Origin of the sequence: Streptomyces sp. NPDC017095 (assembly GCF_044332325.1) — a bacterium.
GTDB lineage: Bacteria > Actinomycetota > Actinomycetes > Streptomycetales > Streptomycetaceae > Streptomyces.
On record NZ_JBIROU010000027.1, the window covers coordinates 1 to 54583 of the forward strand.

Below are 54583 nucleotides of genomic sequence, written 5' to 3' on the forward strand. Positions count from 1 at the left end.
GAAATACCAGCTCAAACCCCGCGACTGGGAAGCCGCCGCACGCGAGGGCCGCACCCTCGCCCCCCTGCTCACCCGCCTCAACACCATCCGACGGCGGCATCCCGCGCTCCAGCGCCTGCGCAATCTCCGCTTCCACCGGACCGACAACGACGCCGTGCTCGCCTACAGCAAGAGCACGGGCCCTGACACGGTCATCGTGGTCGTCAATCTCGACCCGCACCACACCCAGGAGGCCACGGTCTCGTTGGACATGCCGCAACTCGGCCTGGACCACGGCGCCGCCCTGGCCGTGCACGACGAGCTGACGGGCGAGACGTACCACTGGGGCAGGACCAACTACGTGCGGCTCACGCCCGGCCGGGCGCCGGCCCACGTGCTCCACGTCGGGCGTTCGACGCCCCGGATCGGAGGGCCCGCAGCGCCATGACCGTCAACGACCCCGTACCGGACACCTTCGAGGACACCCCCGCCAAGGACCGCGACCCCGACTGGTTCAAACGCGCCGTCTTCTACGAGGTCCTGGTCCGCTCCTTCCACGACAGCAACGGCGACGGCGTCGGCGACCTGAAGGGCCTGACCGCCAAGCTGGACTACCTGCAATGGCTCGGCGTGGACTGCCTCTGGCTGCCGCCGTTCTTCAAGTCGCCGCTCAGAGACGGCGGGTACGACGTCTCCGACTACACCGCCGTGCTGCCCGAGTTCGGCGACCTCGCCGACTTCGTGGAGTTCGTGGACGCCGCCCACCAGCGCGGCATGCGCGTGATCATCGACTTCGTGATGAACCACACCAGCGACCAGCACCCGTGGTTCCTGGAGTCCCGCAAAAACCCCGAAGGCCCGTACGGCGACTACTACATGTGGGCCGACGACGACAAGCAGTACGAGGACGCGCGGATCATCTTCGTCGACACCGAGGCCTCCAACTGGACCTTCGACCCGGTGCGCGGCCAGTACTACTTCCACCGCTTCTTCTCCCACCAGCCGGACCTCAACTACGAGAACCCGGCCGTGCAGGAGGAGATCCTGGCCGCCCTGCGCTTCTGGCTGGACCTCGGCATCGACGGCTACCGGCTGGACGCGGTGCCCTACCTCTACGCGCAAGAGGGCACCAACTGCGAGAACCTGCCCGCCACCCACCTGTTCCTCAAGCGGGTCCGCCGGGAGATCGACGCGCTCTACCCGGACACCGTGCTGCTGGCCGAGGCGAACCAGTGGCCGGAGGACGTGGTCGACTACTTCGGCGACTACGGCGCGGGCGGCGACGAGTGCCACATGGCCTTCCACTTCCCCGTGATGCCGCGCATCTTCATGGCCGTACGCCGCGAATCGCGGCACCCGGTCTCCGAGATCCTGGCCAAGACCCCCGCGATCCCGTCCAACTGCCAGTGGGGCATCTTCCTGCGCAACCACGACGAGCTGACCCTGGAGATGGTCACCGACGAGGAACGCGACTACATGTGGGCCGAGTACGCCAAGGACCCGCGGATGCGCGCCAACATCGGCATCCGCCGGCGCCTGGCACCCCTGCTCGACAACGACCGCAACCAGATCGAGCTGTTCACGGCCCTGCTGCTGTCCTTGCCCGGCTCCCCGATCCTGTACTACGGCGACGAGATCGGCATGGGCGACAATATCTGGCTGGGCGACCGCGACGCCGTCCGCACCCCCATGCAGTGGACACCCGACCGGAACGCCGGCTTCTCCACCTGCGATCCCGGCCGGCTCTCCCTGCCGACCATCATGGACCCCGTCTACGGCTACCAGGTCACCAACGTCGAGGCCTCCATGTCCTCGCCGTCCAGCCTGCTGCACTGGACCCGCCGCATGATCGAGATCCGCAAGCAGAACCCCGCGTTCGGACTCGGCTCGTTCACGGAACTGACCTCGTCGAACCCGGCGGTCCTGGCGTTCCTGCGCGAATACGGCGACGACCTGGTGCTGTGCGTGCACAACTTCTCCCGCTTCGCCCAGCCCACCGAACTCGATCTGCGGGCGTACGACGGACGGCACCCCGTCGAGCTGATCGGCGGCGTGCGCTTCCCCGCCATCGGCGAACTGCCCTATCTGCTCACCCTGCAAGGCCACGGTTTCTACTGGTTCCGGCTCACCCGAGTCGCATCCCGCATCGGCCGCCGCCGCTGACCCGTCCGGCGCCGAGGAAAGGACGCGTCACCATGCCGAAGACCATCACCCCCCGACCGCGCGCCGCGGCCGGACCCGACGGGCCGCTGGCCTCGCTCGGCGGGCTGCTGCGCGACTGGCTGCCGCGGCAGCGCTGGTTCGCGGGCAAGGACCGGCCCGTCACCGATCTGTCGGTGCTGTCCGTGACCGAGCTGTTCCCGGGGTGTCTGCACCTGCTGGTGCACGCCGCGCACGGGCCGCTGCCCCTGCCCGGCGGCACGCCGGCGCCCGGTGACTGCTACCAGTTGCTGCTGGGTCTGCGCCCGCACCTCGCCCCGCGCCTGGAACGGGCCCTCATCGGCCGGGCCGCGGAAGGCCCGCTGGCCGGTCTCGCGGTGTACGACGCGCTGCACGACCCGCGCTCGGCCCATCTGCTGCTGGAGCGGCTGCGGCAGCCCGGCGCCGCGGGCCCGCTGCGCTTCGAGGCGGACCCGGCCGCCCGGGTGCCCGGCGGTCTGCCGCCGCGGCTGCTGGACGCCGAGCAGTCCAACTCCTCCATCGTGTACGGCGACGCGTACATCCTGAAGCTGTTCCGGCGGATCCAGCCGGGCGTCAACCCGGACCTGGAGGTGCCGGCGGCGCTGGCCGCGCTGGGCTGCTCCCGGGTGCCCGCGCCGGTGGCCTGGGTGACCACGACCGCCCCGCGCCCGGCCACCCTCGGGGTGCTCCAGCCGTTCCTGCCGGACGCCGCCGACGGCTGGTCGCTGGCGCTGGGCGCGCTGGCCGCGGGCGACGACTTCACCGCGGAGGCCCGCGCGCTGGGCCGGGCGATGGCCGAGGTGCACCTCGCGCTGGCCGAGGCCTTCCCGCCGGCCGGGCCGGGCGAGAACGGCCGTACGGCCGAGGCGATGTGCGCGCGGCTGGACGCCGCCGCGCACGCCGTGCCCGCGCTGCTGCCCTTCGTGCCCGGTCTGCGGGCCGCCTTCGCGGCGCTCGCCACCTGCGACACCGGGCCGCCCGCCCAGCGCGTCCACGGCGACCTGCATCTGGGACAGGTGCTGCGGGCCGGCCGCGACTGGTTCGTCATCGACTTCGAGGGCGAGCCGTCCCGGCCGCTCGCCGAGCGCCGGGCCCCGCAGTCCCCGGTGCGGGACGTCGCCGGGATGCTGCGCTCCTTCGACTACGCGGCCCGGCAGCGCCGCCCCTGGCGGCCCGAGTGGGCGCGCCGCTGCCGGGAGGCGTTCTGCGCGGGCTACGCGGCCCGCGCGGGCTGGGATCCACGCAAGAAGCACGCGCTGCTGCGCGCGCACGAGACGGACAGGGCGGTCTACGAGGTGCTGTACGAGGCGAGACACCGACCGGACTGGCTGCCGGTTCCGATGGCGGCGATCAAACGGCTCGCCGTGTGGGGAGGCTGACGCATGGCACTGCGCGACACCACGGCGCCCGAGGGCGCGGGGCCACTGCCGCCCGTGGCCGAGCCGCTGGACGCGGCCGACCGCGACCGGCTGCTGGCCGGGGCCCATCACGATCCGCACGCCCTGCTGGGCTCCCGCCCGGTGCCGGGCGGCACCCTGTTCCGGGCGCTGCGCCCGAACGCCCGCTCGGTGAGCGTCCTGGCCGACGGGACGCGCACCGAGCTGCGGCCGGAGGGCGACGGTCTGTTCGCCGGAATCCTGCCGTACCCGCAGGTGCCGTCGTACACCCTGCTGGTGGTCTACGACGACGGGGAGCAGGAGGTGCACGACCCGTACCGCTTCCTGCCCGCGCTCGGCGAGCTGGACCTGCACCTGATCCGGGAGGGCCGGCACGAGGAGCTGTGGCGGGCGCTCGGCGCGCAGCCGATGGTCCACCAGGGCGTGGCCGGCACCCGGTTCACGGTGTGGGCGCCGAACGCCCGGGGTGTGCGGGTGGCCGGGGACTTCACGTACTGGGACGGGACGCAGTACCCGATGCGGTCGCTCGGCGCGAGCGGGGTGTGGGAGCTGTTCCTGCCCGGGATCGGCGAGGGCACCCGGTACAAGTTCGAGATCACCTCGCGGCACGGCCACCGGTTCCTGAAGGCGGACCCGATGGCGCGGTGCGCGCAGGTGCCGCCGGACACCGCGTCGGTGGTGACGGCCTCGCACTACGAGTGGGGCGACGCGCAGTGGATGGCGCGGCGCGGTGACACCCCCGTGCACCAGGCGCCGTTCTCGGTGTACGAGGTGCACCTGCCGTCCTGGCGGCCCGGCGCGACCTACCGCGAACTGGCGGAGGAACTCCCGGCGTACGCGCGGGACATGGGCTTCACGCACCTGGAACTGATGCCGGTGGCCGGGCATCCGTTCAGCGGTTCCTGGGGCTACCAGGTCACGTCGTACTACGCGCCGACCCCGCGGCTGGGCTCGCCGGACGACTTCCGGTACTTCGTGGACGCCTGCCACCGGGCCGGCCTGGGCGTGATCATGGACTGGGTGCCGGCGCACTTCCCGAAGGACGACTGGGCGCTGGCCCGCTTCGACGGGGACCCGCTGTACGAGCCCGGGAACCCGGCGCGGGCCGAGCACCCGGACTGGGGCACGTACGAGTTCGACTACGGCCGTACGGAGGTGCGCAACTTCCTCGTCGCCAACGCCGTGTACTGGTGCGAGGAGTTCCACATCGACGGACTGCGGGTGGACGCGGTCGCCTCGATGCTCTACCTGGACTACTCCCGGGACTCCGGGCAGTGGGAGCCGAACGTGTTCGGCGGCCGGGAGGACCTGGACGCGGTGGCCTTCCTCCAGGAGATGAACGCCACCGTCTACCGGCGCTGCCCCGGCGTGGTGACGATCGCCGAGGAGTCCACGGCGTGGGACGGGGTCACCCGGCCGACGGACGGCGGCGGGCTCGGGTTCGGCCTGAAGTGGAACATGGGCTGGATGCACGACTCGCTCCAGTACATCCAGAAGGACCCGGTGCACCGCGCGTACCACCACAACGAGATGACCTTCTCGATGGTGTACGCCTACAGCGAGAACTACGTGCTGCCGATCTCGCACGACGAGGTCGTCCACGGCAAGCAGGCGCTGGTGTCGAAGATGCCCGGCGACTGGTGGCAGCGGCGCGCCAACCTGCGCGCCTACCTGGCGTTCATGTGGGCCCACCCGGGCAAGCAGCTGCTCTTCATGGGACAGGAGTTCGCGCAGGGCGCCGAGTGGTCCGAGGCGCACGGCCCGGAGTGGTGGCTGCTGGCCGACGACTACCACTCGGCCGGCGACCACCGGGGCGTCCAAAGCCTGGTCCGGGACCTGAACCGGGTGTACGGGGCGACGCCGGCGCTGTGGCAGCGGGACACCGACCCGGGCGGCTTCCGGTGGGTGCTGTGCGACGCGGCGGACGACAACGTGCTGGCGTTCCTGCGGTTCGCCGCCGACGGCGCTCCGCTGCTGGCGGTGTCGAACTTCTCGCCCGTCGTCCGGCACGGCTACCGCCTGTGGGTGCCCGGCGAGTGCCCCGCCTGGCGGGAGGAGCTGAACACCGACGACGTCCGCTACGGCGGCAGCGGCGTCGGCACCGGGGCGCCGGTCAAGCCCGACGAGGGGTTCCTCACCCTGTCGCTGCCGCCGCTGGCCACGGTCTGGCTGACGACGGAGCGCTGAGAGCAGCCAGGTGTCGCGGGGCGTCCGGGGGGCAGGCGGGGTCGTACAGATCCCCGACTGCCCCTTGCGGCATGACAGAGGAGGCCGGCCCACGTGCGCACCGTCGGAGTGGAGGAGGAACTCCTCCTGGTCGATCCGGACAGCGGCGACCCGAAGGCGCTGGCGGCGGCCGTGCTCGCCCGCGCCGAGCAGGACGATCCCGGACAGGACGTCTTCGAGAAGGAACTGTTCGGGCAGATGCTGGAGTTCGCCACGCATCCGCAGTCGGACATGGCGGACCTCGGCGAGGAGATCGTCCGCTGCCGCAAGGAGGCGGCCCGGCACGCCGGGCAGATCGGCTGCTCGGTCGCCGCGCTGGCCAGCTCGCCGCTGCCGGTCAGCCCGTCGCTGAGCGTGAACGACCGCTACCGGTGGCTGGCCGAGCGGTACGGGGTGCCCACCTGGGACCAGCTCGTCTGCGGCTGCCATGTGCACGTGTCGGTGGAGTCCGACGAGGAGGGCGTCGCCGTGCTCGACCGGCTGCGCCCCTGGCTGCCGGTGCTGCGCGCGATCACCGCGAACTCGCCGTTCTGGCAGGGCCGCGACACCGGCTACGCCAGCTACCGCAGCCGGGTGTGGAACCGCTGGCCGTCGGCCGGACCGGCCGAGCCGTTCGGGACCCCCGAGCGGTACCACCGGCGGGTGACGGACATGGTGGCCACGGGCGTCATCCTGGACGAGGCCATGGCCTACTTCGACGCGCGGCTGTCCGCCCGCTATCCCACCGTGGAGATCCGGGTGTCGGACGTGTGCCTGTCCGCGCGCACCGCCGCAACTGTCGCGACGCTCGTCCGCGGCCTGGTGGAGACCGCCGCCCGGGAGTGGCGGGCCGGCCGGCCGGTGCCCGACACCGGCGTGAGCCTGCTCCGGCTGGCCGACTGGCAGGCCGCCCGGTTCGGTTTGGAGGGCGACCTCGTCGACCCGGTGACGCTGCGGCCCCGGCCCGCCCGGCAGGTGCTGGACGCGCTGCTGGAGCACACCGGGGACGCGCTCGCCGACAGCGGCGACGCCGACCGGGCCGCGCAGGGCGTGGCGGAGCTGCTGCGCACCGGCAACGGCGCGCGCGAGCAGCGCGGACTGTTCGAACGCACGGGCAGCCTGCGGGACGTCGTCACCGAGTGCGTGCGGCGCACGCAGGCCTGAACGTCCCGCAAGCACCGGTCAGAAGATCAGGATCAGGGCGTACACCAGGAAGAACGCCGCGATCAGGATCACCAGGCCCAGGATCAGCGTCAGCGGCGCCTTCGCCCAGCCCTTCGTCGGATTGTGCGTCTCGCGGGGTCCGGCCTCGGGCATGCTGCTCTCGGCGGGCGGGGTCTCGCCCGGCGGGACTCCGCCGCCGGGCTCCAGCCCCGTGGTGCGTTCGGGCTCCGGATCAGGGTTCACATGGCTCATGCATGCCGAGTCCCCACCAGACGCCCGGATCATCAGCCGATCACGACTTCTCCGTTCCCCGCTCCCGGCTCGCCCGCCTGGGCTACATTCGAGCACCGCCGGAACGGAGCCGTTCGGCGCAGTGACCCCGCGTACCCAGGAGCAGCGCATGCGGAACGTCGCCCTCGCTCCCGCGGCCGCCCCGCCGCTCACCGGCGGTCTCGCCGACAGCGTCTTCGCCGCGGCGGACCGGAGCCCGGCCCGGCCGGTGCTGGCCCGCCGCGCGCCCGCCGGGTCCGGCTGGGAGGAGGTCACGGCGGCCGGGCTGCGCGACGAGGTGGTGGCCCTGGCCAGGGGCCTGATCGACGCCGGGATCGCGCCCGGCCACCGGGTGGCCCTGATGGCCCGGACGCGCTACGAGTGGACGGTGCTCGCGCACGCGGTGTGGACCGTGGGCGCGGAGCTGGTGCCCGTCCATCCGGCCGCCGCGCGGGACCAGGCCGAGTGGATCCTGCGGGACGCCGGCTGTGTGGCCGTGATCGTGGAGGACGAGCAGGGCGTCATGACGGTCGGCACCGTGTGCGCCCGGCTGCCGCGGCTGCGGCACGTCTGGCAGCTGGACGCGGGCGCCCTCGCCGATCTCGTGGCCCGGGGCGCGCGGGTGCCGTACACCACGGTGGAGTCGCTGCGCCGGATCGTGCTGCCGGACGCGACGGCGGCCGTCGTCTACACCTCCGGGACCTCGGGGCGGCCGATGGGCTGCGCGCTCAGCCACCGCGGCCTGGCCTACCCGTGCGACACGCTGCTGGCCGGCTGGGGGCACGCCGCCGCTCCAGCGGGCCGGCAGCCGTCCGTCCTGGCCTTCCTGCCGTTCTCGCACGTCTACGGCCTGATGATCATGCTGACCTGTGTGCGCGGCGGGGTGCTGATGGCGCACGAGCCGGAGCTGACCGAGGCGGCGCTGACCTCGGCCCTGGCCACGTTCCGGCCGACGTACCTGTACGGCGTGCCGTCGGTGTTCGAGCGGCTCCACAAGACCTTCCTGCGCACCGCGCGGGAGGCGGGCCGGGGCGCCCTGTTCGAGCGGGCCGCGCGCACCGCGCGGGAGTTCGCCGCGGCCGGGGAACGCCGGCGGCTGGGCACCGGGCCCGGTCCCGGGCTGGAACTGCGGCTCCAGCACGCCCTGTACGAGCGGACGGTGTACCGCGGGCTGCGCGCGACGCTGGGCGGCCGGGTGGTGCGCGGCGCCTCGGGGGGTTCCGCGCTGAGCCGTGAACTGTGCCTGTTCTTCGAGGGGATCGGGGTGTTCGTGCACGACGGGTACGGACTCACCGAGACGTCCGGCGGGGTCACCATGCAGCCGCTCGGCCGGGAGAAGTCCGGGACCGTGGGCCGCCCGCTGCCCGGCACCGAGGTCCGGGTGGCCGGGGACGGGGAGATCCTGGTCCGCGGGCCCTCGGTGTTCCAGGGCTACACCGGGGACGAGGCGGCGACCCGGGCCTCGCTGCGCGACGGCTGGCTGGCCACCGGGGACATCGGGCGGCTGGACTCCGAGGGCTATCTGACGATCACCGGGCGCAAGAAGGACATCATCGTCACCAGCGGGGGCAAGAGCGTGGCGCCGGCCCCGCTGGAGCAGCGGCTGCGCATGCACCCGCTGGTCCACCAGGCGGTGGTGCTCGGCGACGACCGGCCCTGCGTCGGCGCCCTGATCACCCTGGACCCGGAGTTCCTCGCGCACTGGCGGGCCGCCCTGGCGGTGCGGGGCGCTTTGCCGGTCCGGGAGACGCGGGAGGAGAACGCGCTGCGGGAGGAGATCGCGCGGGCCGTGGCCTGCGCCAACAGCACCGTGTCGAGGGCGGAGTCCATCCGGGTCTACCGCGTCGTACGGGAACCGTTCGCCCCGGCCGGCGAGCTGCTCACGCCGTCCCTGAAGCTGCGCCGGGACGCCGTCGTGCGGCACTACGCCGCCGAGATCGACGCGATGTACCGGTCCCGGTCACGGCCGGTTCCGCCGGAGCCCGCCGAGTGGGACGAGCCGGACGACGTGTTCCGGTGAGCCGGTGCGCCCGGCGACGACCACGGGACGCCGGCAGAGCGGACGGATAGTCCGCGCCTGCCGGGGAACCCGCAGCAGCGCACGAGAGATCAGCAACGACGACCGTCCTGGTCGCCGGGGCCCGTGGGGCCCGGCGGGCCCGGACCGGGGAATGCGAGATGGCGACGGAGCCGCGTTGGGACGACACACCGCCTTCGGAGGAGAAATATGAGCGTACGTTCTCCTTCCCCGGCGAACTGCGCAACGTCACGGGCGCGCGGCTCGCCGCGGAGCAGTACCTGTGCGCGCTCGCCCGGGACGCACCGCCGGGCGCGCAGGAGTACTGGGACGACATCCTGCTCGTGGTGACCGAGCTGGCCGCGAACGCGATCCAGTACGCGCCGGGCCCCTTCGACCTGCGGATGCGCCGCACCTTCGACGGGGTGCACGTGACGCTGCGGGACACCAACCAGGCCCGGCCGGAGCCGCGGCCCTTCCACCCGCGCACCGGCGGCGGCGGAATCGGCTGGCACCTGGTGCACACGCTGTGCAGCCAGGTCAGCGTGGTCGTGCACGACGGCGGCAAGGACATCCACGCGTTCCTGCCCTGGTGACGAGTGTGTAGCCGGGCGCCAACCGGGTTACTCCACCGGCGGTGGGGGCACGTGGGTCCCCATACGTTCGTCTGCCTGCCGCACCCGGCTGGCGGGGCTGCCGAAGCCGCGGTGGGATCGGAGTCGGCGCTCGGCGATCCAGGGCATGCGAACGGCGTCGAGTCGGACCGCCTGGAGCCGCAGAAAGGGATGGACACCGTGACACGACCCAGGATCCTGGTGGTTGGCGCAGGCTTCGCCGGAGTCAGTTGCGTCCGCCGCCTGGAGCGCAGTCTCGCCCCGGACGAGGCCGACGTCACCTTGGTGACGCCGAACTCCTACCAGCTCTACCTGCCCCTGCTGCCACAGGTCGCCTCCGGCGTGCTCACGCCGCAGTCGATCGCCGTGTCGCTGCGCCGCAGCAGCAAGTACCGCACCCGGATCATCCCCGGCGGTGCGATCGGCGTGGACCTGAAGTCCAAGGTGTGCGTCGTGCGCACCATCACCGACCGGATCGTCGACGAGCCGTACGACTACATCGTGCTGGCGCCGGGCAGCGTGACCCGGACCTTCGACATCCCGGGCCTGACCGAGCACGCCTTCGGGATGAAGACCCTCGCCGAGGCCGCCTATGTGCGCGACCACGTCATCTCGCAGCTGGACCTGGCGGACGCCAGCGACGACCCGGCCGAGCGGGCGGCGCGGCTGCAGTTCGTGGTGGTCGGCGGCGGCTACGCGGGCACGGAGACCGCGGCCTGTCTGCAACGGCTGACGCACGCGGCCGTACGGCGCTACCCGCGCCTGGACCCGGGGCTGATCAAGTGGCACCTGATCGACATCGCGCCCAAGCTGATGCCGGAGCTGGGCGACAAGCTGGGCCGCAGCGCGCAGGAGATCCTCAAGCGGCGCGGTATCGAGGTCTCGCTCGGGGTGTCGATCGACAAGGCCGGCCCCGAGGAGGTCACCTTCACCGACGGCCGGGTGGTGCCGACGCACACGCTGATCTGGACGGCCGGGGTGGTCGCCAGCCCGCTGATCGGCACGCTCGGCGCGGAGACGGTCAAGGGCCGGCTGGCCGTGACGGCGCAGATGTGCCTGCCGGGCGAGGACGGGGTGTTCGCGCTCGGTGACTCGGCGGCCGTGCCGGACCTGGCGAAGGAGCAGGAGGGCGCGGTCTGCCCGCCCACCGCCCAACACGCCATGCGGCAGGGCAAGGTGGTCGCCGACAACGTCATCGCCACGCTGCGCGGCCAGCCGATGCGGCCGTACGTGCACAAGGACCTGGGACTCGTCGTCGACCTCGGCGGCAAGGACGCGGTGTCCAAGCCGCTCGGTGTCGAGCTGCGCGGGGTGCCCGCGCAGGCGGTGGCCCGCGGCTACCACTGGTCGGCGCTGCGCACCAACGTCGCCAAGGCCCGGGTGATGACCAACTGGCTGCTGAACGCGGTCGCGGGCGACGACTTCGTCCGCACCGGCTTCCAGGCCCGCAAGCCCGCCCGGCTGAAGGACTTCGAGTTCACGGACGCCTATCTGACGCCGGAGCAGGTGCGGGCCCGGGTGGAGGGCACGCCGGCCGTCCAGCCGTGAGGTGACAGGGATCACAGAGGGCCGCCGGTCATTTCCGTACCGACCGGCGGTCCTCTCTGGTGACCGGAACACGTCACCGAAAGGAACACCACCATGGCGGAGCGGACCGTGAAGGGCCCGGCCAGCTATTTCCCGTCGATCGAGGAGAAGTACGGCCGGCCGGTCGCCGAGTGGCAGGAGCTGATCCGCTCCTCGCCGCTGACGCGGCACATGGAGCTGGTCGGCTGGCTGAAGTCCGAGCACGGCCTCGGCCACGGACACGCCAACGCCCTGGTCGCCGCCACCCTGGCCGAGGACTGACAGCACGGCCCCGCGTGCGATGCTGGGTCGAAGATCGAATTCCGATACGGGAGAGAGCGCGGCGGCGTGAGGGCAGTGGCACGGTCGGGACGGGTACGGATGTGGGACCTGCTCGCGGCGTCGGATCCCGGACTGCTGCGGCTGACCGCGGGGCTGCGCACGGTCACCGCCATCGCCCTCGCGCTGGCCGTGCTCGCCGTGCTGCGCGTCCCGGTGCCCCAGCTCGTCGCCGGGGCCATGGCGGCGATGGTCGCCACCTTCGCCATCCGGGAGAAGCAGCGCGGACCGCAGGCGGTCACGCTCGCGCTCGGCCTGCCCGTGGCGCTGGCCTCGGTGTCGCTGGGCGCGCTGCTCAACCAGCGGGTGGTCGTCGGTGACCTGTTCTTCGTCGTCCTGATCTTCTGCGCCGTCTACGGCCGCCGGTTCGGCGACCGGGGCACGGCGCTGGGCCTGATCGGGTTCCAGATCTACTTCCTCTCCCTGTTCGTCGGCGCGACGGCGGCCACGCTGCCCGCGCTGTACGGCGTCCTCGGCGTGGCGTTCGCGAGCAGCGCGGCCGCCCGGTTCGCGCTGCTGCCGCAGACCGCCGCGGGCACCCTGGACCGGCTGCGGCGGGCCTTCCGCGCCCGGCTCGCCCAGTTGCTGGCCAGCCAGGCCGAGCTGCTGGACGCCGGGCCCGAGGAGATGGAGAAGGTGCTGGAGGAGCTGCGCACCCGGACCGCGCGGCTGCACGAGACGGCGCTGATGATCCAGGGCCGGCTGGAGGACGGCACATCGGACGCGGCGGGGGCCCGGCTGCTCCAGCGCCGTGTCGCGGACGCCGAGATCGCGGCCGAGCGGCTCGGTCTGCTGCTGCTCACCGCGCGCAGCGCCGAGCGGACCGACACCCTCACCCTGCACCTGCCGGGCGCCCCGGTGCCCACCGGGGTCGAACCGCCGGTGCGGGACGAGGCGTCGGCGGCGCTGCGCCGGGACCTGTGGGCGCTGCGGCTGCTGATGCTGCGGCCGGCCGGCGAGGTGTCGGGCACCGCGCTCGCCCAGGTCCGCAACCGGCTGCTCGGCTACCGCGAGGAGGAGAACCTGCCCCAGGCGTCCCCGGCCGTGCAGGACGTCTTCCGGGGTCTCGGCGAGGCCGCCCGCGCCTCGCTGGGTCTGCGGCTCGCCCTGGAGGGGCCGCAGGACGACTCCGACGACAGCCCGGCGACCGCGCGCTCCCGCGAGGAGCTGGACGCGGAGGACGCCGCGATCGAGGTCAGCGAGGAGAGCGAGCCGCCGGCGGCGGAACCGGCCGGTCTGCAACGGCCCACCACCCGGGCCGCGGTCCAGGTGGCCGTCGGCTCCTCGCTGGCCATCGCCGGCGGTGAGCTGCTGTCCAGCCAGCGCTGGTACTGGGCGGTGCTGACCTGCTGGATCGTGTTCCTCAACACCGCGTCCACGGGCGAGATCCTGGTGAAGGGCTACCGGCGGCTGCTGGGCACGGTGCTCGGTGTGGTGGCCGGCATCGGGCTCGCCGGGCTGGTCGGGCACCACACCTGGACGGCGTTCGCGCTGGTGCTGCTGTTCATCTTCGCGATGTTCTACACCGCGCCGCTGTCGTACACGCTGATGTCGTTCTTCGTGACGGCGATGCTGGGGCTGCTGTACACACTGCTGAACACCTACAGCATGGCGGTGCTGGTGCTGCGGGTGGAGGAGACGGCGCTGGGCGCGGCCTGCGGGGTGTTCGCGGCGGCGATCGTGCTGCCGGTGCACACCGACCGGCGTACCAACGAGCTTCTGGTGGCGGTCCTGGAGCGGCTGGCCGAGGTCACGCGGGGCGCCGTCGACCAGCTGAGCGGCGGGGCGGGCGGTGATCTGGTGGAGCTGGCGCGCGAGCTGGACCAGGCGCTGGCCGATCTGCGGGCGGCCAGTCAGCCGCTGACCCATCCGATCACGCCGCTGCGGTCGCGCCGGAACACGGCCCGCTACGTGGTGGCGCTGCTGGAGACCTGCGCGTACCACGCGCGCTCGCTCGCGGCCACGGCCGAGCTGCTGCCGACGCATCCGTCGATCGCGGCGGACCCGCGGCTGCGCGGGGCGTGCGGGCGGATCGTGCACAACATCGAGGCGATCGCGGCGCGGGTCGCGGACCCGCGGGCCGCCACGGAGATCGAGAGCGGCTCCAGCATCGCGTCGATGCTGGAGCCGGGGACCCTGCGCACGCCGCGCTACGGCCGGGTGACCGACCGGGTGCTGCGCCATCTGCAACGGCTGGACGAGGCGGTCTCCGGCCTGGCGCGTCCGCTCGGTGTGGCCGGCGGCCCGGCACGGCCGGGCCGGTGAGCTGCGTCGCCGGCCGGGACAGGTGTAGCGCCGGCCGGCGTAGGTTCCTCGCCGGCGAGTACAGCTTCCTCGCCGGCCGGCATGAGGGAGGGCCGTCGGTGAGGGCCACCGGCGGCCGGCGGGCCGGGGGCGTGCGCCGCCCGGCCGTGCTCTTCACCGCGGGTCGGCGGTGCCGGGCCGGCGGGCGCCGAGGGCCTCGTCGCGGACGCGGGCGCAGCTGCGGCTGATCAGCCGGGAGACATGCATCTGGGAGATGCCGAGCCGGTCGGCGATGCGGCTCTGGGTCATGTCCTCGAAGAAGCGCATGTAGAGGATGGCCCGCTCGCGCTCGGGCAGCCGGCGCAGTCCCTCCTTGGCGGCCTCGCGGTCGACCACGACGTCGTAGGAGGTGTCCGCCTCGCCGAGGGTGTCGGCGAGGCTGTAGCCGTCGTCACCGGCGGACAGCTCGGCGTCCAGCGAGAGGGTGCTGAAGCTCTCCAGCGCCTCCATGCCGGCCGTGACCTCGTCCTCGGTGAGCCCGGTGTGGGCGGCGATGTCGGCGACGGTGGGTTCGGGGCTGCCGGGGTTCTGGGTGAGTTCCCGCCGGGCGACCCGGACGCGGTTGCGCAGTTCCTGCACCCGGCGCGGCACCCGCAGGGCCCACATCCGGTCGCGGAAGTGCCGCTTGACCTCTCCGGTGATCGTCGGGACGGCGTAGCTCTCGAAGGCGCCGCGGGACGGGTCGAACCGGTCGATGGCCTTCACCAGGCCCAGCGCGGCGACCTGGCGCAGGTCCTCGACGGACTCGCCGCGGTCGCGGAAGCGGCCGGCGATCCGGTGGGCCATGGGCAGCCAGGCGGTGACGAGCCGGTCGCGTACGGCGTCCCGCTCGGGGCCGTCGTCCAGTTCCGCCAGCCGGGCGAACAGCTCCGCGGTGTCGGGGGCGTCGTCATGGTTCCGGCGGCCGGGCGTCCCGGTGGTGGGGGCGGTGGGGGTGCCGTGACGGCTTGTCGACATGTCGGTCAGCATGCGGAATCGCTCCTGAACGTGGTTTCAGGGCACGGCCGGAACAGCGGTTCCGGGTTCAGGCCCGAACAGTGGTGTCAGGGTTGCCGCGGGTGAGCCGCCGAGCCCGCCGGGAGGGGCCCAGGCAGCGGTACTCTCCCCGCTGGGCGCGCGCCTCCGGTCCGAAGCACGAGACTCCGTCTGCCCCCCGCCCACACGGGCAAACGCGATGAACGGAACTTCCCGCACCGCTTCAGCGCAGCGGTACGACGGCCGTGATGCGCTTGCCGCCGCGGGGCAGCTCCGCCACCCGGACGTCCCTGGCCAGACGGCACACGAGGGGCCAGCCACGGCCGCCGGGCAGGGTGCGGTCGCGCCGGCCGGCGGCCACGGGGAGCGCGTCGCTGCGGTCGCTGACCGAGACCCGGACGCCGTCGGAGTCGACGTCCACGTCGAAGCCGGTGATGCCGCCGCCGTGGCGCAGGGCGTTGGTGGTGAGTTCCGAGGTGACCAGCAGGGCGTCCGCCATGGTCTGGGCCGGGCACGGCAGAGCGCGGGCGCGGCACCGTTCGGTGATCACGCGCTCGACGGTCCTGCGGGCCTCGGCCGGCCGGCCCGGCACCCTGCGGCGGGGGCCCGGCAGCGTCACGGAGGAACCGGTCCGGTGCTTGTCGTGCATGTCTTCCTCCTTGGGCGGTGCCCGAGTTGCCCTGTTCCCTCCTTTTCGACTCACCCCCAGCGGCGGTGTCAAACACCCTCGGTGTGGCGGTCATCACCCGGGCCGGAGCGGGTACCCGCGTGTCATGACGGATGTGGTGGACGCGGACGAGTTGTTGCGGCGGATCAGGCGCGGCCGGGAGTACGCGAGCGAGCAGGAGCGGTCCTGGCGGGAGCGGGCCGGCGCGCTGGCAGCGACCGACCCCGAGGGCGCGCGGGAGGCGGCGGACCGGGCACGGGCACTGGAGGCGGTGGCGGGAGTGCTGGAGGAGATCGTCCGGCCGGGCGGCGGTCCGGTACGGGACGACGGAGTGAAACAGGTCACTTGACCCACTTTGGGGTTGCCCCCGGGTACAGCAGATGGTTTATCGTTCATTCATAGTGATGCGCGGAGCGGCGCGGAGCCGTCCTTCCCCGCTCCTCGTGTCACCGCGTACGGCCCTGGCTGGCCTCCCCCGTCCAGCCAGGGCTTTTTTCTGCCCGGAAGGCGGCGCGCCGGGTGCCGCCCCGCCGCCGGACCGCCTCCTTCGAGGTGCCCGGTGCGGCGGCAGCGGATGAAATGGGCTCAAGCACACCAGCAGGACCGTCAACCGCCGCCGGCGAGGAGCCCCGCGCCATGACCAAAGCCATCAAACTGCTCACCGCGCTCCCCCAGGCTCAGCGCGAACGCCTCATGGAGGTGGCCAAGGAGGTCTCCTTCCCGGAGGACACCCGCATCTTCGAACCGGGCGGCACGGCCGACCGCTTCTGGGTGATCCGCTCGGGCGCGGTCCACCTGGACCAGCAGGTCACCTCCCGGCAGCGGGTGACGGTGGCCACGCTCGGCGCGGGCGACCTGCTCGGCTGGTCCTGGCTGTTCCCGCCGTACGAGTGGGACTTCGGGGCGGTGGCCTTCAGCAACGTGCGGGCCTACGAGTTCGACGGGCCGTCGGTCCTCGCGCTGTGCGTGGAGGATCCGCTGCTCGGGCTCTCGGTGGTGCGCACGGTGGCCGAGATCCTCGCCCACCGGCTGGAGACGACCCGCGGGAAGCTGATGGAGCAGTACACGATGCGCCGGCGCAGCGGCCCGCTCTAGGACCTGTCAGGACCTGTCAGGACCTGTCGGCGGGGTCAGATCCGGTAGCGGCGCAGCGCCGGGAACGCGGCGGCCAGGGCCAGCATGGACACGACGACCAGGGCGCCGCCGCCCGCGACCGCGGCGCGCGGGCCGAACGCGGCGCCCATGGTGCCGTGCAGGACGTCGGCCAGCCGTGGCCCGCCCGCGACGACCACCGTGAACACGCCCTGCATCCGGCCGCGCATCTCGTCGGTCGCGGCCGACAGCAGGATGGCGCCGCGGAACACCATCGACACCATGTCGGCGACCCCGGCCGCGGCGAGGAAGACCACGGCGACCCACAGGTTCCCGCTCAGCCCGGAGCCGGCGATGGCCGCGCCCCAGGCGACGACCGCGCCGATGACCATCCAGCCGTGCCGGCGGGCCCGGGAGAAGGCACCCGAGAACAGGCCGCCGAGCACCGCGCCGACGGGGACGCCGGCGAACAGCACACCGAGCGCGAGGCCCTCGCCGTAGGAGCCGTACGTCTCGGCGGCCAGTTGCGGGAACAGGGCGCGGGGCATGCCGAACACCATGGCGACGATGTCGGCGAGGAACGACAGCAGCAGCACCTTGTGCAGGGAGATGTACCGGAAACCGGCCGCTATCTCCCGCACCCCGGCCCGGCGGGCCACCTCGCCGAGCGGCGGCAGGGCGGGCAGCCGGAAGACGGCCCAGACGGTCGCGCACAGCGCCAGCGCGTCGATCAGATACAGCTCCGGGAGCCCGACCACCGGGATCAGCGCGCCGGCGAGCATCGGGCCGGCCACCAGGCCGACCTGCATCACCGTCGAGCCGAGCGCGCCCGCGGCCGGCAGTTGCCCGGCCGGGACCAACCGGGCTATGGAGGCGCTGCGGGCGGGCGCGTTGAGCCCGAAGAACGCCTGTTGCAGCGCGAGCAGGACCATGAGCACGGCGACCGAGTCCAGACCGGAGACGGCGTGCGCCCAGAACAGCAGCGAGGTCACCGCGATGCCGCAGTTGGTGACCAGCAGCAGCTTGCGCCGGTCCACGGTGTCGGCGACCGCCCCGCCCCACAGCGCGAAGGCGACCATGGGCACCAGTCCGGCCAGGCTCGCGTAGCCGACCCAGGCCGAGGAGTGGGTGATGTCGTAGATCTGCTTGGGTACGGCGACGGCGGTGAGCTGGCTGCCGACCGCCGTGACGATGGTCGACGACCACAGCCGCCGATAGGCGGGGATACGCAGCGGACGGGTGTCCATCGCCCAGCGCCGCCAGCCGCGCCGGGGCGGCTCCCCGGCCGCCGGCGCGCCGCTGTCGGTCCCGGTGCTGCTGCTCTCGCTCGTGTTCACGGAAGTCCTGGTTGCTCGTTACATCTTTTCGGTTTCGGGAGCCCGACTATCTCAGCAAGACCCGGTTCCGGCCGAACGGGCCGGATCAGGACCCGACGAGCAGGCTCACGCCCAGGACCAGCATGGTGGCGGCGACCAGGCCGTCCAGCACCCGCCAGGCGCCCGGCCGGGCCAGGTGCCGGCCGAGCAGCCGGGCGCCGAAGCCGAGGGCGGCGAACCAGCACAGGCTGGCGAGCGCGGCGCCGAGCCCGAAGGTCCAGCGCAGCGGGCCCCGGTCCGCCGCCAGCGAGCCCAGCAGGAACACGGTGTCCAGGTAGACGTGCGGGTTCAGCCAGGTCATCGCCAGACAGGTGAGCACCGCCCGGCGGCGCGAGCCGGCCCCCTCGCCCTCCGTGCGCAGCCCGGGTCCCGGCCTGAGGACCCGGCGGGCGGCCAGGGCGCCGTAGCAGAGCAGGAAGACACCGCCGACGATCCCGACCGCCCGGACCGCGCCCGGCCAGGCCGCCACCACCGCGCCCACCCCGCCGACGCCGAGTGCGATGAGGAGCGCGTCGGACAGGGCGCAGATGCCGACCACGGCGAGGACGGCGTCCCGGCGCACCCCCTGCCGCAGGACGAAGGCGTTCTGGGCGCCGATGGCCACGATCAGGGAGAGGCCGGTGCCGAATCCGGCGGCAGCGGCGGTCAGAGCGGAGTGCATGCCGTCGACGCTAGGGAAACGCCTCGCACAAGTACAGCTAAAGATTTTTACGTACCATTAGGAGATGTGATGAGCGACCTTCCGGCGGAGCAGGTGCGCACCCTGCTGGCCGTGGTGGACGAGGGCACCTTCGACGCGGCGGCCGCCGCACTGCACGTGACGCCGTCGGCGGTCAGCCAGCGGATCAGGGCCCTGGAGCAGCGCACCGGCCGGGTCCTGCTGAAGCGCACCAGACCGGTCCGGCCCACGGAGTCCGGCACGGTGCTGGTGCGGTTCGCCCGGCAGCTCGCCCGGCTGGAGCGGGACGCCTGGGGCGAGCTGGGGCTGGACGGCAGCGGGGAGCCGACGCGGGTGTCGGTCGCGGTGAACGCGGACTCGCTGGCGACCTGGTTCCTGCCGGCCCTGACCCGGGTTCCCGGCCTCTGCTTCGAACTGCACCGGGAGGACCAGGACCACACGGCGGCGCTGCTGCGCGAGGGCCTGGTGATGGCGGCGGTGACCTCCTCCCCCGACCCGGTGCCCGGCTGCGCGGTCCGCCCGCTCGGCCGGATGCGGTATCTGCCGGTCGCCGCGCCGGAGTTCATCGCCGCCCGGCTGGACGGCCGGCCCCTGGCGGAGGCGCTGCCCCGGGCACCCGTCGTGGTCTTCGACCGCAAGGACGACTTCCAGGACGGCTTCGCGCGCCGTCTCGGCCTCGCCTCGGCCGGACCGCTCCGGCACCAGGTGCCCACCTCGGAGGGGTTCGTGGCGGCGGTCGCGGCGGGGCTCGGCTGGGGCATGGTCCCGCAGGCACAGGCCGGACCGCTGCTGGAGCGGGGCCGGCTGGCCGTGTTCGCCCCCGGCGAGGTCATGGACGTCACGCTCTACTGGCAGCAGTGGAAGCTGGATTCGCCCGCCCTCGCGGCCCTGGCCGACGCGGTGACCGCGACCGCGGCCCGGGCACTGCGTCGCTGACTCCATTTCGGATGCTCTTTCCGAACTCCCCTACAGGAGCGCCCGGTCGGACCCCCGAACGCCCTGCACCCCCCGCTGACCTGCTTGTTGACCGTCTACGGCCGCTGGACGGGCCGCTGGACGGGGTGCCCCGGAGGCGACCGGTGCCCGATCCGCCGCCGGTTGTGCCGTTTCACGTCGGCGCGAGAGGTCACCCGAATCCGTGAGACCGCATACGGAGCGCGTGCGACAGGGCACGGACGACTTCCACCGATCCGATCCAGGAGACATCCGATGGACAACTGGCGTGACCATGCCGAGTGCCGCACCGAGGATCCCGACCTGTTCTTCCCGATCGGGACCACCGGGCCGGCACAGGTGCAGACCCAGCAGGCGAAGGCGGTGTGCGGACGCTGCCCGGTCCGGGAGCAGTGCCTGGGGTGGGCGCTCGACAGCGGCCAGATCATCGGTGTCTGGGGCGGGACGACCGAGCTGGAGCGCCAGGCCCTGCGGCGCCGGGCCCGCTCCCGGCAGCGCTCGGGCTGACCGGGGGGACCCGGTGCAAGAGCGGCTGAGCCCCGGCGGGAGCCCCCCGCCGGGGCTCAGCCGCTCTTGCGGCGCAGGGTGCCCCAGTCCCGCTCCTGCCGGGTCACCTGCTCCCTGGCCGCCTCGATGACGTCCTCGGCGATCCAGCACAGCGGCTCGACGTCGGCCACGAGGGGCTCGTTGTCGGGGCCCCGGCCCGTCTCCCGGCCGCGCAGCACCCAGGGGCGCACGCCGGGTCCCTTCTCGTGCGGCAGGTGGGCGTAGTCGTAGAGGCGGCGGGCCACCCACAGCTCCACCGACCGGTCGCCCCACCACTCCGCCACGTCGAGCGGGTTCGCGGACAGTCCGGGCAGGGCGACGCCGGTCAGCTCGTCGGTGCTGGAGGAGGTGTGCAGGTCGGCGCCGGGCCCGCGGGACCAGCGGACGTACAGGCCCTGGTGCCGTTCCGCCAGGCGGGCCGCTTCGGTGAGGGTGGACACGACCGGCAGGTCTTCCGGTGTGCTCATGGCCGACCTCCCTGTGGTGCGCGTGCGCGACCGGAGTACCCCCGGCGCGCGCCGGAAACCGGATGCAGGCCCTCCGCCCTGTTTCGGATCGCGTCCCAGGTCACCGGCCCGGCCGGCGTACCCTCACCGCCCGCGACCGGCGGCGTACGAACCGCGAACGACTCTCACCGCAGGCGACCGGCGGCGCACGGACCACGACCCGCCCCGCCGCCCGCGACGGGCGGCGCACTGCTCTCGCCTGCCGCGACCGGCGGCCTGCGGCTCCGCGACCGGTTCAGCGGGCGAGCCAGTCGGCGGCCCCCATGACGACGACCGGGTGCCGGGCCGGGTCCAGGGCGCGCAGCAGTTGCCTCATGTGGGTCCGGGCGATGCTGACGCAGCCGTGGGTGGGGCCGCCGTGGTCGACGTGCAGCCACACTCCCCCGCCGCGCTCCGGGCCGAGCGGCCGGGTCCAGTCCAGCGGCGAGGTGCCGGGCTCACGGTTGTAGTCGACGGCGACGACGTAGTCGAAGGAGCCCTCCAGGGGCTCGCCCTCGAAGCCGGTGCCGGGCGAGCGGAAGCCGCGGGAGTGGTGGTACGGGAGCCGGCTGCCGGGGTCCGGGAGCAGGCCGCCGGCGTCGGAGAGGGTGTAGACGCCGAGCGGGGAGCGCAGGTCGCCGGCCGTGTGGTGGGCGCTCCAGCCGCGCAGCGCGTTGTGGCCGGGCCAGGCCGGGCCCGCCTGCCAGCCGGCGGCGGTGCGCCGGTGCAGGACGACCGTGCACAGCGGGGAGTCCGCGCCGCGCCCGGTGACGACGACGGCCTGCGCGCAGCGCCCGGGTATGCGCGCGGACCGCTCGGGACCGAGCCCGGGTATGCGGCGCCGGGCCGGGTCCGTGGACGCCCCGGGGGCGGTGGCCGCCGGCCGGCGGGCCGGCGTCCGGGTCTCGGTCGCCTCGGCGCCGCCGCAGCCGGTGAACAGCAGCGGGGAGGCGAGGAGTGCTACGGCGGTTCTGCGTGGGATCATGGGTCGACTCTGGCCGAAGGCCGTGGGGAGAGAGGCGGGTTGGCGGTGCTGTCCGGCTTGCCCGGCGTGAACAGCCAGGTGCGGAACAGCCCGTTGAGCTGCTTCCCCGACTTCTGTTCGGCAAGCCTGGCGAACTGGGCGGTCGTGCCGTGTCCGTCGCGGTGTCCGGCCGTCCAGGCGCGCAGGACGCGGAAGAACTCCGGGTCGCCGACGGCCCGCCGCAGCGCGTGCAGGGCCATGGCGCCGCGGGCGTAGACGGGGGTGCCGAAGAGGTGCCCGGGGCCGCCCGGGTCGCCGGGCGGATAGGCCCACAGTGCGTCACTCGCCGGGCGGGCGTAGAGGCTGTCGAAGGTCCGCTGGGCGCTGGGGCCGCCGTGCTGCTCGCTGTAGAGCCACTCGGCGTAGGTGGCGAAGCCCTCGTTGAGCCAGATGTCCTTCCAGGCGGTCAGGGAGACGGAGTCGCCGAACCACTGGTGGGCGCTCTCGTGGACGAGGGTGGCGAGGTCGGGTGCGGAGTCGTAGAGCGGCCGGGTCTGGGTCTCCAGGGCGTAGCCGGCGTCCGGGGCGTGGTCGACGATCGAGCCGGCGGCCCGGAACGGGTAGGGCCCGAACAGCCGGCTCTCCCACTCCAGCACGGACGGCAGCTTCTTCAGCACGGGCGCGGCGGCGCGGGCCTCGCGGGGGTCGACGGCGTTGTACACCCGGACGCCGTCGCGGGTGGTGTACCGCTCCACCTGGAAGTCGCCGATGGTGGCGGTGGCCAGGTAGGCGGCCATGGGCCGGGTCTCGCGCCAGCGGAAGGTGGTGTGCCCGTGGGCGGTGCGCCGTCCCAGCGGGACGCCGTTGGCGACGGCGGTGAGACCCCGCGGCACGGTGATCGTGAAGTCGTACGACGCCTTGTCCCGGGGGTGGCCGTCGGCCGGGAACCAGGTCATCGCGCCCTGTGGTTCGCCCGCGACGAAGGCGCCGTCGTCGGTGGGGATCCAGCCGTCCGCCGAGCCGTCGGGGTCGGTGACCGGCTTCGGGGTGCCGTGGTAGGTGACGGCGACCCGGAACAGCCGGCCCCGCGCGGGGGCGCGCGAGGGGGTGACGACGAGTTCCTGTCCGTCCCGGGTGAAGCGGGCGGCCGCGCCGTCGACCGTCAGCCGGGTGACCTTCAGGCCGGTCAGGTCGAGGTCGAAGCGGGTGAGCCGCCGGGTGGCGCGGGCGGTGAGGACGGCGGTGCCGTCCAGGCGCCGGGAGGCGGGCTCGTAGCGGAGGGTCAGGTCGTAATGGCGCACGTCGTAGCCGCCGTTGCCGCTGAGCGGGAAGTACGGGTCGCCCGCGCCCGGCGCGCCGGGGCCGCACGGGGCGGCGGGGGCGGTGGCGCCGAGGAGCGCGGCCACGGCGACGGGGACGGTGGCGAGGACGGCGGTACGGCGGCGGGCGGGTGGTCTGCGCGTGGGCCTCACATGCGCTCCTCGGGAAGCGGCCGGTGATCGACTGGCCGTCAGCGTAGGCGGGCCGGCGGCCGGGCTTCCCTCTTCTTCCGGTCAAGTCCTGCCGCGTCCTTCCGGCCGAGCCGGGCCGCGTCGCCGCCGGGACGGCGGCGCGCGGCGCAGTACGCTCCAACGACCGTCCCCGACCCGGAAGGAACCGTGTCCGTGAGCGTGCGCGTGCGCCGGATCTACGACCCGCCCGAGCCCGACGACGGTCTGCGTGTGCTGGTGGACCGGCTCTGGCCGCGCGGCCTCGCCAAGGACGAGGTCCATGTGGACGAGTGGCCCAAGGGGCTGACGCCTTCGGCCGAGCTGCGCAAGTGGTACCACGCGGGCGAGGGCTCCTACGAGGAGTTCCGGCGCCGGTACGAGGCGGAGCTGGACGCGCCGGAGGCCGCCGGCCCGCTGGACAGGCTGCGCACGGCGGCCCGCGCGGGGCAGGTGACGCTGCTGACGGCGTCGAAGCGGCCGGCGGAGAGCCACGCGCGGGTGCTGGCCGAGCTGTTGCGCGACTGAGGTTCAGCCCGTGTGCGCGGCCGCGTGCCGGCCCGCCGCCCGGCCGGAGAACAGGCAGCCGCCGAGGAAGGTGCCTTCCAGGGCGTTGTAGCCGTGGACGCCGCCGCCGCCGAAGCCGGCCACCTCGCCCGCCGCGTACAGGCCCTCGACCGGGGTGCCGTCGGTGCCGAGGGCCCGGGAGTCGAGGTCGGTCTGGATGCCGCCGAGGGTCTTGCGGGTCAGCACGTGCAGCCGGACGCCGATGAGCGGGCCGGCGGCCGGGTCGAGGAGGCGGTGCGGGGCGGCGACCCGGCCGAGCCGGTCGCCGAGGTAGCGGCGGGCGTTGCGGATGCCCTGGATCTGGGCGTCCTTGCTGTAGGGGTTGGCGAGCTGGAGGTCGCGGGCCTCGATCTGGCGGCGTATCCGGGCCGCGTCCAGCAGCGGCTCGCCGGTCAGGCCGTTCATCTTCTCCACCAGGCGTTCCAGGCTGTCCGCGGTGACGAAGTCCTCGCCCTGGTCGAGGAAGGCCCGCACGGGTGCCGGGGCGCCCTTGCCGAGCACCCGGTCGCGCAGGACGGCCTTGCGGTCCCGGGCGGTGATGTCCGGGTTCTGTTCGGAGCCGGAGAGCGCGAACTCCTTCTCGATGATCTTCCGGGTGAGGACGAACCAGGAGTGGTCGTACCCGGCGATGTCCGGGGTGGTGCGCAGGTACCGGAGGGTGCCGAGGGTGTCGTAGCCGGGCAGGCAGGGGTCGGGCAGGCGGCGGCCGAGGGCGTCGAGCCAGATGGAGGACGGGCCGGGCAGGACGCGGATGCCGTGGCCGGGCCAGACCGGGTCCCAGTTGCGCAGGCCCTCGGTGTAGTGCCACATGCGGTCGCGGTTCACGAGCCGGACGCCGGCCGCGGCGCTGATGTCGAGCATGCGGCCGTCGACGTAGGAGGGCACGCCGGTGACCATCGCGGCGGGCGGGGTGCCGAGCCGCTCGGGCCAGTGGCGGCGGACGATGTCGTGGTCGGCGCCGATGCCGCCGGTGGTCACGACGACGGCCTGCGCGGTCAGTTCGAAGTCGCCGGCGCGGTCGCGGCCGGAGGCGACGCCGCGCGGGGAGTCGTCCGGGGCGAGGACCGTGCCGCGCACGCCGCGTGCCGTGCCGCCGTCGACGAGGAGTGCGTCGACCCGGTGGCGGTGGTGGAAGGTCAGCAGTCCGTCCCGGGCGGCCTGCCGGGCGTAGCGGACGAAGGGTTCGACCACGCCGGTGCCGGTGCCCCAGGCGATGTGGAAGCGGGGCACGGAGTTGCCGTGGCCGTCCGCGCGCAGGTCGCCGCGTTCGGCCCAGCCGACGGTGGGCAGCAGGTCGATGCCGTGTCCCCGGAGCCAGGACCGCTTCTCGCCGGCCGCGAACTCGACGTAGGCGCGGGCCCAGCGCACCGCCCAGGCGTCCTCGTCGGCGAGCCGGTCGAACTGCGCGCTGCCCCGCCAGTCGGACCAGGCGAGGTCGAAGGAGTCCTTGACGCCGAGGCGGCGCTGCTCGGGCGAGTCGACCAGGAAGAGGCCGCCGAAGGACCAGTACGCCTGCCCGCCGAGGTTGGCGGCGTTCTCCTGGTCGACCAAGGCCACCCGGCGGCCCCGGCTGGTGAGTTCATGGGCGGCGACGAGCCCGGCGAGGCCCGCTCCGACGACGATGACGTCCGCGTCCATGGTGCATGTCCTTCCCTGACGGTGTTGGTGCTGGTGGTCCGCCGCCGGGCTAGGCGGGACCGCGGCCGCCGTCCGTCAGCAGCGCGGTGAGCAACTGCCCCAGCCAGGCCCGGGCGGCCTCGGTGTCCCGGTCCAGCAGCAGTTGGGTGGTGACACCGTCGTACGCGGCGACCACGGCGCGCGCCGCGCCGTCCGCGTCGCCGAGCACGGCGGGCAGCGCGGTGTGGCCGCCGGCCCGGGAGAGCCGGTCGGCGATGGCCTCGCGGAGCCGGGCGCGGTGGTCGAGCAGGGCCCGGGCGACGACGGGGTCACGGGCGGCGTGCACCAGGAAGTCGGTCTTCACCAGCAGCCAGTCCACGTCGAGCAGCAGCACCTCGGTGACCCGGTCCACGGCGGCGGGCACGTCCAGGCCGGGACCGTCCTGGGCGAGCGCGTCGGCCACCTGGGCCGCGAGGAGCCCGGCGCGGTCCCGGTACAGGGCGAAGAACAGCTCGTCCAGGGTGGCGAAGTTGGAGTAGAAGGCGCCGCGGCTGAACCCGGCCGCCTCGCAGACCTCCTCGATGGTGACCCGGCCGAAGCCCTTCGCCGCGAACACGGTGAACGCGGCGTCGAGCAGCCGGGCCCGGGTGCGGACCCGGCGCCGGGTGACGCGCCGGGGTGTCTGTTCCACCGGTTCCATCGGCACCGCCCCCTCGTTCGATACGCCAGCGTATCCAATACACCGGTGTAGCGAAAGACTCCGGACGCAACGCAGACCGGCATCCGGGGGACCCGCTCGGCCGGTGATCAAATGGAACGCACATTCGATTAAGGAGTACGCTGGACTCATGTCCACGCACCTCCAGGGCTCCCTGTTCGACCAGACCGACGAGCTGCGGCTCGGCCCGCTCGACGGGCTGCGCCGGACCGAGCTGGGCACGGGCGCCTGGATCGACGTCCTGCCGGGCTGGCTGCACGGCGCCGACACGCTCTTCGAACGGCTCGCCGCCGACGTGCCCTGGCGGGCGGAGCGCCGGAAGATGTACGACAACGTGGTCGACGTGCCCCGGCTGCTGGCCCACTACGGCGCGGCCGACCCGCTGCCCCACCCGGTGCTGGACGAGGCCCGCGCCGCCCTGTCCCGGCACTACGCCGAGGAGCTGGGCGAGCCGTTCACCACCGCCGGGCTGTGCTTCTACCGCGACGGCCGGGACAGCGTGGCCTGGCACGGCGACCGCATCGGGCGGGGCGCCCGCGAGGACACCATGGTCGCGATCCTCTCCGTCGGCGAGCCCCGGGACCTGCTGCTGCGCCCGGCCGGCACGGGCGGCGCCACGGTGCGCCGGCCGCTCGGCCACGGCGACCTCATCGTGATGGGCGGCTCCTGCCAGCGCACCTGGGAGCACTGCGTCCCCAAGACCGGCCGGGCCGCGGGCCCGCGCATCAGCGTCCAGTTCCGGCCGCACGGCGTGCGGTGACCAGCCGCCCGCGCCCCCGGACGGGACGCCGATCTGATTGGCTGGCCCTCCACGAACGTCGCACAGGGCTCGGGGAGACCATGCGGGCAGAGGTACGGCAAGTAGCCGACGGCACCTTCCTGGTGCACGGCAACCACGTCAACTGGGTGATCCTCAAGGACGGGGACGCCCTCACCCTGGTGGACACCGGCTATCCCGGAGACCGCCCGGGGCTGCTGGAGTCCCTCACGCAGGTGGGCGGTTCCCCGGAGGCGGTCGCCGCCGTCCTGATCACCCACGCGCACAACGACCACCTGGGCTCCGCCGAGTACCTGCGCGTCGCCCACGGCACGCCGGTGTACCTGCACCCGGCGGAAGTGCCGCACGCCCGTCGGGACTTCCTCCAGCAGGCCACCGTCAAGGACGTCGTGCGCAACGCCTGGCGGCCCGGTGTGCTGCCCTGGGCCGCCCATGTGATCAAGGCCGGCGGCATCGACCACAACCCCGTCACCGCGCCCGCGCCGTTCCCGGCCGACGGCCCGCTGGACCTGCCCGGCCGTCCGGTGCCCGTGCACACGCCCGGCCACACCGACGGCCACTGCGTCTACCACCTGCCGGAGGCGGGCATCGTCGTCTCCGGGGACGCGCTGGTCAGCGGGCACGCGATCTCCCGGATCAAGGGTCCGCAGATCCTGCCCGGCTTCTTCCACCACGACCGCGCCGGAGTGGTGGCCTCCCTGGAGCTGATCGGCGCGCTCGACGGCGACCTGCTGCTGCCGGGCCACGGCCCGGCGCACCGGGGCCCGGTGCGGGCGGCGGCCGAGCTGGCCCGGGGCCGGGCGTCGTAGAACACCCGCTCGGGGCCTTAGGGTTCGTGTCATGGCCTTGCAGATCAGCGCCACGAACCCGGAGCACCCCGCCCTCCTGCTCGCCCTGCCCTGGCAGACCCCGCTGGAGGAGTGGCCCGAGGAATATCTCGTGCCGCTCCCCCGCGGCATCTCCCGGCACGTGGTGCGCTACGCGCACGCGGGCGACGAGGTGATCGCCGTCAAGGAGCTGGCCGAGCGGCCCGCGCTGCGCGAGTACGGACTGCTGCGCGACCTCGACCGGCTCGGCATCCCGGCCGTCGACCCGCTCGCCGTGGTCACCGGCCGCACCGACCCCTCGGGCGCCCCGCTGGAGCCGGTGCTCGTGACCCGGCATCTGCGCGGCTCGATGCCGTACCGCTCGATGTTCGAGACCACCATGCGCCCGGCGACCATGCACCGGCTGATGGACGCCCTCGCCGTGCTGCTGGTCCGGCTCCACCTGGCCGGGTTCGCCTGGGGCGACTGCTCGCTGTCCAACACCCTGTTCCGGCGGGACGCGGGCGCCTTCGCGGCCTATCTGGTGGACGCCGAGACCGGCGATCTGCACCCGCGGCTCAGCCCGGGACAGCGGGACTACGACCTGGAGCTGGCCCGCGTCAACATCAGCGGCGAACTGCTGGACCTGGAGGCGTCCGGCGCGCTGCACCCGTCCGTGGACCCGGTGGAGTTCGGTCACGAGATCTGCACCCGGTACCAGGGCCTGTGGCAGGAGCTGACCCGCACCTCGGTGTACCCGGCGGGCAAGTACCACTACATCGAGCGCCGGATCCGGCGGCTGAACGACCTCGGTTTCGACGTGGCCGAGATGCAGATCGAGCACTCCTCCAACGGCGACACGGTCACCTTCGTGCCGAAGGTCGTGGACGCCGGCCACCACCAGCGCCAACTGCTGCGGCTGACCGGCCTGGACGCGGAGGAGAACCAGGCGCGGCGGCTGCTGACGGACCTGGAGAGCTGGATGGCCACCCAGGACGACTACGCCCCGGGCGACCCCCTGGCCGCGCGGCCGGAAGTGCTGGCCCACCGCTGGGTGCGGGACGTCTTCCGGCCCACCGTCCGCGCGGTGCCGCCGGAGCTGCGCGGCTCCATGGACCCGGCCGAGATCTACCACCAGTTGCTCGAACACCGCTGGTACCTGTCCGAGCGGGCCCAGCACGACATCGGCATCGACACCGCCGTCAAGGACTACACCGACAACGTCCTGCCCCGGGCCCGCGCCCCGCTGGCGGAGGCCGGCCCGGAGTAGCTCACGCGTGCGGGACCACGGCCACCGGGCAGCCGGCGTGGTGCAGCACCCCGTGCGCCACCGAGCCGATCCGCGCGCCGACCGCCGTACGCCGCGCCCGGCGCCCGACGACCATGAGCTGGGCCCGGCCGGCCAGCGACAGCAGCACCTGGCCCGCGCTGCCCATCTCGACGTGCTCGGCGACGGGCACCTGGGGGAACCGCTCCCGCCAGGGCTGGAGTGCCTCGGCCAGCGCTTGCTTCTCGTACGGTTCGAGGCCGCCCGCGTCGTCGAGCAGCTTCAGCGAGCCGGGGCTGTAGGCGAAGACCGGCGGCAGGGTCCAGGCCCGTACGGCGCGGACGGCGGCGCCGCGGGCCGCCGCCGTCTCGAACGCGAACCGCAGCGCCGCCTCGCTGTCCTCGGGGCCGCCGTGCTGGCCGACCACCACGTCCCGGCCGGCCGCCTCCGCGGTGGCGTCGTCGCCGGCCCGGACCAGGACGACCGGCCGGGACGCCTCCGCGATCACCTGCTGGCCGACCGAGCCGAGCAGGAAGCCGACCACCGGACCGTGCCCGCGCGAGCCGAGGACCAGCAGTTCGGCCCCGGCCGCCGCGTCCGCCAGCGCGTCCGCGGCCCCGGCCTCCAGCACGTTGGTGGTCACCGGCAGTCCCGGATACCGCTCCGTCACCGTGCGCGCGGTGTCCGTCATGCCCTGCGCCACCCACTCGCGCTGGGTGTCCCGGCCGGCGGCGGCGAGCGCCTCGGCGTACCGCCAGGCGTGCACCACGCGCAGCGGCAGACCGCGCCGTACGGCCTCCCGGGCCGCCCAGTCCAGCGCGGCCAGACTCTCCTCGGTGCCGTCCACCCCTGCCGTGATCGGGCGTGTCATCCGTGGGCCTCCTCGTCGTCGCGTCCTCGCGGTACCGGTGCCCGCGATCGGGCACCGCCGCGCACCGGGACGATCATCTCCCGGCCGGCAGGCGGAACCGGAATCACCGACCTACGACGCGGCCGGTCCGGGCCGGGGCGCGCCCGCCCGGACGGTTCGCCCGGACAGGCGGATGCCCCGCGCGAGGCGGGGCATCCGGTGGTGCTGTACCGCGCCGGCCCGCATGAGCGGGGCGCGCGGCGTGGGGTGGTGCGGGTCGTCAGCGCGGCGTGTTGGCGGCGGTGACGTTCACGGCGGCCCACGAGGTGTTGACCGTCTTGTACTCGGTGCTGTTCGCTCCGTACAGGTCCTTGGCCGCCTTCAGCGTGGCGATGCGCGCCTGGTGGAAGTCGGTGGAGGAGACCATGTACCGGGTGAGCGCCCGGTAGTAGATGGCGGTCGCCTTGGTCCGGCCGATGCCCTTGACCTTGAGGCTGTGGTAGGTCGGCGAGTTGTAGGTCACCGTGCCGATCTTCTTCTTGCCACTGCCCTCGGCGAGGAGGTAGTAGGCGTGCGAGGAGACGCCGGAACCGGCGTGCACCTCGGTGTAGTAGGTGTCGGCGGACCAGTAGTCGATGGTGCCTTCCAGCTTGTCCAGCGACGGGTGGTCCAGGCGGCGCAGGAACTTCTGCGCGAGGCCCAGCTTCTCACCGATCAGGTAGTCCGGGGTGTCCTTCGTGTTCTTGGCGTAGAACTCGACGTTCGAGCCGAAGATGTCCGCGAGCGACTCGTTCAGCGAGCCCGGCTCGCCGTACTGGTTGCCGTCGGAGTCGACGAAGGTCGGCTGGAGGTTGGCGGTCGCCTCGACCACGCCGTGGGTCAGCTCGTGACCGGTGACGTCGAGGACGACGAGCGGCTTCTTGAACATCTCGCCGTCGCCGTCGCCGTACAGCATGCAGTTGCAGGTCGGGTCCCAGAAGGCGTTGGCGACCTTCTTGCCCCAGTGCACCATCGCCTGGGCGGCCTTGCTGTTGTTGGCGATGCCCTTGCGCTTGAACGTGGACTTGTAGAAGTCCAGCGTCTTGGTGACGCCGTACTGCGCGTCGGCGGCGACCGTGGCCCGGCTGCTGGTCGCGCCGTTGCCCCACACGTTGGTCGTGTTGGTGAACTTCGTGCCGGCGCCGAACTTCTCCGTGTACGAGCCCTTGGCGTCCCGCGTCTCGGTGCCGTACCGGCTCGGATCCTTGAGCTGGTAGTGACCGCGCGAGGTCTGCGTGGTGGTCAGGCCGACGTTGCCCACGAAGAGGGTCTTGCCGGTGCCCTTGGCGGCCGACGGGTAGGCCGCGGCGCCGGTGGCGCCCGAGCCGACCAGGCCGGAGGCGGCGGAGGCGGAGCCGGTGGCCGGGTCCGCGGTCTCGCCGCGCCGGTGCAGGGTGTCGATCAGCTTCGGCGACAGGAACTCGTCCCGGGTGGGCGTGTTGCTGCGCACCTTGCCGGTGACCGCGTCCACGACGACCGTGCGGGCGGTGTCCTGGCCGGTGACGGTGACCTGGTAGGCGAGCGCGGAGGCGCCACCGCGGGCGTCCACCACGAGCCGGGCGCCGCCGGCGTCGCCCTTGGCGGCCTTCGCGGCCTTGGCGGCGGCCTGGCCGGCGGTCAGCTTCGCCTGGCCGGTGGGCTTGACCGCGTGGCCGGCCGCGCGGGTCACGCCCGCGTAGCCCAGCGTGCGGTCGAGGTGGACGACGAGGTCGCCGCCGAGCACCGGCAGGCCGTCGTGGGTGCGCACGAAGCGGACGTGCCGGGCGCCCTCGGGGTCGATCATGACGTCCTGGGCGTGCAGTGCGTCGCCCTGGGAGACGCCGGTCGCCGAGGCGTGGGCGAAGGCCGCGGTGCGCGCCGCCTCCACCACCACCGTGGCGTCCGAGGCGGCGGAGGCGGCGGACCGCTCCGCTCCGGTGGAGGCACTCGCGAAGGCCGTGCCGGCCAGGCCCGTGGCAGCCGTCGTCACCGCGACGGCAACCGCCATGGTGCGTATGTGCGGTCTACGCAATCTGATCAGGGTTCCTTCGTTCGAAGGCGGCCGACATCGTCAACCGCCTTGAGACGTGACGCGGTTGGGCGCCACGGGAGCCGGTCCGGCTCCGAGCGCCCACCCTTGCGGATTAGTCATGCGCACGTAAAGCCGGAATGATCCATTTCGCGAACTTCTATGGCAATCCTTTGCAAATGGACGCCATGGAGTGATCACCGGATGACCGACTGTGTGTCGGCTGTGGAGACGCCGCCCACATCCCCTAGGTTCCCAGGGCGGGATGTGACCGATATCGCATCAGGAACCGGGCCGACGGGAGAGAATACGGGATGGTCTCGACAAGGGTGGGGCGGGGAGCGGTCCTCGGAGCGGTCGCACTGTCACTGCTCGCGGTCCCGGCGCGGGCCGCGGCCGGGCAGCGGGACATCACGGCGGCGCTCCCGGCGCCCGACACCGCGGGCGTGGCCGCGGTGTTGCGCTCGGCGGTGGCCCAGGGCGCCCCGGGAGCGCTGGCTCGGATCGACGACCACGGCCGGACCTACCGGGTGACCCGCGGCGTCGCCGACCGCGCCACCGGGCGGGCCATCGGCACCGACGACCGGTTCCGGGTCGGCAGCGTCACCAAGACCTTCACCGCGGTCGTGCTGCTCCAGCTCGTCGACGAGCACCGCCTCGCGCTCGACGCGCCGGTCAACCGCTATCTGCCGGGGCTGCTGCCGGACGACCGGATCACGGTCCGTCAGGTGCTGAGCCACCGCAGCGGTCTGTACGACTACACGAACGATATGTTCGCCGCCAGCGTCTCCGGCTTCGAGGCGGTCCGCAAGAAGGTCTTCACCTACCGGCAGCTGGTCGCGCTGTCCCTGAAGAAGCCCCGCACCAACGCGCCCGGCGCCGCCTACGCGTACTCCAACACCAACTTCGTCGTCGCCGGGCTGCTGGTCGAGAAACTCACCGGGCAGCCGGTGCGGACCGCCTACCGGAACCGGGTCTTCACACCACTGAAGCTGCGCGACACGTTCTACGTCCACCCCGGCACCACGCTGCCGGGCCGGTACGCCCGCGGCTATCTGACGCCGGACCGGGCGGGCGCCCCGCTGGTCGACGCGACGGAACAGACGGTCTCCTGGGCGCAGAGCGCCGGGGCGGTCATCTCCAGCGCGCGGGACCTCGACGTCTTCTACGGCGCGCTGCTCAGGGGGAAGCTGATGTCGGCCGCGCGGCTGGCGGAGATGGAGCGGTTCACCAAGGTGAACGCCACGACGGCGTACGGCCTCGGACTGCGCCGCCGCGAGCTGTCCTGCGGGGTGTCGGTGTACGGGCACACCGGAGCGGTGCAGGGCTACTACACGTACGCGTTCGCCACGAAGGACGGCGGGCGCAGCCTCACCGCCATGGCCACCACGTCGAACAACGGGAAGGTGCTCGACACGCTGGCCGGGGCCCTGGAGTCGGCGTTCTGCGGGAAGTCCGCGAAACCGGCACACTCCGCGATCTTGGCGGAACGCGGCCGTCCGCGACACCATGCCCTGCATGAAGGGTGATCTCTTTTCCAGTCAGCATGTGGTGCAGCCGGCCGTGGCGCCGGGGATGTACGTCGAGAACGCCAAGTGCGTCAAGTACGCGGTGGACGGCGAGATGTACGCCCGCCAGGGCGCGATGGTCGCCTATCGCGGCAATCTCGCGTTCGAGCGCAAGGGGCAGGGGGTCGGCGGCATGCTCAAGCGTGCCGTCACCGGGGAGGGGCTGCCCCTCATGGCGGTGCGCGGGCAGGGCGAGGCCTGGTTCGCGCACGAGGCGCAGAACTGCTTCATCGTCGAGGTCGAGCCCGGCGACCAGTTCACCGTCAACGGCCGCAACGTCCTGTGTTTCGACGCCTCGCTGTCGTACGAGATCAAGACGGTGAAGGGTTCGGGCATCGCCGGCGGCGGCCTGTTCAACAGCGTGTTCACCGGGCAGGGCCGGCTCGGTCTGGTCTGCGACGGCAACCCGCTGGTCATCCCGGTGTCCGCGCAGGCGCCGGTCTACGTCGACACGGACGCGGTGGTGGGCTGGACCGCGCACCTGCAGACCTCGCTGCACCGGTCGCAGTCCATCGGCTCGATGCTGCGCGGCGGTTCGGGCGAGGCCGTGCAACTGATGCTCCAGGGCGAGGGGTTCGTCGTGGTGCGGCCGAGCGAGCTGACGCCCCAGAAGGCGCAGCAGCACTGAACCTTCCCGTGTGATCCACACCGCACGCGCAACCCCGGCGGCCGTACCCGCGTCTTGACCGGCGACAGACCGAGCCCCGGCCTCTCGGGCCGGGGCATATCTCCGAGACGCTATGCATGCCGTGTAGAGACGCCGTCTATACATCGCGTGCATAGAAGGGTACGCATGTACGGCAAGGCTTTCGCCCCGGAGTACCAGGGCGCCCTGACCACCCTGTCCGTGAACTCCTCGCTCACCGATGTGCTGGCCGAGGCCACCGAGCGGCTGCGCGAGGCGGAACGCGCCGGGCGCGCCGAAGAGGCGGCCCGCTGCGGGCTCGCCGTCGCCGAGGCACACCGGCGGCTCGGCCGGATACAGGACGCCGACCGGGCGTGGAAGGCGAGTTACCGCGCCGCCCGGGAGGCCGGCGACACCGCCGCGATGGCCTGGGCGCTGTGGAGCGGCGGCACCCTGGCCCGGCAGCGCGGACGGTTCCCGCTGGCCTGGCGGCTGCTGGGACTGGCGGCCGAACTCGGCGAGCGCGGCGGGGACGTCGTCGCCCGCGGCTACTCGCTGGCCGGCCTCGCGGAGACCGGCCGCATCCAGGGCGACTACGCGGCGGTCGGCCGGCTGCACGAACAGCTGCTGGCCGAGGCCCGCAAGCGGGGCGAGGCCCGGCACACGGTGTGGGCGCTGGAGGGCATCGCCCAGATGCGCCGCAACACCGGCGACTACGACGAGGCGTACGCCCTGTTCGAGGAGGCGGCGCAGATAGCCGCCCGGGCCGACGACCGGCGCGGGCACGCCTGGGCGCTGCGCGGCCTCGCGGACGTCCTGTCGGTGCGCGACGGCGCCACCGGACGGGCCCTGGAGCTGCTGGCCGAGGCGGAGGCGACCTGCCGGGAGATGAACCTCTCCAGCGCGCTCGCCTACAACCACAAGATGCAGGGCAACGTCCTGTACCGCGCGGGCCGTTACCCCGAGGCCCGCGACCGCTACGAGCTGGCGCTGGCGGAGTTCCGCGCGATGAGCGAACCGCGCGGCGAGGCGCTGTCCCGGCTGGGCCTGGCCAAGTCCCTCGCCCGGCTCGGCCGCGACCGCGCCGAGACCGCCGCCGAACTCGCCGGCCTGGCCCGGACGCTGGAGCGCGGCGGGCTGCGGCACGTACGGGAGATGGTGGTCCGCGCCCAGCGGGAGTTCGGTCTCGAGACGGAGACCGCACGGTGACGGCGCTCGTCTCCGCGGTGCGCGCACCCGCCCCGGGTGTCCTCGCCCGCTGCCGTGAGCTGACCCGGCCGGCGCTCCGGGAGGCGGTAGGCCGGCTGCACCCCTGGGTGGGCGAGATGGCCGCGTACTCCTTCGGCTGGTGCGAGGTCGGCGGAGCGCCCGTCACCGCGCCGGGCGGCAAGGGCGTGCGCCAGGCGCTCGCCGTCCTCGGCGCGGAGGCGGCGGGTGCCGCCGGGCGGACGGGTGTCCCGGCGGCGGTCGCGGTGGAGCTGGTGCACGCCTTCTCGCTGCTGCACGACGACATCATGGACGGCGACGCGATCCGGCGCCGCCGCCCCGCCGTGTGGCAGGCGTACGGCACGGGTCCGGCCGTCCTGGCCGGCGACGCCCTGTTCGCGCTGGCGGTGGACGCCCTCGCCGCCGCGCCCCGGGGCCCCGGGGCGGTGCGGCTGCTCTCGGCGGCCCTCGCCGACCTGGTGCGCGGCCAGGCCGACGACCTGCTGTTCGCCACCCGGCCCTGGACGGGCCCCCAGCGGGTGACGCCGCGGGAGTACCGGACGATGGCCGAGGGCAAGACGGGCGCGCTGCTGGGCTGTGCCGTGGCGCTGGGCGCCGCGCTCGGCGGGGCGCCCGAGGACACGGTCCAGGCGCTGGACCGGGCCGGGCGGCACCTCGGGGTCGCCTTCCAGCTCGTCGACGACGTGCTCGGCATCTGGGGGGACCCGGCCGTCACCGGCAAGCCCGTGGGCGGCGATCTGCGGGAGCGGAAGAAGACGTTCCCGGTGCTGGCCGCGCTCGGCTCCCCGGCGGCCCGGCGGCTGCCCGCGCTGCTCGGCTCCGCCGGGCACGCCGAGGAGGCCGCCGCGCTGATCGAGGCGGCCGGGGGCCGTACGGCGGCGCTGGCCGAGGCGCGGGCCCGGACGGCCGCCGCGCGCGAGCTGCTGGCCTCCGCGCGCCTGGCCCCGGCCGCCGCCGAGGAGCTGACCGGGCTGGTGGACTTCCTGGTGGGCCGCGTACGGTAGGCGGGATCCGGAAAGGCGTTGACCAGCGGCGCCCCGGCGGGTCAAGGTGCGAGCGGCGCGGCCGATCCGCGCCGGAAGGGGTGCAGCACCTTGATCGACATCTCGGACATCGCAGCCGCCGCCGAGCGGATCGCCGGACACGTCGTACGGACGCCGACGGTGCCGAGCCCGGGCCTGGGCTCCCTGCTCGGCGTCCCGGTCACCGCCAAGCTGGAACTCCTCCAGCGCACCGGCTCGTTCAAGGCGCGCGGGGCCGTGGCGAAACTGCTGTCGTTGAGCGAGGCCGAGCGCGCCGCGGGCGTGGTCGCGGTCAGCGGCGGCAATCACGGGATCGCGCTGGCGGTGATGGCGGCGGCCCTCGATGTGAAGGCCACCGTGGTGATGCCGCGCACCGCGCCCGCGCGCTCCATCGCGCTCGCCGGGGACGCCGGGGCCTCGGTACGGCTGACCGACGGCATGGACAGCGCCTTCGAGCTGGTGACGCGGCTGCGGGACGAGGGCCTGACGCTGGTGCACCCGTTCGACGATCCGGTGGTCATCGCCGGGCAGGGCACGGTGGGGCTGGAACTGGCCGAGGACGCCGGGGAGCTGACCGACGTGGTCGTCAGCGTCGGCGGCGGTGGTCTGATCGCCGGGATCGCGACGGCCCTGCGCGCCCTGCGGCCGGACGTGCGGGTGTGGGGCGTGGAGACCGCGGGCGCGGAGGCGATGGCCGGCGCGCTCACGGCCGGCGGTCCGGTGCCGGTGCCGCTGTCCTCCCTGGTCACCACGTTGAGCGCGCCCTCGGCCTCGCAGCTGACCTACGACCATGTGGCCGCGCTCGTCGAGGAGGTCCTGGTGGTGCCGGACCAGGACGCGGTGCGGGGCTGCCTGGACCTCGCCGAGCACGCCAAGGTGTGGGCCGAGCCGGCCGCGGGATGTCTGCTGCCGGCCGCCCGGCAGGTGGTGGAGCGGGTCGGTGACGGCGCCCGGATCGGGCTCGTGGTGTGCGGGGGCAACACGACACCCCGGGAACTGTTCGGCTGGGCGGACCGCTTCGGGCTGCTGTGAGGTGACCGTCGGTGTCGTCCCGCCGGGCGGCCGGCGCGGCTTCCCGCCGCGCCGCACCGCCCAGGCCGCGGCTGCGGCCTGGGACGACACCACGAAGCCGGTCGTCCCGGAACCGGAAGAGTGGGCCGCACCCCGTTTTCCGGCCGCCGAGCCGGGGACTCGCTGCTTATGGTGCAAATCGGATACACGATGATGACCGAGCAGGCCGGCCCCCGGGACCTGGTGGAGCACGTGGTGGGAGCCGAGGAGGCGGGTTTCGACTTCTCGGTGATCTCGGACCACTACTTTCCGTGGCTGCGCTCGCAGGGACACGCCTCGTACGCGTGGAGCGTGCTGGGCGCCGCGGCCCAGGCCACCTCGCGGATCCCGCTGATGACCTACGTCACCTGTCCCATCCTGCGCTACCACCCGGCGGTCGTGGCGCAGAAGGCGGCGACCGTGCAGTTGCTGTCGGAGGGCAGGTTCCGGCTCGGCCTCGGCGCAGGGGAGAACCTGAACGAGCACGTGGTGGGCGGTGGCTGGCCGCCGGCGGACGTGCGCCACGAGATGCTGGAAGAGGCGGTGCACATCATCCGCGCGCTGTTCGAGGGCCGCCATGTCACGCACCACGGACAGCACTACGACGTGGAGTCGGCCCGGCTGTGGGACCTGCCGGAGTCGGCGCCGCCGATCGGCGTCGCGGTCTCCGGCGAGCAGTCCTGCAAGCTGGCCGGACACCTCGCCGACCTGGTGATCGCGACCGAGCCGAAGGCGAATCTGCTGGAGGCCTTCGACCGGCACGGCGGCAGCGGCAAGCCCCGGGTGGGCCAGCTTCCGGTGTCCTACGATCCCGACCGGGGCGTGGCGATCGAACGCGCCCACTCCCAGTTCCGCTGGTTCGGCCTGGGCTGGAAGGTCAACGCCGAGCTGCCGCATCCCGACTCCTTCGAGGCCGCGACCCAGTTCGTGACCAAGGACGACGTCGCCTCCTCCATCCCGTGCGGTGACGACCCGGACGCCTTCGTGGAGGCCGTGCGGCCGTACGCCGAGGCCGGATTCGGGGAGATCGCCCTGGTGCAGATCGGCGGCGACGCGCAGCGGGAGTTCCTGGACTGGTCGGCGAAGACCCTGCTCCCGGCTCTGCGGGAGGCCTTCGCCTGACGCCGCGGGCACCCGGAACACGCCGGGCCGAAGGGAATCGGCCGCTCGGATGAGCATCCTGGGCGATGCCGGGGTACTAGGACGCTCTACGCCGATCATTCCCGGAGGCCCGCGCGTGAACTCGTTCGTGCACAAGACGCTGGTGGTGCAGCTCCTCGCACCCGGTACCGGACGGTGCCCGGTGCTGGCGCATCTGGGCTACGACGCCGACGACCCGTTCGCCGTCACCGCCCTGTTCACCCATGACGGCCGTGTGCTGGCCTCCTGGCGGCTGGACCGGGACATGCTCGCCGCGGGCCTGGCCCGGCCGGTCGGCCTGGGCGACGTGCGGTTGCGGCCGGAGGGCTCCGAGCCCTGGCGCGAACTGCGCATGGAGTTCCTCGGGGACGTCCGGCCGGACGGCGGCCGGCAGCGCGCGGTGGTGTTCGCCTGGGCGCCCGCGGTCGCGGCGTTCCTGCGCGAGACCCACCGGGTGGTGGCGCCGGGACAGGAGCAGGTCCCCGTGGACGAGTTGCTGGCGGAGATCCTTTCCACGGGCTGAGTAGCCGTACTCATGCCGGCGGGGTGACCCCGGCGCCACGATGGGGCTCCACGACGCCTGACGGCAAGGAGCCCCCCGTGACCGCTGTGCACCCCGCCCCGCTCCGCGCGCCGCGCCGTGTGCCGCCCGCGCTCTTCGCCGGGGTGGCGGCCCTGGGACTGACCGTGTCGGCGGTGGGCGCCCGCGACCGCACCACCTGGTTCCTGGAGACGGTGTGGGCCCTGATCGGCCTGCCCGTGGTGGTGCTGGCCTGGCGGCGCTTCCCGCTGACGGGGCTGCTGTGCGGGCTGCTCACGGCGCACGCGCTGGTCCTCGCGGCCGGCGGCCACTACACCTACGCGCAGGTCCCGGCGGGCGACTGGGTGCGCGACACCTTCGGCCTGGACCGCAACCCGTACGACCGCTTCGGGCACCTGATGCAGGGCTTCGTGCCGGCCGTACTGGTCCGTGAACTGCTCAGCCGGACCTCACCGTTGCGCGGCAGCCGCTGGATGGCACCGCTCACCGTGTGCGCCTGTCTGGCCTTCAGCGCCTGCTTCGAGCTGCTGGAGTGGCTGGCGGCCGGGATCGGCGGCCACGGCGCGGACGCGTTCCTCGCGACCCAGGGCGATGTGTGGGACACCCAGTGGGACATGTGCTGCGCGCTGATCGGCGCCGTGCTGTCCCCGCTGCTGCTCGGCCGGGTGCACGACCGTCAGCTGGACGCGCTGTCGGACGCGTCCGTCTGATCGGCCGTCCGGTTGGTGTACCGGTGGCGGGCCCACAGCGGCAGGCCGTACCAGCACACGAGGTACCAGGCGACGACGGCCGCCACCAGGTACGGCACATAACCGTCGTGGGTGGCCACCCGCATGATCAGCAGCAGGGACGACGTCATGGTGGCGAGCAGCAGGACCAGGCCGGCCAGCGTCAGCCGGGAGGCGAGCCGCACCGCCTGCGGTTTGACCGACCGGCCGGAGACGAGCCGGTGCAGGGACACCGGTCCGATGAGGGCGCCGGTCGCGCAGGCGCCCATCACCACGGTCACGATGTAGATCACCTGGTCGGTGGTGGCCAGCCGGCCGTACTTCGGCTGGAAGACGACCGTCAGCAGGAATCCGAAGAGGATCTGCACGCCCGTCTGCGCCACCCGGACCTCCTGGATGAGTTCACCCCACATCCGGTCGGCCCGTTCCTCCTGCGTCTCATCGCGCCCCCGGCGCCGCCCGTCCTGCGTCATGCGGTGCGGATAACCGCCCGGCCGTTCGTTCAAACGAACCGGTGTGCCCGAAAGCGCGTCTACCAGCGGTGTTCGACCTGGTCCTTGATCCGGCGGTCGTAGAGGTCACGGATCGCGGCGGCCGTCTCCGGCGGCAGCGGCGGCAGCTTGGCCGCGGCGGCGTTGGCGCGGGCCTGCTCCGGGTTCCGGGCGCCGGGGATCACCGTGGTCACGCCGTCCTGCTCGATGATCCAGCGCAGTGCGAGCTGGGCCGGGGTGCAGCCCTCGGGGGCGAGCGCGGCGAACTCGGCGGCGGCCTCGACGCCCGTGCCGTAGTCGACCCCGGCGAAGGTCTCGCCCTGGTCGAACGCCTCGCCGTGCCGGTTGAAGGTGCGGTGGTCGTCGGCCGCGAACACCGTGTCCTTGGTGTACTTCCCGGACAGCAGCCCGGAGGCGAGCGGCACCCGCGCGATGATGCCGACGCCGGCCTCGCGGGCGGCGGGCAGCACCTCGTACAGGGGCTTCATGCGGAACGGGTTGAGGATGATCTGCACGCTCGCCACGTTCGGCCGGGCGATCGCGGTGAGCGCCTCGTCACAGGTCTCCACGCTCACGCCGTAGGCGGCGACGCGCTCCTCCTCCACGAGGGTGTCGAGGGCGTCGAACACGGCGTCCGAGGAGTACACCGAGGTGGGCGGGCAGTGCAGTTGGACCAGATCGATGCGGTCGACGCCGAGGTTGCGGCGCGAGCGGTCGTTCCACTCCCGGAAGTTGGCCAGGACGTAGTTCTCCGGGACCTGCGCGAGCCGGCGGCCCATCTTGGTCGCCACGAACACATGCAGGTCCGGACGGCCGCGCAGGAAGGAGGCGATGGTCGCCTCGCTGCGTCCGTCGCCGTACACGTCGGCCGTGTCGAAGAAGGTGACCCCGGCCTCGGCCGCCGCCTCCAGGACGGACAGGGCCACCTTGTCGTCCACCTCCCCCCAGTCGGCGCCGAGCTGCCATGTGCCGAGTCCGACGACCGATGCCCACTGACCCGACCTGCCGATTACGCGTTCGTCCATGGCGACAGTGTGTCATCCGGTGCGACGGCCGGCACGGCCGTGGTGGCTCCTTCGGTGCGGTGGTGCCGGCGGGCGGGCCAGCGCGGGTCAGCGGTGCCGGGCGGTGGCCCGGGCGTGCAGGGCGCGGGCGGCGCGGGGGCCGAGCCAGCGTTTGAACCGGCGCAGCGGCTCCATGCGGCCGGCCGCCCGGTCCAGGCCGTAGTACAGCCGCGGCGGCACGTACGGCAGCAGCGGCGAGTGGCGCTGGCCGAGCAGGGCGAACATCCGGTGCGGGGGCAGCTCGATGTAGCGGGGCAGGTTCTCGTACCAGCGGGCGCTGTAGCGGGCCGCGCTCTGTGCGGACAGCAGCTCGGCGCGGCGCCGACGTTCGTAGGCGGCGAGGGCCTCGGGCAGGGCGGTGTGCGCGCGCAGGGCGCCGGCCAGGCACAGGGCGTCCTCCACGGCGAGGGTGGTGCCGGCGCCGATGGAGTAGTGGGTGGTGTGGGCGGCGTCGCCGAGCAGGACCAGGTCGCCGTCGCGCCAGGTGCGGTTGGTCAGGGTGCGGAAGCGCTGCCAGGAGGCGCCGGGGCGGGCGATGAGCGGGTGGCCGTCGAGGACGCGGGCGAAGAGTTCCTCCAGCAGGGCCAGACTCTCGCCGGGGTCGGCCCGGTCCAGGCCGAGGCCGGTGAGGGTCTCCGGGGAGCACTCGACGACACAGGTGCTGTGGCCGCCGCCGTACCCGTAGCCGTAGGCCCAGATCCAGCCGTGCGCGGTCTCGGTGAAGGCGAAGGTGAAGGCGTCGAAGACCCGGGTGGTGCCGAGCCAGATGAAGGGGTTGCGGCCAGCGGAAGTCTCGGTGCCGAAGTGGTCCGCGCGGCGGGCGCGCAGGGCGCTGTGGACGCCGTCGGCCGCGACGACGAGGTCGGCGCCGGCGGGCGGCCGGGTCACCTCGCTGCCGTACTCCAGGCGGACGCCGAGGCCGCGGGCCCGGGCGGCGAGCAGGTCGAGCAGCCGGTGCCGGCCGATGCCGAAGCCCTCGTCGCCGTGGTGCCGGGTGGTCAGGTCGCGTACGTGGGCGACGCCCTCGCTCCAGCGCACGGAGTGAGCCTCGATCTCCCGCGCCAGGACGGGGTCGTGTTCCCCCAGCCGGTCGAGGAGGCCCCGCCAGTACGTCACGCCCCAGCCGTAGGTGGAGCCCTCGGGGTCGCGTTCGTGGACGGTGACGTCGTGCGCCGGGTCCTGCCGCTTGAGCAGGAGGGCGAGACAGAGTCCGGCGGGCCCGCCTCCGACGCAGACGACCTTCACACGCACACTCCTGACAGTCACCCGACGCAGCCGGTCGAAGACGGAGGGTAGCAGGGACGGCGACCCTCCCGATCGCGTCAGTCTGGGGTGGTGAGCCGCGCCACTCGGGCGGGCGGCGACGGGAAAGGATCAAGGAAAACCGGGGCGGTCCGGCAAGGAATTACCCGTTCCGGGGCGGACCGGACCACCGGGACGGCAAGATCAACTTCGTTCAACTCTCTACGACATGTGGTTAATTGTCCGGATCGGAGCCAACCGGTTCCGCACGATTTCTCCTGCTCCCACAGGTCCCGATAGGCATGCCTCATCACCGCAGAACCACTCTCGGGGAGGACCCGCATGCCCGACATCACCCGGCGCCGCGCGCTCACCACGGCGGCCGCCGTCGCCGCCACAGCCTCGGCCGCCGTCGCCCTGGCCGCCCCCGCCGCGTCCGCCGCGTCCGCCGCCGTCCGTCACGAGCCCACCGCGCCCGGCTCCTTCGACGAGGTCTACCAGGGCCGCCGGATACAGGGCCGTCCGGCGGCCGGCGGCGGACACCACCACGAACACGGCGGCGGCTACGAGGTGTTCATAGACGGCGTGCAGCTGCACGTGATGCGCAACGCCGACGGAAGCTGGATCAGCGTCGTCAGCCACTACGACCCGGTGCCCACCCCGCTGGCCGCCGCCCGCGCCGCGGTGGACGAGCTGCAGGGCGCGCCGCTGCTGCCGTTCCCCGCCAACTGACCGCCCACGCAAGGACTCCGGGAGCACCGCGCACCATGACCGTACGCAAGAACCAGGCCGCCCTGACCGCCGACGAGAAGCGCCGGTTCGTCGCCGCCGTCCTCGAACTGAAGCGCGCCGGACGCTACGACGACTTCGTCCGCACGCACAACGAGTTCATCATGTCGGACACCGACAGCGGCGAGCGGACCGGCCACCGCTCGCCCTCCTTCCTGCCCTGGCACCGCAGATTCCTGCTCGACTTCGAGCAGGCGCTCCAGTCGGTGGACTCCTCCGTCACGCTGCCGTACTGGGACTGGAGCACCGACCGCACCCTGCGGGCCTCGCTGTGGGCGCCGGACTTCCTCGGCGGCACCGGGCGCAGCACCGACGGCCGGGTGATGGACGGTCCGTTCGCCGCGGCCACGGGCGACTGGCCGGTCACCGTGCGCGTCGACGCCCGTACGTTCCTGCGCCGCTCGCTCGGCACCGCCGTGCGCGAGCTGCCGACACCGGCCGAGGTGGAGTCGGTGCTGGCGATGGCGACGTACGACATGGCGCCGTACAACAGCGCCTCGGACGGCTTCCGCAACCATCTGGAGGGCTGGCGCGGGGTCAACCTGCACAACCGGGTGCACGTCTGGGTCGGCGGCCAGATGGCGACCGGTGTCTCGCCCAACGACCCGGTGTTCTGGCTGCACCACGCCTACATCGACAAGTTGTGGGCCGAGTGGCAGCGGCGGCACCCGGACGCGGGGTACGTGCCGACGGGCGGCACCGCGGACGTGGTGGACCTCGGCGAGACGATGAAGCCGTGGAACACCGTGCGCCCGGCGGACCTGCTGGACCACACCCGGTTCTACACCTTCGACGCCTGATCAGGCGTCGGCGGTCCGGCACTCCGGGTGGCCCCAGCCCTGCGCGTTCTTGGCGATCTTCTCGCCGGCCGCGTAGGACCGGCCGCACAGGCAGCGGCCGGGGAACTTCGCCTTGATGGTCCGCGCGGACGCACCGCCGGTCCGGGCGGCCGCTCCGCCCGTGCGGGCGGGTGCCTTCCGGCGGGGTGCGCCGGCCGTCGCCGGGGTGTCGGGCGAGGGCGGGGGCTGCGGCGAGCCGAGTGCGCTGCCGGCCTGCTCCTGCGCGGAGGCCGCCTGGCTGGCCGCGCGGTCGGCGAAGTCGTTCAGCGGGTCGCCGTCGACCTGGTGGGCGGGCACATAGCGGAACTCGACCGACCGGCCGCCGAGCAGTTCGTCGATGCGGACGACCAGGTCCTGGTTGGCGACGGGCTTGCCGGCGGCGGTCTTCCAGCCGTTGCGCTTCCAGCCGGGCAGCCAGGTGGTGACGGCCTTCATCGCGTACTGGGAGTCCATCCGGATCTCCAGCGGCACGTCCGGGTCGACGGCCGCGAGCAACTGCTCCAGGGCGGTCAGTTCGGCGACGTTGTTGGTGGCCCGGCCGAGCGGGCCCGCCGCCCAGCGGGCGGGGGTCCGCTCGTCGTCGTCCGAGACCACCCACGCCCATCCGGCCGGTCCGGGGTTTCCCTTCGAAGCCCCGTCGCACGCGGCCACCACACGTTCACGCATGCGCTCGATCATGCCATGGCCTTCGCCCGGCCCGTGCCGGGGCCGGTCACACGTCCCTGAGCCGGGGCATCTCCCCCTCGGTGGTGGTGACGTCGATCACCGAGAAGTCCGCGCCCTGCGGGTCGCTCAGCGCCGCGAACCGGCCGAAGGGGCTGCTCATCGGTCCGAAGCCGAGGATCCCGCCCAGCTTCACGGCCCGGCCGACGGCCGCGTCGCAGTCGTCGACGGCGAAATAGACGTTGATGTACGACGGGACCTCCGGCGGGAAGTCGTCGGTCATCCGCATCCGGCCCAGGACGGTGTCCTCGCCGACCTCGAACATCCGGAAGTCGACGGCCTCGTCCTCGATCTCCTTCATCCGGTACGGGAAGACGGCGCAGAGGAAGGCGTCCGCCTGCTCCGGCTCCCTGGTGAACACCTCGGCCCAGCAGTAGGCGCCGGGGGTGGCCGTCGCCTCGAAGCCCTCGTGAGCGCCCGCCTGCCAGATGCCGAACACGGCACCGCTGGGTTCCCGGGCCAGGCACATGGTGCCGAGGCCGCCGACCCGCATCGGCTCCATCAGCACCTCGCCGCCGTGCCCCCGGACCTTCTCCGCGGTGGCCGCGGCGTCCGGCGAGGCGAGGTACAGGCACCACTGCGACCGGCCCTCCTGGCCGGGCACGGGCGGGACGACCGCGGCGACGGCCCTGCCGTCTGCGTAGGCCTGGGTGTAGTGGCCGTACTCCGACGACGACTCGCCGAAGGTCCAGCCGAGGACGTCGCCGTAGAACCGCTTGGCTCCCTCGACGTCGCTGAACATCGCGTCGGCCCAACAGGGCGTTCCTTCGGGTTGCACGGCCATGCTGGCGGCCCTCCTGGTGCGGTGTGCCCCGTTTGTTCACGCTAGTCATCCGGGGTCCGGGCCGCGCGCCGAGCCGGGAGCGGCGTGCGGGCCGCGCTTCCGACCCGGGAGCGGCGTGCGGGCCGCTTCCGGGCGGGGACGGCATGCGGGCGGCGCTTCGGGGCGGGGACGGCGTGCGGGCCGGGCCCGCGCTCCGCCCGCCCGCTCCGCTACTCCCCCGCGTACGCCTTCTCCAGCTCCGCGGCGTCCAGCTTGCCCATGCCCATCATGGCCCGGGTGGCGCGCGCGGCCTTCCGCGCGTCCGGATCGGCGATCATCCGCAGCAGCGGGGCGTAGACGACCTGCCAGGACAGGCCGTACTTGTCCTTGAGCCAGCCGCACGAGCCGCCTTCGCCGCCGTCCTCGGTGAGCTTCGTCCAGTAGGAGTCGATCTCCTGCTGGTCGGCGCAGAGGATCTGGAAGGAGACGGCCTCGTTGAACGTGAACTGGGGACCGCCGTCGAGCGCGAGGAACCGGTGTCCGTTGGCGGTGAACTCCACGGTCAGCACGGAACCGGCCGGGCCGGGCCCGTCCTCGGGCCAGCGGACGACCCGTCCGACGGCGGAGTTCTCGAAGACCGACACGTAGTAGTGCGCGGCCTCCTCCGCCCGGCCGTCGAACCAGAGGCAGGTGAGGAATCCGTCGGTGGTCATGAGCGCCTCCCGGGGCGTGTGGCGGAGTGGGGAACACGTCATCGTCATGGAGGAAGACCCCCGCCGGGCGCGAAACTCATCGGTGCGGCCACAGTCGCGCCCCTGAGGGAAACCCAGGGTGGTGACCGGCTGTTTCCCGCCAGTGCGGCACGACATGGGCATGCACGGCGTGACCGGGGGTACCCGGGCCGTGAGCGGTTCGGCGAGGGTGTATGACCTATGGAAAAGTGGGTACGCGCTCGGCACCCGAGCTGGACGGCACCGAACACAGAGACCGTAGAGGCACACGTCGCACCGTGACTTTCGTGGGAGAGGCAATGAAGACCGCCGCCGGGACCCGGTCGGAAGCAGAGGTCGTCGAGCAGACCGAGCAGGACAGCACGGGCGGGCTGCCCGGCATCGCGGACCCGGCGTCCGTCGCCCCGCGGGACGCGCGCGAGCTGTCCCGCCAGTTCTTCCGCCGGCTGACCGAGCTGGAAGAGGGCACGCACGCGTACCAGTACGCGCGCAACACCCTCATCGAGATGAACATGTCGCTGGTGCGCTTCGCGGCCGGACGGTTCCGGGGCCGCGGCGACGACATGGAGGACATCGTCCAGACCGGCATGATCGGTCTGATCAAGGCGATCGACCGGTTCGAGCTGGCGCGCGAGGTGGAGTTCACCTCGTTCGCGCTGCCGTACATCGTGGGTGAGATCAAGCGGTTCTTCCGGGACACCACCTGGGCCGTCCACGTGCCGCGCCGCCTCCAGGAACTGCGGGTGGAGCTGGCCAAGGCCCGCGAGGAGCTGTCCAGCCGGCTGGACCGGGACCCGACGGTCGCCGAACTGGCCACGCTGATGAACCTCTCCGAGAACGAGGTGATCGAGGCGCAGCTCGCCTCCAACGGCTACAACTCCGCCTCCCTGGACGCCGCGCTCACCGGTGACGGCCCCGAGGACGGCGAGGCGGTGCTCGCCGACTTCATCGGTGTGGAGGAGGAGGGCCTGCGGCTCGTGGAGGACTTCCACGCGCTCGCCCCGCTGATGGCGGAGCTGAGCGACCGCGACCGGCAGATCCTCCACCTGCGGTTCGTGGAGGAGGCCACGCAGGCGGAGATCGGCGAGCGGCTGGGCTGCTCCCAGATGCACGTCTCGCGGCTGATCAAGCGGATCATCGCCCGGCTGCGGCAGGGGATGCTCGGCGAACTGGGCTGCGCCTGACCCCGGTGCCCGGGAGGCGCCTCCATCGGGAAGCGCCTCCCCCGGCTCCCCCGGCATCCTCCGGCGACCGGGAGCCGTACAGCGGTCCTCGCCGGCGCGAGGGGGCGACGGTGTGGAGCGCTTCTCGGCGGGGCGACGTTTGTGTTCTCGACGGATCAGCGGTTCAGCGGGAAGACGGCCCGGACCCGCTTGCCCACGGGGACGCGTTCCACGGTGACCTCCGAGGCCAGCGCGTGCACGATCTCCAGCCCGTGCCGGCCGACGCGCTCCGGATTCTTCGGGAACCTGCGGGGCAGCGCCGTACTGCTGTCGTACACGGACACCGCGACCGAGGTGCCCGTGCCCTCCAGCTCCAGGATGTACGGGCCGCTGCTGTGCCGGTCGGCGTTGGTGACCAGTTCGCTCACCAGCAGCAGCAGCTCGCCGTCGGCACGGCTGTCGGCGGTGGCGCACCACTCGGTCCGCAACTGCTGGAGGAACTGGGCGGCGAAGGCACGGGCCTCGGCGATGCAGCCGGGGTCGCCGGTGTAGTGCGCGGCGCGGCGCAGCGGTTCCACGGGTACGTCGAAACCACTCGGTATCACTGCCCCGCCCAGATGCTCCGTCATGCTGTCTCTCTCGAATACCCGGTCCGGCCGGTCGATGGTGCACCAGTCCTCGTACCCCGAGTCGGGGCCTCCAGTCCACCCGAACCGCGCGTCGGCGGCACACAGTGGTGAGTGTCACCAAGACGCGGCCGGGCCGCCGGTCAGGCTACGGGAAGGACCAGCCCCGGTATGGTCCGCTGCATGCGCAGCGCGTCGACGGACTCGGCGAGCAGCTCGTACTCGGTGGTCTCGTCGCCGGTCACGATCCGCACCAGCCTGCCCGCCGCCAGCTCGTCGGCGACCAGCTCCTGCCGGTCCGGATCGCCGCACCAGGCGCGCAGCACGGCGGGTACGTCGGGCACGGTGTCGGCGACCGGCACGAGCGCGTTCGGCGGGAAGTGCGCGGTCTCGGGCCGTGGGTCGAGCCGGTCCGCGATCCAGCTCGCGCGGTCGCGCAGCCACCACAGGGCGAGGGCGAGCGTAGGAGCCCGGTAGGTGCCGAGGGGCACGCCGATACGCCGTCCGCCGCAGACACCGTACGCCGTGACATGGCACAGGAACTCGTCGTGCATGCGCCCTCCCCCGTCCGCGGCGTTCGCCAGTCGGCGGGCCTCGCTCTCGGTGCGGCTCATGTGCGGTGGGTGATCGGGCCTTCGCTGGAAGTGAAGGCCGCACAGACGAGTATGTTCACCGCTGAATCACTGTCACCATGTCTTTCCGGCCAGTCTGTTGGCATATTCAGCGCGCCCGCTGGCCGGAATCCTGCGGCTCCGCGACGGCTCCGAGGGGCCCGGCCATGACCTCCGGGGTAATCGACGGGCCGCGACCGCGCCGGGCAGGGTGGACCCACCGGGTCGCCGCAGGCCGCGTCCGGTTCCTGACCAGTAACGATCCTTCGACGGAGGCTGATCTCCCATGTCCGCGACCACTCACCGTGACGTGACCACCGACCGTTACGCGACCGCCGTGGCCCGGTATTTCGACGCCTGGAACGCGACCGGCCCGCGGCAGCCGGCGCAGGCGGTAGCCGCCGCCTGGTCCGAGGACGGCGGATACACCGACCCGCTTGCCGACGTGCGCGGGCACGACGAGATCGCGGCCGTGATCGCCGCCGTCCACGAGCAGTTCCCCGGTTTCGTCTTCCGGCCCCTCGGCGCCGTGGACGGCCACCACCACACGGCGCGCTTCTCCTGGGAGCTGGTGAGCGAGGCCGACGGGTCCGCGCCGGTGGCCGGCTCGGACGTGCTCACGCTGGACGCGGACGGCCGTATCCGCTCCGTGCTCGGCTTCCTCGACCGGGTGCCGTCCGGCGCGTGAGGAGCCGCCGCACGCGTGAGCCCGGCCACCCTGGGCGGGCGGCCGGGCTCGTGCGGGGGCGGGCTCGTGCGGGAGCGGGCGGGCTCGTGCGGGGGCGGACTGTCCCCCGCCGGACGGCGCGCAGGGGACGGCGCCGTCAGACGGTGGCTGGCCGTCGAGCGAGGCCCGTCAGGCGGGGGCTGTCAAGCCAGGTCTGTCAACGGTGGCCGTCAGGCCAGGCCCGTCAGGCGGGGGGCCGGCGCCGGGGAGGTCACTGCTTGACGATGGCGTCGATCCGAGCCAGTTCCCCGGCGTCGAACTCCAGGTTGCGGATGGCCGCCACGCTGTCCTCGAGCTGGCGCGCGCTGCTCGCGCCGACCAGCGCCGACGTCACCCGCCCGGCCCGCAGCACCCAGGCCAGGGCGAGCTGGGCCAGGCTCTGGCCACGGGAGCCGGCCACCTCGTCGAGCGCGCGCAGCCGGGCGACCAGGTCCTCGGTGACCGCGTCCGAGTCCAGGAACGGGCTGTCGCTCGCGGCCCGGGAGTCCTCGGGGATGCCGTCGAGGTAGCGGCCCGTGAGCAGGCCCTGCTCCAGCGGGGAGTAGACGATGGAGCCGACCTGGAGTTCGTCCAGGGCGTCGAGCAGGCCCTCGTCCTCGGGGCGCCGGTCGAGCATCGAGTAGCGCGGCTGGTGGATGAGGAGCGGGGTGCCGAGCCCGGCGAGGATGCGGGCGGCCTCGCGGGTCTGCTCGGCGGAGTAGTTGGAGACGCCGACGTACAGCGCCTTGCCCTGCTGCACCGCCGAGTGCAGCGCGCCCATCGTCTCCTCCAGCGGAGTGTCCGGGTCGGGGCGGTGGGAGTAGAAGATGTCGACGTACTCCAGGCCCATCCGCGCCAGGCTCTGGTCGAGCGAGGACAGCAGGTACTTGCGCGAGCCCCACTCGCCGTACGGCCCGGACCACATCCGGTAGCCGGCCTTGGTGGAGATCACCAGCTCGTCGCGGTAGCGGGCGAAGTCCTCCTTGAGTGCCGCGCCGAACGCGGACTCGGCGGCGCCGGGCGGCGGGCCGTAGTTGTTCGCCAGGTCGAAGTGGGTCACGCCCAGGTCGAAGGCGCGGCGGAGGATGGCCCGCTGCGTCTCGACGGGACGGTCCGGGCCGAAGTTGTGCCACAGGCCGAGCGACAGGGCCGGCAGCTTCAGGCCGCTGCGTCCGGTGCGCCGGTAGGGCATGTCGGCGTAGCGGTCGGGGTGTGCGGTGTACAACGCGACTCCATGAGGGGTGGGCACGGATCTACCGGTTCCACTCTTCCCCCGGCGCCGGGCAGTGGTCCAACAGAAGAATCCGATGGAATTCAGCGGCTAGGGTTCTCAATCATGGAACTGCGCCATCTCCAGCACTTCGTGGCGGTCGCCGAGGACCAGCACTTCACCCGGGCCGCCGAACGCCTCATGGTGTCCCAGTCCGGCCTGTCGGCGTCCATCCGGGCGCTGGAGCGGGAGCTGCGGGCGCCGCTGTTCGTACGGACCACGCGCCGGGTGACGCTGACGGAGGCGGGCCGGGCGCTGCTGGCCGAGGCCGAGCGGATCCTCGCGCAGGTGCGGGCGGCGCACGAGGCCGTGGCGGCGGTGCAGGGGGTGCTGCGCGGCACGCTGGCCCTCGGCACCGAGCAGTGCATCGCCGGGGTGGACGTGGCCCGGCTGCTGGCGGCCTTCCGGGGCCGGCACCCGGACGTGGAGATCCGGCTGCGGCAGGCCGGCTCGGGCGAGCTGGCGGAGGAGGTCGCGGCCGGGCGGCTCGACCTGGCCTTCGCCTACCGCACCCAGGCCGACACCGACCAGTTGCGCTCGGTCTCCCTGGCCGGCGAGCCGATGACCGTGCTGTGCCATCCCAGCCACCGGCTCGCCTCGGCCCCGGCCGTGCTCGGCCCGGACGGCCTCGCCGGCGAGGTCTTCGTCGACTTCCACCCGGACTGGGGCCCGCGCCGCACCACCGACGCGGCGTTCACCGCGGCCGGCATCCGGCGCACGGTCGCGCTGGAGGTCAACGACGTGCACAGTCTGCTGGACCTGGTGGACGAGAACCTGGGCATCGCGGTCGTGCCCCGGCACTTCCGGCACAAACGGCCGTCGCTCACGGCGCTGCCGCTGAAGGGCACGGCCGAGACGGCGTACGAGACGGTGGCCCTGCTGCCGCCGGAGCGGGCCACGAGCCCGGCCGCCCGGGCACTGGTCACCCTGCTGGAAACGGGAACCTGACGCCTCGCGGGAGCCTTGCCGAGCCGTCGGGACGCACCCGGATCATCCGATAACCGCCGCGGCAGCGGAGCTGCTGCCGGGTTCCGGACGCGTGAGCGGCGGTGGTTTGCGATGGTGGACGTATGCATGCCAAGGACATCCTCATCGACGGCTACGGCCGCATCCAGGAAGAAGTCCACGCCGCCCTCGACGGGCTCGGCCCGGACGCCCTGCACCACCGCCCGGCCCCCGACGCCAACTCCGTCGCCTGGCTGGTCTGGCACCTCACCCGGGTCCAGGACGACCACATCGCCGACGCCTTCGACCTGGACCAGGTGTGGCTCGCGCAGGGCTGGGAGAAGCGGTTCGGGCTGGACCTGCCCCGGCACGACACGGGCTATGGGCACACCCCGGCCAAGGTCGCGAAGGTGCGGGTGGAGTCGGCCGGCCTGCTGACCGGGTACTACGACGCCGTGCACGAGCAGACCCTCGGCGCGCTGCGCACGCTCGCCGCCAAGGACCTGGAACGCGTCGTGGACGAGCGCTGGGACCCCCCGGTCACTCTGGGCGTGCGCCTGGTCAGCGTCCTGTCCGACGACCTCCAGCACGTCGGACAGGCCGCCTACCTCAGCGGACTGGTTCAGAGCGCGGCGGCGTAGCCCGGCAGGACGACGTCCTCGATGAGGGCCTTGCGCTCGTCAAACGGCAGGAACGCGCTCTTCAGGGCGTTCACCGTGACGGTGCGCAGGTCCTCGACGGTCCAGCCGGCCTGCTCCACCAGCAGGGACATCTCGCGGGTCATCGTCGTACCGGACACCAGGCGGTTGTCCGTGTTCAGCGTGACCCGGAAGCCCAGGTCCTTCAGGGCGGTGATGGGGTGCTCGGCGATGGAGGTGGCGCAGCCGGTCTGGAGGTTGGAGGTGGGGCACATCTCCAGGGCGATGCGGCGGTCGCGCACCCAGGACGCGAGGCGGCCCAGCTTGCCGTCCACGATGTCCTCGGTGAGGCGCACGCCGTGGCCGATGCGCTGGGCGCCGCACACCTGGAGCGCCTGGTGGATGCTGGGCAGGCCGTGCGCCTCGCCGGCGTGGATGGTGAACGGCACGCTCTCGCGGCGCAGGTACGCGAAGGCGTCGAGGTGGTCGGCGGCCGGGAAGCCGTCCTCGGCGCCGGCGATGTCGAAGCCGACGACACCGGCGTCCCGGTAGGCGACGGCCAGACCGGCGGCCTCGCGCACCCGGTCGAACATGCGCATCCCGCACAGCAGGGTGCCGACCCGGACCGGGGTGCCGGCCGCCGCCGCCTTCGCCATGCCGGCGGCCAGGCCCTCCTGCACGGACTCGACGACCTCGTTCAGCGTGAGGCCGCCGGCGAGCAGCAGCTCGGGGGCGTAGCGCACCTCCGCGTAGACGACGCCGTCGGCGGCGAGGTCGAGGACGTACTCCTCGGCGGTGCGCAGCAGGCCCTCGCGGGTCTGCATGACGGCGAGGGTGTGCTCGAAGGTGGCGATGTAGCGGACCAGGTCGCCGGAATCGGCGGCCTCGACGTACCAGGCGGCCAGTTCGGCCGGGTCGGTGGTGGGCAGCGTGTGGCCGGCCGCGTCGGCGAGTTCGACGACGGTGGCGGGGCGCAGGCCGCCGTCGAGGTGGTCGTGCAGGACGGCCTTGGGCAGCCGGCGGAGGGTCTCGGTGTCGATGCGGGGCGCGGTCATGGCAGGGGCTTTCCTCAGCGGTGGTTCCGGGCGGGTCAGGCGGCGGGCTGGAGCAGGTCCCAGCGGTTGCCGTACAGGTCCTGGAAGACGGCGACCGTGCCGTACGGCTCGTGGCGCGGCTGCCCCAGGAAGGTCACGCCGGCGGCGGTCATCCGGGCGTGGTCGCGGGCGAAGTCGTCGGTGTGCAGGAAGAAGCCGACGCGTCCGCCGGTCTGGTCACCGATCCGGGCGCGCTGGCCGGCGTCCTTGGCGCGGGCCAGCAGCAGTCCGGTGCCGGGCCCGTCGCCGGGCTCCACGACGACCCAGCGGGAGCCGTCGGGACGCGGGGCGTCCTCGGCGAGGCGGAATCCGAGGGCCTCGGTGTAGAAGCGGATCGCCTCGTCGTAGTCGGGTACGACGAGGGTGACCAGGGCGACGCGACGCATGGCGGCCTTCCGGTGCGGGGGTGGTTAGCCGGTGAGGTTATACGTAAAACTACCGGGACGCCAGTCCTGTTTCTACGCGCGTCACACGAGGGCGGAGCGGCGGTGCGCGCAGGGCGTGGCGGAAGCGGTGGAGTGCGGGTACGGCCGTGTGGTGCGGGCCCGTCGGGGCGGGACCGTCAGGCCGTCTCCTCGCCCTGGGCGATCTCCAGCCGGTGGTGGACGTCGGCCGTCGCCGTGGCCGAGGCCGCGCAGGACAGGACGGCGCAGGCGGCGAGCAGCGCGCCCACGGCACGGCGGGCGCCCGGCGGCGGGCCCGGGGCGGCGAGCAGGGCCCGGACGCGCTGCGGGACCGGGCCGGTGGCCGCGCCGGGCGCGAAGCCGGGGCGGGCGGGCCGGGTGGTCCCGGCGGCCTGGGCGGCGAGCGCCGCGCGGGCGATGGCGCGGGCGGTCAGCGCGCGGTCGCCGACCGAGGCGGCGGCGGCCTCGTCGGCGGCGCGCTCGGCCGCGAGGCGGACGGCGGCGCGGACCCGGCGCAGCACGGGATGGCGGTGCGCCGCGAGTCCGGCGGCGAGGGCGTAGTGGTGGCCGCCCGCGTGGTGCGCCCGCTCGTGGGCGAGCAGCGCCTCCCGCTCGGGACCGTCCAGGCTGCGCAGCAGGCCGTGGTGACGATGATCCGGTGCGGGCGGCCGG

At 73.4% G+C, this 54583-nt stretch carries 55 protein-coding genes and 1 pseudogene (1 of these 56 cut by a window edge); 32 read left to right on the plus strand and 24 right to left on the minus strand.

Translation table 11 applies throughout. The features are described 5' to 3' along the window. From ACH4OA_RS33115 to ACH4OA_RS33135, 5 genes are all read left to right on the plus strand, one after another. The coding region (locus tag ACH4OA_RS33115) for a DUF3459 domain-containing protein (protein ID WP_397973102.1) at positions 1-427 on the plus strand (427 nt) is incomplete at its 5' end. Beyond that, positions 424-2142, plus strand: a complete 1719-nt coding sequence (gene treS / locus ACH4OA_RS33120; RefSeq protein ID WP_397973104.1) for a maltose alpha-D-glucosyltransferase — start codon at positions 424-426, stop codon at positions 2140-2142. The genes ACH4OA_RS33115 and treS, both read left to right, overlap by 4 nt. A gap of 32 nt (positions 2143-2174) precedes the next feature. Continuing rightward, a complete protein-coding gene (locus ACH4OA_RS33125) occupies positions 2175-3539 on the plus strand; it encodes a maltokinase (RefSeq protein WP_397937610.1) in 1365 nt (454 codons plus the stop codon). Positions 3540-3542: 3 nt separating this feature from the next. Then, positions 3543-5744: a 1,4-alpha-glucan branching enzyme gene (gene glgB, locus ACH4OA_RS33130; protein ID WP_397937608.1), complete on the plus strand. Its 2202-nt coding sequence runs from the start codon at positions 3543-3545 to the stop codon at positions 5742-5744. Positions 5745-5837: 93 nt separating this feature from the next. After that, complete coding sequence (locus tag ACH4OA_RS33135; protein ID WP_365880664.1) at positions 5838-6926, plus strand: glutamate--cysteine ligase; 1089 nt, start codon at positions 5838-5840, stop codon at positions 6924-6926. 18 nt (positions 6927-6944) lie between these two features. Here the strand turns inward: ACH4OA_RS33135 and ACH4OA_RS33140 are convergent, their stop codons facing one another. After that, positions 6945-7178 carry a DUF6480 family protein gene (locus ACH4OA_RS33140; RefSeq protein ID WP_365880662.1) on the minus strand — a complete coding sequence of 78 codons (234 nt, stop codon included), beginning with the start codon at positions 7176-7178 and terminating at the stop codon, positions 6945-6947. Between the two features lie 148 nt (positions 7179-7326). Between ACH4OA_RS33140 and ACH4OA_RS33145 the strand changes: the two genes are divergently transcribed. The 5 genes from ACH4OA_RS33145 (at position 7327) to ACH4OA_RS33165 (ending at position 13997) form a co-directional block, all read left to right on the plus strand. Beyond that, positions 7327-9216 (plus strand): AMP-dependent synthetase/ligase, encoded by a 1890-nt coding sequence (locus ACH4OA_RS33145; RefSeq protein WP_397973106.1) that lies wholly within the window; start codon positions 7327-7329, stop codon positions 9214-9216. A 158-nt stretch (positions 9217-9374) separates the two neighbouring features. After that, complete coding sequence (locus ACH4OA_RS33150) at positions 9375-9809, plus strand: ATP-binding protein (RefSeq protein WP_365880658.1); 435 nt, start codon at positions 9375-9377, stop codon at positions 9807-9809. 189 nt (positions 9810-9998) lie between these two features. After that, complete coding sequence (locus ACH4OA_RS33155) at positions 9999-11375, plus strand: NAD(P)/FAD-dependent oxidoreductase (RefSeq protein WP_397973108.1); 1377 nt, start codon at positions 9999-10001, stop codon at positions 11373-11375. Between the two features lie 93 nt (positions 11376-11468). Continuing rightward, complete coding sequence (locus ACH4OA_RS33160) at positions 11469-11675, plus strand: DUF4287 domain-containing protein (protein ID WP_397937602.1); 207 nt, start codon at positions 11469-11471, stop codon at positions 11673-11675. A 99-nt stretch (positions 11676-11774) separates the two neighbouring features. Continuing rightward, entirely contained in the window at positions 11775-13997 is a 2223-nt protein-coding gene (locus tag ACH4OA_RS33165) for an FUSC family protein (protein ID WP_397973111.1), read from the plus strand. Positions 13998-14150: 153 nt separating this feature from the next. On the opposite strand, the gene ACH4OA_RS33170 is transcribed toward ACH4OA_RS33165, so the two are convergent. Both ACH4OA_RS33170 and ACH4OA_RS33175 read right to left on the minus strand, forming a co-directional pair. Continuing rightward, on the minus strand, positions 14151-15005 hold the full coding sequence (locus ACH4OA_RS33170) for a SigB/SigF/SigG family RNA polymerase sigma factor (RefSeq protein ID WP_365884331.1): 855 nt from the start codon (positions 15003-15005) through the stop codon (positions 14151-14153). Positions 15006-15234: 229 nt separating this feature from the next. Next, a complete protein-coding gene (locus ACH4OA_RS33175; RefSeq protein ID WP_397937597.1) occupies positions 15235-15660 on the minus strand; it encodes an ATP-binding protein in 426 nt (141 codons plus the stop codon). 124 nt (positions 15661-15784) lie between these two features. On the opposite strand from ACH4OA_RS33175, the gene ACH4OA_RS33180 reads away from it, so the two are divergent. Together ACH4OA_RS33180 and ACH4OA_RS33185 are read left to right on the plus strand one after the other, a co-directional pair. Next, positions 15785-16027, plus strand: coding sequence for a hypothetical protein (locus ACH4OA_RS33180; RefSeq protein WP_397937595.1), 243 nt, complete (start codon positions 15785-15787; stop codon positions 16025-16027). 287 nt (positions 16028-16314) lie between these two features. Beyond that, entirely contained in the window at positions 16315-16773 is a 459-nt protein-coding gene (locus tag ACH4OA_RS33185) for a cyclic nucleotide-binding domain-containing protein (RefSeq protein WP_365883676.1), read from the plus strand. A gap of 35 nt (positions 16774-16808) precedes the next feature. On the opposite strand, the gene ACH4OA_RS33190 is transcribed toward ACH4OA_RS33185, so the two are convergent. Together ACH4OA_RS33190 and ACH4OA_RS33195 are read right to left on the minus strand one after the other, a co-directional pair. Next, a complete protein-coding gene (locus tag ACH4OA_RS33190) occupies positions 16809-18107 on the minus strand; it encodes an MFS transporter (protein WP_397973114.1) in 1299 nt (432 codons plus the stop codon). A gap of 85 nt (positions 18108-18192) precedes the next feature. Beyond that, positions 18193-18807, minus strand: coding sequence for a LysE/ArgO family amino acid transporter (locus tag ACH4OA_RS33195; RefSeq protein ID WP_397973117.1), 615 nt, complete (start codon positions 18805-18807; stop codon positions 18193-18195). Positions 18808-18873: 66 nt separating this feature from the next. On the opposite strand from ACH4OA_RS33195, the gene ACH4OA_RS33200 reads away from it, so the two are divergent. After that, a complete protein-coding gene (locus ACH4OA_RS33200) occupies positions 18874-19761 on the plus strand; it encodes a LysR family transcriptional regulator ArgP (RefSeq protein WP_365883673.1) in 888 nt (295 codons plus the stop codon). Positions 19762-20034: 273 nt separating this feature from the next. Next, on the plus strand, positions 20035-20286 hold the full coding sequence (locus tag ACH4OA_RS33205) for a WhiB family transcriptional regulator (RefSeq protein WP_397937589.1): 252 nt from the start codon (positions 20035-20037) through the stop codon (positions 20284-20286). A gap of 56 nt (positions 20287-20342) precedes the next feature. Here the strand turns inward: ACH4OA_RS33205 and ACH4OA_RS33210 are convergent, their stop codons facing one another. The 3 genes from ACH4OA_RS33210 to ACH4OA_RS33220 form a co-directional block, all read right to left on the minus strand. Next, complete coding sequence (locus tag ACH4OA_RS33210) at positions 20343-20792, minus strand: DUF6098 family protein (protein WP_365884406.1); 450 nt, start codon at positions 20790-20792, stop codon at positions 20343-20345. Positions 20793-21066: 274 nt separating this feature from the next. Beyond that, a complete protein-coding gene (locus ACH4OA_RS33215) occupies positions 21067-21795 on the minus strand; it encodes a L,D-transpeptidase family protein (protein ID WP_397973121.1) in 729 nt (242 codons plus the stop codon). Then, entirely contained in the window at positions 21792-23246 is a 1455-nt protein-coding gene (locus ACH4OA_RS33220; RefSeq protein ID WP_397937584.1) for a M1 family metallopeptidase, read from the minus strand. The genes ACH4OA_RS33215 and ACH4OA_RS33220 overlap by 4 nt, the downstream gene beginning before the upstream one ends. Before the next feature lie 192 nt (positions 23247-23438). Here ACH4OA_RS33220 and ACH4OA_RS33225 point away from each other — a divergent pair, with 192 nt between their 5' ends. After that, positions 23439-23789, plus strand: coding sequence for a DUF488 domain-containing protein (locus ACH4OA_RS33225; RefSeq protein ID WP_397937582.1), 351 nt, complete (start codon positions 23439-23441; stop codon positions 23787-23789). Positions 23790-23792: 3 nt separating this feature from the next. On the opposite strand, the gene ACH4OA_RS33230 is transcribed toward ACH4OA_RS33225, so the two are convergent. Together ACH4OA_RS33230 and ACH4OA_RS33235 are read right to left on the minus strand one after the other, a co-directional pair. Then, entirely contained in the window at positions 23793-25466 is a 1674-nt protein-coding gene (locus tag ACH4OA_RS33230) for an FAD-binding dehydrogenase (protein ID WP_397973124.1), read from the minus strand. Positions 25467-25515: 49 nt separating this feature from the next. Beyond that, entirely contained in the window at positions 25516-26136 is a 621-nt protein-coding gene (locus ACH4OA_RS33235; RefSeq protein WP_365881575.1) for a TetR/AcrR family transcriptional regulator, read from the minus strand. 157 nt (positions 26137-26293) lie between these two features. Here ACH4OA_RS33235 and ACH4OA_RS33240 point away from each other — a divergent pair, with 157 nt between their 5' ends. From ACH4OA_RS33240 to ACH4OA_RS33250, 3 genes are all read left to right on the plus strand, one after another. After that, complete coding sequence (locus tag ACH4OA_RS33240; protein WP_365881573.1) at positions 26294-26923, plus strand: alpha-ketoglutarate-dependent dioxygenase AlkB; 630 nt, start codon at positions 26294-26296, stop codon at positions 26921-26923. Positions 26924-27003: 80 nt separating this feature from the next. Beyond that, complete coding sequence (locus ACH4OA_RS33245) at positions 27004-27750, plus strand: MBL fold metallo-hydrolase (protein ID WP_397937577.1); 747 nt, start codon at positions 27004-27006, stop codon at positions 27748-27750. Between the two features lie 31 nt (positions 27751-27781). Next, positions 27782-29017 carry a DUF4032 domain-containing protein gene (locus ACH4OA_RS33250; RefSeq protein ID WP_397937575.1) on the plus strand — a complete coding sequence of 412 codons (1236 nt, stop codon included), beginning with the start codon at positions 27782-27784 and terminating at the stop codon, positions 29015-29017. Between the two features lies 1 nt (position 29018). On the opposite strand, the gene ACH4OA_RS33255 is transcribed toward ACH4OA_RS33250, so the two are convergent. Together ACH4OA_RS33255 and ACH4OA_RS33260 are read right to left on the minus strand one after the other, a co-directional pair. Next, entirely contained in the window at positions 29019-29885 is an 867-nt protein-coding gene (locus ACH4OA_RS33255) for a universal stress protein (protein WP_397937573.1), read from the minus strand. Positions 29886-30144: 259 nt separating this feature from the next. Further along, complete coding sequence (locus ACH4OA_RS33260; protein WP_397947605.1) at positions 30145-31890, minus strand: M4 family metallopeptidase; 1746 nt, start codon at positions 31888-31890, stop codon at positions 30145-30147. 335 nt (positions 31891-32225) lie between these two features. Between ACH4OA_RS33260 and ACH4OA_RS33265 the strand changes: the two genes are divergently transcribed. The 8 genes from ACH4OA_RS33265 to ACH4OA_RS33300 all read left to right on the plus strand — a co-directional run bounded on the left by ACH4OA_RS33265 (position 32226) and on the right by ACH4OA_RS33300 (position 39794). Then, on the plus strand, positions 32226-33440 hold the full coding sequence (locus ACH4OA_RS33265) for a serine hydrolase domain-containing protein (RefSeq protein WP_397973127.1): 1215 nt from the start codon (positions 32226-32228) through the stop codon (positions 33438-33440). After that, positions 33430-34107 (plus strand): AIM24 family protein, encoded by a 678-nt coding sequence (locus ACH4OA_RS33270; RefSeq protein WP_397973130.1) that lies wholly within the window; start codon positions 33430-33432, stop codon positions 34105-34107. The genes ACH4OA_RS33265 and ACH4OA_RS33270 overlap by 11 nt, the downstream gene beginning before the upstream one ends. A gap of 165 nt (positions 34108-34272) precedes the next feature. Next, complete coding sequence (locus ACH4OA_RS33275; protein WP_397947436.1) at positions 34273-35313, plus strand: tetratricopeptide repeat protein; 1041 nt, start codon at positions 34273-34275, stop codon at positions 35311-35313. Next, positions 35310-36335, plus strand: coding sequence for a polyprenyl synthetase family protein (locus ACH4OA_RS33280; RefSeq protein WP_397937565.1), 1026 nt, complete (start codon positions 35310-35312; stop codon positions 36333-36335). Before ACH4OA_RS33275 ends, ACH4OA_RS33280 begins: the two co-directional genes overlap by 4 nt. 90 nt (positions 36336-36425) lie before the next feature. Continuing rightward, positions 36426-37385, plus strand: a complete 960-nt coding sequence (locus ACH4OA_RS33285; protein ID WP_397973133.1) for a threonine/serine dehydratase — start codon at positions 36426-36428, stop codon at positions 37383-37385. A 168-nt stretch (positions 37386-37553) separates the two neighbouring features. Continuing rightward, positions 37554-38525 (plus strand): LLM class F420-dependent oxidoreductase, encoded by a 972-nt coding sequence (locus ACH4OA_RS33290; protein ID WP_397973135.1) that lies wholly within the window; start codon positions 37554-37556, stop codon positions 38523-38525. 115 nt (positions 38526-38640) lie between these two features. Further along, positions 38641-39066, plus strand: a complete 426-nt coding sequence (locus ACH4OA_RS33295; protein WP_365877171.1) for an SsgA family sporulation/cell division regulator — start codon at positions 38641-38643, stop codon at positions 39064-39066. A gap of 77 nt (positions 39067-39143) precedes the next feature. After that, positions 39144-39794, plus strand: coding sequence for a DUF2238 domain-containing protein (locus tag ACH4OA_RS33300; protein WP_397973138.1), 651 nt, complete (start codon positions 39144-39146; stop codon positions 39792-39794). On the opposite strand, the gene ACH4OA_RS33305 is transcribed toward ACH4OA_RS33300, so the two are convergent. From ACH4OA_RS33305 to ACH4OA_RS33315, 3 genes are all read right to left on the minus strand, one after another. Next, positions 39761-40285: a DUF6328 family protein gene (locus ACH4OA_RS33305; RefSeq protein ID WP_397973141.1), complete on the minus strand. Its 525-nt coding sequence runs from the start codon at positions 40283-40285 to the stop codon at positions 39761-39763. The genes ACH4OA_RS33300 and ACH4OA_RS33305 overlap by 34 nt on opposite strands. 59 nt (positions 40286-40344) lie before the next feature. Further along, entirely contained in the window at positions 40345-41328 is a 984-nt protein-coding gene (locus tag ACH4OA_RS33310; RefSeq protein ID WP_397937557.1) for an aldo/keto reductase, read from the minus strand. 87 nt (positions 41329-41415) lie between these two features. Further along, on the minus strand, positions 41416-42612 hold the full coding sequence (locus ACH4OA_RS33315) for an FAD-dependent monooxygenase (protein WP_397973144.1): 1197 nt from the start codon (positions 42610-42612) through the stop codon (positions 41416-41418). Positions 42613-42951: 339 nt separating this feature from the next. On the opposite strand from ACH4OA_RS33315, the gene ACH4OA_RS33320 reads away from it, so the two are divergent. Together ACH4OA_RS33320 and ACH4OA_RS33325 are read left to right on the plus strand one after the other, a co-directional pair. Further along, positions 42952-43341, plus strand: coding sequence for a tyrosinase cofactor (locus ACH4OA_RS33320; RefSeq protein ID WP_397947440.1), 390 nt, complete (start codon positions 42952-42954; stop codon positions 43339-43341). A gap of 35 nt (positions 43342-43376) precedes the next feature. Further along, entirely contained in the window at positions 43377-44198 is an 822-nt protein-coding gene (locus tag ACH4OA_RS33325; RefSeq protein WP_397937551.1) for a tyrosinase family protein, read from the plus strand. Here ACH4OA_RS33325 and ACH4OA_RS33330 read toward each other — a convergent pair whose 3' ends face one another. From ACH4OA_RS33330 to ACH4OA_RS33340, 3 genes are all read right to left on the minus strand, one after another. Continuing rightward, the gene (locus ACH4OA_RS33330) at positions 44199-44915 is read right to left on the minus strand and encodes a ribonuclease H (RefSeq protein WP_365877159.1); all 717 of its coding nucleotides are present in this window, start codon (positions 44913-44915) and stop codon (positions 44199-44201) included. It abuts the gene before it with no gap. 34 nt (positions 44916-44949) lie between these two features. Then, entirely contained in the window at positions 44950-45744 is a 795-nt protein-coding gene (locus ACH4OA_RS33335) for a VOC family protein (protein WP_397947443.1), read from the minus strand. A 209-nt stretch (positions 45745-45953) separates the two neighbouring features. Further along, on the minus strand, positions 45954-46436 hold the full coding sequence (locus ACH4OA_RS33340) for a VOC family protein (protein ID WP_397947445.1): 483 nt from the start codon (positions 46434-46436) through the stop codon (positions 45954-45956). Between the two features lie 317 nt (positions 46437-46753). On the opposite strand from ACH4OA_RS33340, the gene ACH4OA_RS33345 reads away from it, so the two are divergent. Continuing rightward, positions 46754-47638: an RNA polymerase sigma factor SigF gene (locus ACH4OA_RS33345; protein ID WP_365877183.1), complete on the plus strand. Its 885-nt coding sequence runs from the start codon at positions 46754-46756 to the stop codon at positions 47636-47638. Between the two features lie 155 nt (positions 47639-47793). Here ACH4OA_RS33345 and ACH4OA_RS33350 read toward each other — a convergent pair whose 3' ends face one another. Together ACH4OA_RS33350 and ACH4OA_RS33355 are read right to left on the minus strand one after the other, a co-directional pair. Then, positions 47794-48246: an ATP-binding protein gene (locus ACH4OA_RS33350; protein ID WP_365877153.1), complete on the minus strand. Its 453-nt coding sequence runs from the start codon at positions 48244-48246 to the stop codon at positions 47794-47796. Between the two features lie 140 nt (positions 48247-48386). Then, entirely contained in the window at positions 48387-48797 is a 411-nt protein-coding gene (locus ACH4OA_RS33355) for a hypothetical protein (RefSeq protein ID WP_365877181.1), read from the minus strand. 343 nt (positions 48798-49140) lie between these two features. Between ACH4OA_RS33355 and ACH4OA_RS33360 the strand changes: the two genes are divergently transcribed. Continuing rightward, positions 49141-49542, plus strand: a complete 402-nt coding sequence (locus ACH4OA_RS33360) for a nuclear transport factor 2 family protein (RefSeq protein WP_397937541.1) — start codon at positions 49141-49143, stop codon at positions 49540-49542. A gap of 250 nt (positions 49543-49792) precedes the next feature. On the opposite strand, the gene mgrA is transcribed toward ACH4OA_RS33360, so the two are convergent. Next, a complete protein-coding gene (gene mgrA / locus ACH4OA_RS33365; protein WP_397937539.1) occupies positions 49793-50785 on the minus strand; it encodes an L-glyceraldehyde 3-phosphate reductase in 993 nt (330 codons plus the stop codon). Positions 50786-50896: 111 nt separating this feature from the next. On the opposite strand from mgrA, the gene ACH4OA_RS33370 reads away from it, so the two are divergent. Both ACH4OA_RS33370 and ACH4OA_RS33375 read left to right on the plus strand, forming a co-directional pair. Continuing rightward, complete coding sequence (locus ACH4OA_RS33370; RefSeq protein WP_365877146.1) at positions 50897-51778, plus strand: LysR substrate-binding domain-containing protein; 882 nt, start codon at positions 50897-50899, stop codon at positions 51776-51778. A 122-nt stretch (positions 51779-51900) separates the two neighbouring features. After that, positions 51901-52416: a DUF664 domain-containing protein gene (locus tag ACH4OA_RS33375; RefSeq protein WP_397973148.1), complete on the plus strand. Its 516-nt coding sequence runs from the start codon at positions 51901-51903 to the stop codon at positions 52414-52416. Here the strand turns inward: ACH4OA_RS33375 and ACH4OA_RS33380 are convergent. The 3 genes and pseudogenes from ACH4OA_RS33380 to ACH4OA_RS33390 all read right to left on the minus strand — a co-directional run. Then, positions 52398-53468 (minus strand): adenosine deaminase, encoded by a 1071-nt coding sequence (locus ACH4OA_RS33380; protein WP_397973151.1) that lies wholly within the window; start codon positions 53466-53468, stop codon positions 52398-52400. The two genes, ACH4OA_RS33375 and ACH4OA_RS33380, sit on opposite strands and share 19 nt — an antisense overlap. Before the next feature lie 35 nt (positions 53469-53503). Beyond that, a complete protein-coding gene (locus ACH4OA_RS33385; RefSeq protein ID WP_397973154.1) occupies positions 53504-53893 on the minus strand; it encodes a VOC family protein in 390 nt (129 codons plus the stop codon). A 176-nt stretch (positions 53894-54069) separates the two neighbouring features. Next, positions 54070-54583 (minus strand): annotated as a pseudogene (locus tag ACH4OA_RS33390) (M48 family metalloprotease) (it continues 414 nt past the right edge of the window).

Bases quoted from the DNA above. Each gene is read 5' to 3' on its own strand.
- treS (WP_397973104.1), top strand. From the start codon at position 424: ATGACCGTCAACGACCCCGTACCGGACACCTTCGAGGACACCCCCGCC.
- ACH4OA_RS33125 (WP_397937610.1), top strand. From the start codon at position 2,175: ATGCCGAAGACCATCACCCCCCGACCGCGCGCCGCGGCCGGACCCGAC.
- glgB (WP_397937608.1), top strand. From the start codon at position 3,543: ATGGCACTGCGCGACACCACGGCGCCCGAGGGCGCGGGGCCACTGCCG.
- ACH4OA_RS33140 (WP_365880662.1), bottom strand. From the start codon at position 7,178: ATGAGCCATGTGAACCCTGATCCGGAGCCCGAACGCACCACGGGGCTG.
- ACH4OA_RS33145 (WP_397973106.1), top strand. From the start codon at position 7,327: ATGCGGAACGTCGCCCTCGCTCCCGCGGCCGCCCCGCCGCTCACCGGC.
- ACH4OA_RS33150 (WP_365880658.1), top strand. From the start codon at position 9,375: ATGGCGACGGAGCCGCGTTGGGACGACACACCGCCTTCGGAGGAGAAA.
- ACH4OA_RS33155 (WP_397973108.1), top strand. From the start codon at position 9,999: ATGGACACCGTGACACGACCCAGGATCCTGGTGGTTGGCGCAGGCTTC.
- ACH4OA_RS33160 (WP_397937602.1), top strand. From the start codon at position 11,469: ATGGCGGAGCGGACCGTGAAGGGCCCGGCCAGCTATTTCCCGTCGATC.
- ACH4OA_RS33165 (WP_397973111.1), top strand. From the start codon at position 11,775: ATGTGGGACCTGCTCGCGGCGTCGGATCCCGGACTGCTGCGGCTGACC.
- ACH4OA_RS33170 (WP_365884331.1), bottom strand. From the start codon at position 15,005: ATGCTGACCGACATGTCGACAAGCCGTCACGGCACCCCCACCGCCCCC.
- ACH4OA_RS33175 (WP_397937597.1), bottom strand. From the start codon at position 15,660: ATGCACGACAAGCACCGGACCGGTTCCTCCGTGACGCTGCCGGGCCCC.
- ACH4OA_RS33180 (WP_397937595.1), top strand. From the start codon at position 15,785: ATGACGGATGTGGTGGACGCGGACGAGTTGTTGCGGCGGATCAGGCGC.
- ACH4OA_RS33185 (WP_365883676.1), top strand. From the start codon at position 16,315: ATGACCAAAGCCATCAAACTGCTCACCGCGCTCCCCCAGGCTCAGCGC.
- ACH4OA_RS33195 (WP_397973117.1), bottom strand. From the start codon at position 18,807: ATGCACTCCGCTCTGACCGCCGCTGCCGCCGGATTCGGCACCGGCCTC.
- ACH4OA_RS33205 (WP_397937589.1), top strand. From the start codon at position 20,035: ATGGACAACTGGCGTGACCATGCCGAGTGCCGCACCGAGGATCCCGAC.
- ACH4OA_RS33210 (WP_365884406.1), bottom strand. From the start codon at position 20,792: ATGAGCACACCGGAAGACCTGCCGGTCGTGTCCACCCTCACCGAAGCG.
- ACH4OA_RS33215 (WP_397973121.1), bottom strand. From the start codon at position 21,795: ATGATCCCACGCAGAACCGCCGTAGCACTCCTCGCCTCCCCGCTGCTG.
- ACH4OA_RS33230 (WP_397973124.1), bottom strand. From the start codon at position 25,466: ATGGACGCGGACGTCATCGTCGTCGGAGCGGGCCTCGCCGGGCTCGTC.
- ACH4OA_RS33240 (WP_365881573.1), top strand. From the start codon at position 26,294: ATGTCCACGCACCTCCAGGGCTCCCTGTTCGACCAGACCGACGAGCTG.
- ACH4OA_RS33245 (WP_397937577.1), top strand. From the start codon at position 27,004: ATGCGGGCAGAGGTACGGCAAGTAGCCGACGGCACCTTCCTGGTGCAC.
- ACH4OA_RS33250 (WP_397937575.1), top strand. From the start codon at position 27,782: ATGGCCTTGCAGATCAGCGCCACGAACCCGGAGCACCCCGCCCTCCTG.
- ACH4OA_RS33255 (WP_397937573.1), bottom strand. From the start codon at position 29,885: ATGACACGCCCGATCACGGCAGGGGTGGACGGCACCGAGGAGAGTCTG.
- ACH4OA_RS33260 (WP_397947605.1), bottom strand. From the start codon at position 31,890: ATGGCGGTTGCCGTCGCGGTGACGACGGCTGCCACGGGCCTGGCCGGC.
- ACH4OA_RS33265 (WP_397973127.1), top strand. From the start codon at position 32,226: ATGGTCTCGACAAGGGTGGGGCGGGGAGCGGTCCTCGGAGCGGTCGCA.
- ACH4OA_RS33270 (WP_397973130.1), top strand. From the start codon at position 33,430: ATGAAGGGTGATCTCTTTTCCAGTCAGCATGTGGTGCAGCCGGCCGTG.
- ACH4OA_RS33275 (WP_397947436.1), top strand. From the start codon at position 34,273: ATGTACGGCAAGGCTTTCGCCCCGGAGTACCAGGGCGCCCTGACCACC.
- ACH4OA_RS33290 (WP_397973135.1), top strand. From the start codon at position 37,554: ATGGTGCAAATCGGATACACGATGATGACCGAGCAGGCCGGCCCCCGG.
- ACH4OA_RS33305 (WP_397973141.1), bottom strand. From the start codon at position 40,285: ATGACGCAGGACGGGCGGCGCCGGGGGCGCGATGAGACGCAGGAGGAA.
- ACH4OA_RS33310 (WP_397937557.1), bottom strand. From the start codon at position 41,328: ATGGACGAACGCGTAATCGGCAGGTCGGGTCAGTGGGCATCGGTCGTC.
- ACH4OA_RS33320 (WP_397947440.1), top strand. From the start codon at position 42,952: ATGCCCGACATCACCCGGCGCCGCGCGCTCACCACGGCGGCCGCCGTC.
- ACH4OA_RS33325 (WP_397937551.1), top strand. From the start codon at position 43,377: ATGACCGTACGCAAGAACCAGGCCGCCCTGACCGCCGACGAGAAGCGC.
- ACH4OA_RS33330 (WP_365877159.1), bottom strand. From the start codon at position 44,915: ATGATCGAGCGCATGCGTGAACGTGTGGTGGCCGCGTGCGACGGGGCT.
- ACH4OA_RS33335 (WP_397947443.1), bottom strand. From the start codon at position 45,744: ATGGCCGTGCAACCCGAAGGAACGCCCTGTTGGGCCGACGCGATGTTC.
- ACH4OA_RS33340 (WP_397947445.1), bottom strand. From the start codon at position 46,436: ATGACCACCGACGGATTCCTCACCTGCCTCTGGTTCGACGGCCGGGCG.
- ACH4OA_RS33345 (WP_365877183.1), top strand. From the start codon at position 46,754: ATGAAGACCGCCGCCGGGACCCGGTCGGAAGCAGAGGTCGTCGAGCAG.
- ACH4OA_RS33350 (WP_365877153.1), bottom strand. From the start codon at position 48,246: ATGACGGAGCATCTGGGCGGGGCAGTGATACCGAGTGGTTTCGACGTA.
- ACH4OA_RS33355 (WP_365877181.1), bottom strand. From the start codon at position 48,797: ATGCACGACGAGTTCCTGTGCCATGTCACGGCGTACGGTGTCTGCGGC.
- ACH4OA_RS33360 (WP_397937541.1), top strand. From the start codon at position 49,141: ATGTCCGCGACCACTCACCGTGACGTGACCACCGACCGTTACGCGACC.
- ACH4OA_RS33370 (WP_365877146.1), top strand. From the start codon at position 50,897: ATGGAACTGCGCCATCTCCAGCACTTCGTGGCGGTCGCCGAGGACCAG.
- ACH4OA_RS33375 (WP_397973148.1), top strand. From the start codon at position 51,901: ATGCATGCCAAGGACATCCTCATCGACGGCTACGGCCGCATCCAGGAA.
- ACH4OA_RS33380 (WP_397973151.1), bottom strand. From the start codon at position 53,468: ATGACCGCGCCCCGCATCGACACCGAGACCCTCCGCCGGCTGCCCAAG.
- ACH4OA_RS33385 (WP_397973154.1), bottom strand. From the start codon at position 53,893: ATGCGTCGCGTCGCCCTGGTCACCCTCGTCGTACCCGACTACGACGAG.